Source organism: Paenibacillus sp. JJ1683, from assembly GCF_053006485.1.
Genome location: NZ_CM129820.1, coordinates 3,632,741 through 3,690,411 on the forward strand (window position 1 = coordinate 3,632,741; position 57,671 = coordinate 3,690,411).

Below are 57,671 nucleotides of genomic sequence, written 5' to 3' on the forward strand. Positions count from 1 at the left end.
GAATATACTTTATGGTTTCCTCCAGAGCATCCATCTTCACTCCCCCAGCTCCAAAAAATCCCATCATCCCTGCCTTTCCTGCTGTTACGACCATCTCTTTTGAAGAGATTCCCTTGTACATAGAGCCTATAAGATACGCATACTTAATTCCGTAATCTTGTTTAAATTCGCTATGCCCAAGAGACTCTGCCGTAAATCGTTTGCTGGATTCCAGTACGTCATGACCGGATTTTGTTCTGGGAGCCTGTCGCTTTTCGGATATCGATTCATCATTTCTCAACGTATCCTTCGACATCCTCTTCTGTACCTGTTCGTTTCGGTCTTCAACCTCTGTCACGATCAATGGCTCGGCTTCTCGTTGTATGGCATTAACCAATCCTGCCACAACATTTCCAGGCCCGATTTGGATAAACTGGGTTACACTTTTACCCATCAGATACCGTATACTCTCCGACCACTTGACCGGGCTTACAATCTGGTTGATCAGCGTGCTTCTTAAGTCCTGCTGCTTGTAGGGTCTGGCATGGACATTGGAAATAACGGGTATTTTGATGTTCGAGAATTCGAATGGCGCCGCATAGGCTTCAAATTTCTGTTTGGCATTTTCCATATACCTGGAGTGAAATGCTCCACTTACATTCAAAACCACATAATTTCGGGCTCCTGCATCTTCAAAAATCGGTTTCGCCTGCTCAATCAGTTCCTTTGGCCCTGAAATGACAATCTGGCTGGGCGAATTATAGTTGGCAACATCGAGCTCTATTAATTTATTTTTCTCCATTACTTCCCGAAACACTTCTTCTTTCAAGCCTAAAACTGCCGCCATTCCGCCACCAGTAGCCCGAGCCATCAGCTCTCCTCTTTTTTGGACCAGCTTCAAGCCGGTTTCAAAATCAAACGCTTCCGCGGCAAATAAAGCATTATATTCACCCAAGCTATGTCCTGCAACATAATCGGGTTTTATTCCGGTCTCTCTTATTTTTTTCAGATAGCTTAAAGCGTTTACGACGAATAGGGCTGGCTGGGTAAAATCCGTTTGCCCGAGCTGGTTGGCAGGGTCTTCAAGGCACAGCTTCTGAATAGAATAACCAAGAACTGCATCCGCTTTGGCAACGAATTCTGGAAATTCATCAAACAGTCCTTCGCCCATACCTTTTACTTGAGCTCCTTGTCCAGGGAACAGATATGCGATCATTGATTTCCTCCTTGTTAGTAATGGATGCATATTAGGCAAATATTTCGAACAGACGATCCAAATTTTTTATGTCCTGTTGAAAAGGGGAGAGAATAGAACAGACGCTTGCCTTTTTCTTGGGGCCAAAATTATACTTTACAAAATTAGCAAGCGTGCCCGAGGGACCGAGATCAATATAGACAACCCCGTCCCTGTCTCCCAGACACTTTAGAGCGCTCTGAAATTGCATAGGCTTTCTAGTAACATCCCAAAGAAAACGGTTGTCAAGCCATGTCGTCTTCCCGCCGTACATAGATGAAACCATATTTATTTTAGGGCTTCTTATGGTCATGAGCTTTAAAAATTCCGTATATTCCAATGCGATTGGGTCCATTAAGGAAGCATGAAAAGCATAGTGTACTGGCAGTCTTTGACAGATCATCTCATTTGCCTTCAAATAGTGTTCAATCTCTGACAGACCCTCGCAGCTGCCTGAAATAACAAAATGCGAGTCAAAGTTGATGGATGCCAGCTCTGAGTTGGTATTCAATATGGGTACTTCATCATACAGACCGGGATCGCCAATGACGGCCATCATGCCCCCTTTCGGACAGTACGTCTCCACCAGCTGTGCTTGCTTGATAATGCATTGAAGTGTGTCCTCATAGCTCATGCAGTCAGCCACAGCAACAGAAACAGACTCACCCAGGCTAGAGCCTAAAACATAATCAGGGTAAATTCCCTTTTCCAATAACACCTGTGTGAGCGCATATTCAACCATAAAAATGGCAGGATGAGTATATAGCAGGTTGTCAAACTCTTCTCCCCTGCGACGCGTGTCATCGAACAGCGTTTTTAATACAGACCTGCCTGTAACATCCATATGAATCTCATCCAACCTGGTCATCCATGTTCGGAAAACCGGGTTGGACATATATAATTCCTTTCCCATACCGTAGTATTGCGAACCTTGACCTGAAAACATAAAAACCACTGATCTGTCCATCCGAGTAACCCCCACAACGTATTGATCAGACTCGCCTAAGCAGTTCCTCTATCATTCACAGTTCATAACAAATTGCGCACTAATTGCATTTGGGATGCCGTAGGATTACTTTCATTAAGAACATTCTCCATATGCTGCCTGATTGCAGGTTTGAATTTCGGTTCTGTGATGATATATAGCTGCCCTTTTCGGATGCCCTCAAAAATCTGATGGGCCACATCCTCTGGAAGTATGCCATTTTGGACAGCCTTGCGAGCCAATTCGGTAATGACTTGTCTTTCGGGCGGAAGATTTCCACTCCCATCTGGCTTACGCAGCTCTGTCGGGCGGTTTCGCTCTGCATCCATAATTTGAGTACGGACGAATCCCGGACACACAACCGACACTCCCACATTAGAACCGATCAATCTGAGCTCTTGATATAGCGTTTCAGACAGGCTTAAAACGGCATGCTTTGACGCGCTGTATATTCCATTTCCAGGACCGGACAGCAGACCAGCAATCGATGCTGTATTTACAATATGGCATGGAGTTTTTTGTTTCACCATAATAGGAACAAAAATTTCGGTAGCAAACAGAATTCCCCAAATGTTTACGTTAATTACCCACTGCCAATCTGCCACAGTATTCTCCCATAATAAGCGGCCTGTGCCGGCATCCACACCTGCATTATTGAACAAAAGATGCACAGCACCAAAGGTCTGAACTGTTTTTTGCGCTAATAAACGAATATCAGCTTCTTTGGAAATATCGGTCACAACAGATAGTGTAGCTGCGCCCATTTCTTGCAATTCTCGTTCAGTCCTTAGAAGAGCCCCCTCCTCAATATCCGCCAGAACAACCTTCATCCCTTCATTGACACATCGGTCTGCAATAGCTCGGCCAATTCCGCTGGCAGCTCCCGTAATCACAGCTACCTTATCTTTAAACTCCCTCATGTTTACCTCCGGAATATTCGTATTTTTCGTTAGACAGGGTTTTGTTCCCCAATGTGTGCTCAGAAAGGAGAAGTCGGTAAGGGAATTCTACGAACAGTGTGTCCCTCATGGAGCGCCTCCCACGTAATCCTGCCTCCCTGGGTCCAATACATCGCAATATTTTCCAGATTTCTCTCCTCTAGAAGTATTTGAGAAACTTTCTCGCCTACTTTTCCTGACAGAAGTGCACTTTTATTTGAATCTTCTCCGCCTTCTCCGATAAATACTGGAATAGATGCTCTCTCCGGCTCGTTGCCCTGGCCGACTGACTCGATAAGCTCTCTAAGACCAGTTCGCAATTCCTCCCGTGAGCTCGCTACGATTGCCGCCCGGCACTTCATCGCTTCACGGCCTGTCTGAAGGGTGAAAGCAATATCATGTAAGGAAAGCTCGTGCTGCTGCTCTACATATTCAAGTAATTGACTCGCAAGCGCATTTAGTCGCTCCCAGTTTATGTCTGAGAGAATCACTACTTCTGTCTGATCTGCCCCTTGCAACTGGACAGCTTCTTTTGGCGAAGGGATGTATTCTTCCAGAATAAAATGAACATTCGATCCCCCAGCACCGAAGGAGCTTACTGTTGCCCGTAGCGGAAATTCCCGCTCTTCTCCCTCCAGCTCTATTACAGGCCGCTTCCATTCCTGAAGCTCCCGCTGCAAATAAAATGGAGTATTGCTGAACGTAAGATTAGGATTCAGCTTTTCCGCTTTAATGGTGGGAACCAGCTTTCGATGCCACAATTGCAATATGGCCTTGGTAAGCTGCGATATCCCCGAGGCCGCTTCTGCATGGCCTATATTGGATTTAACCGAACCCATGGCACAAAAGTGCTGCTCATCCGTAAATTTCTGGAAAGATTTTTTCAAGGCGACTAGCTCAATCGGGTCTCCTAATGTAGATCCATTGGCTGCTGCCTCTACATAGCTGACTGTCCGAGGGTGAATGCCGGCTTTCAAAAAGTTCTCTTCAACAAGTTGTGCCTGTGCATTGGGATTGGGGACCGTGTACCCGTTACTGTGTCCTCCATGATTAGTGGCCGTAGATTTGATGACTGCTAAAATGCAGTCTCCATCCTCCTCTGCCTTATGAAGCGGCTTTAAGAGAACTGCCCCAACACCTTCAGCAGGAAGATATCCGTCTCCATCCGCAAAGCTTCGACTTTCTTCATGGCTTCCGATCAATTGGTTCTGGCTGGATTCAATATACTTTTTGGGGCTTGTCAACAGATTCCCACCGCCAGCTACTGCGATTTGACACTCACCTCTGATCAGGCTTTCACATGCCATATGGACAGCCACAGCAGAGGAAGAGCTCATCGTATCAATGGATATGCTCGGTCCCTGGAAATTGAAATAATGCGACATGGGGTTGGCGACGGCAACAGAACCAAAGGATGTGATCCGAGGGGCATCCGTATTTGTATCACAGGTGCAGTATTTATGATACGTAGCACCAACGTAGACCCCAACCTTGGATTGGTGTTTTTTCTGTAGCATCTCTCGCGTATATCCCGCACTTTCCAGCAGGCTCCATATCATTTCCAGGAAAAGCTGTTCCATAGGGTCCATCAAACTCACCTCATAAGGAGTGAGGTGAAAGAAAGAAGAATCCAACGGATTTATTCTGTTTAGGAAGCCCCCCCACTTGCAGTAGGTTTTTCCCGGTTTATTTCTTTCTTTATCAAAGTAAAGATCGTGATCCCAGCGATCTTTGGGAACTTCGGTAATGCAGTCCTTGCCCTCTTGGAGATTTCTCCAGAATTCTTGAATATTTTCCGCTCCAGGATATTTTCCAGACATCCCGATGACAGCAATGTCCATCGCTCCTGTTTCTGTTTTTGTTTCTATTTTTGTCTTCGTTTCTTTTGCCTCCTCCTTAGGCTCTACTCGCACTGACGAAATAGGTGAGTGCCGAAATAAAGGAGAGGGCGCTTTTGCATGCTCTACGATGCCCATGGATTTCGTGCTGGCTGCCGCGACTAGCTCTTGTTCAGCACCAAACAAAGCGTTCAATTCGTCCCGATGAGATTCCAGGAAGTAAGCCGTTAAACTCTGGATATTCGGATATTCAAACAGTAAGGTTCTGGACAGTGATCCAAACGTTTCTTCCAACTGATCGGTTATTTCCATAGACTTTATGGAGTCAACCCCATAGTTTTCTAAGTTTTTATCCTCTTCAATGCGCTGTTCCGGCAGTCCAGTGGATGAGGAAAGTAAGCCCTTTAGATAACCCGTTATCTGATCACGCAACCGCTCTTCTCCAGCCAGGGATTTTGTCTCATTGGCTACGGAAGCCGTGTCAGCTATTGCACTTACAGTCGCTACCTGATCCAGACCAAACAAAGTGCTTAATTCGTCTCGGTGAGATTCCAGAAAATATTCGGTTAAGCTTCGGATATTCGGATATTCAAACAGTAAGGTTCTGGACAGTGATCCAAACGTTTCTTCCAGCTGATCGGTTATTTCCATAGACTTTATGGAGTCAACTCCATAGTTTTCCAGATTTTTATCCTCTTCAATGCGCTGTTCCGGCAGTCCGGTAGACGATGAAAGCAAGCCTTTTAGATAACTTGTCACCTGATCACGCAACTGTTCTTCTCCTGGTCGAAGTTCTGTATCCATTGCTGTCGTAGCGGTGGTGGCTTTTACACCTACAGTTACTGCCTGCTCCAGACCAAACAGAGCGATTAATTCGTCTCGATGAGATTCCAGAAAATACTCAGTTAAGCTCTGAATATTCGGATATTCAAAAAATATCGTCTTCGACACCTGATCGAACGTTTTCTCCAACTGGTCAGTCAGTTCCATGGACTTGATAGAATCCACCCCGTAATTTTCCAACGGCGCATCCTCTTCAATTCGATATGCAGGCAGTTCGATTGACGAAGACAACAAAGTCTTCAAGTAATGGGCCGTCTTTTCACGCAGCAGATGTTCATCTTGGACGGACACTGTCTTATTTGCTGAGAAAGAAGCGATGTTGTCTTCTGATCCGAGTCTCTGATCTCGGGCTGCTTCTCCGCTGTCTTCAAGCTGTCCTTCCATAATCATCATTCTGCTGATCAGCTCAATGTCTCCTTCTACCACCATCGCTTGATTCGATATGCAGGCTATACTTTGATACAACGCACGAATACCAGTCTCTGTCCTCATCGCATACATGCCTACATTCTGCAAAGCTTTTTCCGTCTCCTGGTCAGGTCGCATTCCGCCGTCTTTCCATAACGGCCAATTGATCGACAGCGTTTTGCCCATACGCTCCCAGGAGGATACCAAAGTATTACGATACCAAGCATAGGCATCCATGAACGCATTCGCGGTGGCATAGTCAGACTGACCCGCATTTCCGCCCACTCCTGCAGCTGATGAGAAAAGAATAAAGAAATCTAGGAGCATGTCCTTACTGGCCTGATCCAAATTGGCTAGTCCGACCACCTTCGGTGCCAGAACTTCCCTGAATTCTGCGCTCGTCTTTTTGATAATATAGTTATCTTTAATGATTCCAGCACTGTGCAGAATGCCGTTAATTCCGCCGTATGCCATTTGGATGTCCTCAATCAGGCCAACCACCGCTGCCTTCTGCGTGACATCCACCTGTCTGTATTCCACCTTGGCGCCAAAAGCCTTCAATTCTTCCAATTGGGCCAGCTTGTCCTCGGTCAGCAGGGACCGCCCAGTCAGAATCAAGGTTGCTTCCCTGGTCTGGCGCGCAATTTCTTTGGCAAAAATTAGACCCAGGCCCTTGGCACCTCCAGTAAGCAGGTAAACCCCATGATCTTTCCATGGAATTTGTGGTGTCGCTGGCATTTCAACCTTGTTCCAGGCAGGAATCCAACGTTTACCTTCTACAAAACGGATGCGGCTGTCCTCTGGACGCTGACTGCTCGACCTTAATATTTCAATGAGTCCTTCATTTTTTTCCGTTTCCCCTACTTCAATCAGTTGCCCGTAGAACTTTGGATTTTCCTTATGAGCCGTTTTGAGTATGCCGCACAGCCCGGAGAAAAGTAGCTTCTCATTTCCAGACATCGTTACCATTTGTACCAGCACTTTGCCTTTAGGCTTGTCCATTAGGATGCCTTGTATTTTCTCAAAAACCTGAACGGCATATGTTTCAAAGCGTCGGTCGACCTCTTCCATGCGGGCTTGTAGGGTGATGCATTCCACGCCTGTCAAGGAGGCCTCGACATGTACTGCAGCTATGGCATCTGTCTCACAAAGTATGACCACATGCCGTTCGTAGTCGGTTGCTATGGTTTCCTTATTAGCCGCCTGTTCTTTCCAGAATGGCTGTAGCATCATTGCACCGAGCGGTTGCTCACAAGTCTCCGCTTCCTTATAGGAGACCCCTTTTATGCGCACACAGATTCTGCCTGCCTCGTCGCACAAATCAATATCATACTTGTGCATCTTATGATTAATCTGATTTCCTCTTCCATGCCGTACTAACGCCCATATTTTGCTTGGACATTCCTGAAATATTTGAAGCTTATCTATCGCAGTCGGCAGTATTTTTTCCCGAGAATCAATGCCATTGAACTGCATAACATTTTCATTATTCGAAAGCAGGTATAACGGCAATTGCAGGGCAGCACTTGTCATGAAGGGATGCACAACAAATAGGCCCCCAGTATTCGCAATACCGGAAGGCAGTGATAGCTTGGCCAACACCAAACCCTGACCTATATAAACTTGCTCAGCGGACTGGAATTCCGAATCGTAGTTGGCTCCAGTCGTGCGCAGTGCTTCATCGTCTCCCCTAGGTAAAATATGATCAATGCACTCCATCTGCAAAGCCTGAATATCTAATGTTTCCGTTCTATTTAAAGCCTCCAGCTCGGCACTTCCCTCGCTGTGTAAGACAGGATCTCCTGCTTCGGTTCGTGTGCTGTAAATTTTGAAGCCAATTCCACCTTGATCTCCCGGAAAGAGTCCTATATGTATTTCCGGCTGATCTCCTATGACAGGAGCATGTGTCCATACCATGTCTGTGAGTGTGATGCCTGCCTGACCCTTCTCCTGAACTGTTAACGATTGTTCAACCGCTGCCCGCGCCATTTCAAGACATGCTCCATCCGACAGGACAAGTCTTCCATCAACGACGGAGTTATTCAGATAAAACTCCTGACCGTTGAAGATTGAGCTGAATCTTTGCTCAGAAAGAACGGAGGTATTGTGATGCAGTAAGGGGTGCAGATATGCCGGAGTGACGCCAGCGGGCTTTTCTTCATCTACTGATATCCAGTAGCGTTCCCTAGCAAAGGGATACGTGGGCAAACTGATGCGGAAAGGCTGGACATCACTGTAAAGTCTGTTCCAGTCAATGTGCACACCCTTGACCCACAATTCCGAAAGCCTGCCGTATTTCTCTGCTAGATTCCAGACATCAGAGGATTCATCCAGCGCTTCTTCCTGCTTAACGACATCTAAACTCTCCTTATCTCGTTTAGCCTGTCCCCGATAAAGCTGTACAATATTCTGCCTTCCCCCAATAAATTCCTGCAGCTTGTTTCTAAGTTCCTCCACTGACTGAACGACCACAGCAAGGCGCTCTTCCATCGCCTCACGCCCTATCTGCAAGGTGTAAGCCACATTTATCAGGTCATTATCCGAGAAGTCATTTTTATCCATTGCAGCAGTCAATTGAACAGCCTGATCTTTCAATGCTTCATCACTTTTGGCCGACAATACAATGACAACCGGCTTTTGCGGAGTAGAGGCAGCCTGTTCTGCTGGAATGTATTCTTCAAGAACGATATGGGCATTAGATCCTCCGGCTCCGAAGGAAGATATCCCTGCAATTCTAGGGTATTCCCGTTGCTCGCCGTCTTCTTCGAGGATCGGACGTTTCCATTCAGAAAGCCCTTGCTGAACTGCAAATGGCGTTTTGGCAAAATTTATATTGGGATTCAATACTTTGGCATGCAGACTTGGGGCAATTTTCTGGTTTTTCATTTGCAGAATAATTTTAGCGACACCCGCAATCCCTGCAGCCGCCTCCAAATGGCCTATGTTTGATTTTACCGAGCCAATCGCACAGAATCCTGTATCCTGTGTATCTTTCTTGAAAGCCTGGGTAAGGCCAGTGATTTCAATAGGATCACCAAGCTCGGTCCCTGTTCCGTGGGCTTCAATATAACTGACTGTTCGAGCATTGACGCCTGCTTTATCCAAGGCCTCTCGGATCAATTCTCCTTGTGCTACCGGATTAGGAACGGTATACCCGTTTGTTTTTCCGCCATGATTGATACTAGTTGCGCGAATAACTGCATAAATATGGTCCTTGTCGGCAATGGCCCGAGATAAAGGTTTGAGCAGCACAACGCCCGCACCTTCACCAGGGACAAATCCATTCCCCCCTTCGCCAAAGCTCTTGCACCGTCCCTCTGGCGATAGCATTCGCATTGTGCTTAGAAAAACATAGTTGGAAGGATGAAGATATAAGTTAACTCCACCTGCAATGGCAATCTCGCATTCTCCGTTATGAATATGCTCACAGGCCTCATGGATTGCAGTTAATGACGAGGAGCACATGGTATCGACCGAAAAGCTCGGCCCCTTCAAATTCAAGAGATACGATATTCGATTGGCTACCGAACTGAACGATGTGCGAGGAAAGATCGGTTTGCCTTGCTCCCACAACTTGGGCCCGTATAAATTGAAGCCTGTTGCGGTAATGCCTGCAAAGACGCCGATGCGCCCATTGTATTGCACTGCAAGCTGATCTCTGCTATATCCAGCATCCTCGAAGGCCTTCCAGCATTCTTCCAGGAATATCCGTTCCTGAGGGTCCATACTCATCGCTTCCCGGGGCGATATATTGAAGAAAAGAGGATCAAAATCTGCGAAATCCTCTACAAATCCCCCATATTTGCTATAGCTTTTGCCCTTCTCCACAGCTTCCTTGATGTCAGGAGAATAAAATCCTTCCCTCTTCCAGCGATCCGCAGGGACCTCTGTAATACAATCTTTGCCCTGTTGTAAATTGCTCCAGTATTCTTCCATATTTTTCGCTTGTGGAAATCGTCCGCTCATGCCAATAATGGCTATTTGCTCGTGTTTCGCACTGCCTGTGTCTATAGCTGCGCTGCTAGTGCGATGTTTTTCTTCCTGTGGCAGAGTCGGCAATGATAATTCGCTATTAACATGCAAGGATGCAGGGACGAAGTTTTCTTCCGGCTCCAGCCGTCTGCCAAGTCCTGTCCACCGTACGCATTCCTCATAGTAGTCAGCAATAAAATATTTCGCTACCGCTTCCAACGTCTGATATTCAAAAAACAGGGTCATCGAGATTTCACCAAAAACTCCCTGAAGCTTTTGATTGAGCCTTGTAATCATGATGGAGTCTATGCCGTAGCTCTCCAAAGGCTCACTGACATCAATCTTTTCAACGCTCAGCTTAGTCACTTCTCCAAACAACACTTTAAGCTGGTGCAAGGTTTTTTCCAGAAGCAGATCAGGATTTATTGGTGAAGAAGCTGTCTCTTCAACGTACACGTTCTCCTGTGGCTGAGGCTCCAATAGATGCTTCCGCAATCTGGACAAATCCCCCTCTATCACCAGCACCTGCTTCTGGCCAGAGGCCAGGCTATCATATAAAGCCTTAACGCCGTTTGAAGTTTGCATGGCCACCATGCCAATACTTTGCCAAACCCTCTCCGTTTCAGCATCCGCATGCATGCCTCCATCCTTCCAGAGAGGCCAATTGACAGACAGCGTCTGCCCTTTGCGCTCCTTGCAAGAGACGAGGCTGTTTCGATAAAAGGCATAGGCATCCATAAACGCATTTGCTGCGGCATAGTCGGCCTGACCAGGATTGCCCATAATCCCTGCGATGGAAGAGAAGAAAATGAAGAAATCAAGATCTAGCTCCTTCGTCGCCTGATCCAAGTTGACCACCCCGGCTACTTTGGGCGCCATTACTTCCTTGAACTCTTCCTGTGTCTTATGAATCATAAAACGATCCTGTATCACCCCTGCGCTATGGAGGATGCCATCAAGCCCCCCGTGCTCCTCTCGGATCTTTAGGAGCAGTTGCGAGACCTCTTCCTTTCGGGATACATCCGCTCGTTTGTACTCTACGCGGGCTCCCAGCGCCTTCAACTCCTCCAGTATGACCTGCTTGCCTTCATCAAGCATGGAACGTCCTACAAGGACTAGCGTAGCTTCTCGGACTCGCCGGGCGATATCTCTCGCCAAAACAAGCCCTAAACCTCCTGCACCGCCCGTAATCAAATAAATCCCCTGATCCTTCCAGGGCACTCTTCCCGGAGTTTCAGGGGCTTTCATTTCATTCCAGCTGAGAATCAGACGTTTACCGTTCTCATACCGTATCCTTTTGTCTTTGGGGTATTGACTGTTCTCTTTCAATTTCTCAACGATCTCTTCCAAACCTGTAGCTTCCAATTCAACAAATTGCCCTACGATTTTTGGATTTTCTTTTTCGGCTGTTTGCAGCAATCCCAAAAGCCCAGCAAAGAGCTGCTGCCCGGTTTGTGAAGAAGCAGCAATCTGTACCAACACGCTGCCCCTCAAGTTCTCTTTGAGGAGCATTTGCACTTCTGCAAGCAGTTGAAGGGCATAGCCCTGAAAGCGTTCATCCATGCCGGTCAAACCGGCATGGAGCTTGATGCATCGGGTTCCTTTCATGAGCGCTTCAATACTTCGCTCTGAGATATGATCAAGTTCACAAAGCACCACCAGATGCTGGCTACATTCATGAAGAGTCGCTTTTTGGAGCGCAGCTTGCTCTTTCCATGAAGGCTCAAGCATAAGGACTCCTGTATCCGCCAGAGCCCCCTCCGTATTCCCTGCTCTGCTGTGCAGAGTTCCATCTGAAGCCATTTGAGCTTGAATTTGGCGTATTCTGAGGAGAGCCTCCTCTTTCTGCATCCGTCCGCTTTTTACCTCACCCAGAATAGTTTGAAAAAAGTCCTTCATCTTCGATTGCCTCCCAGCATGTAGAAACTTCTCATTTACGTATGAATATATTGAAGATTTCATTGGCGGCCTCATCAACAGACATGGCGTCGTTCATCATTTCATCCAAGAGTCTGCCGCACAATTGATCATCAAAATCTACATTGCTTTCATTTTGCGACAGTAATCCGTGGGCTTTTAATTGATCCTTGCTATCCGAAGTCCAATAATGCTCTTTTGCAAATGGGTAGGTTGGCAGGCTGATACGGTGAGGTACCTTCCCCGTATAAACTTTTTCCCAATCCAAATTTAGCCCTTTGGCCCACAGCTCCAGAAGCTTTGTATATTTCCTTTTGGAAATCCAATGTTCAATCAGTTGTTGCAGGTCTTCGTCCCCCGTAAAAATGGACAACGCTTCTTTGTTGCGTTTTACTTGACCTCTATACAGGTTGAGTATGCTGTGGCGTCCGTCCACAAATTCCTTTAATTTCTCCTCAAGATCTGTGATCGAATCCACGAGCATGGCTAGACGCTCCTCCATCGGTTCGCGTCCCACCTGGAGCGTATAGGCAATATCCAATATGCTGGCCGAGGATAGCTGATCCTGAAGAGCCTCAAGCAGCTGTCGTCCTTTTTCCTTAAGCTGCTCCTCACTCTTGGCTGATAGCAAGATCATCGCAGGTCCCTGAGAAGCAGGTTCTATTCCTGATGGCTCCTGAACCTCGGGAATATACTCTTCAATCACGATATGAGCGTTGGCCCCACCTGCACCGAAAGACGATATTCCAGCCCGTCTCGGACACTCCTGAGTGATTCCATCGGTTGTAATTACAGGTCTCTTCCATTCTTCTAGATTCTGCTGAACGACAAAAGGAGTATTGCTGAAATGAATTTCAGGATTCAACTTCCTAGAATGTAAGGACGGTACTAACTGGCGATGCTTAAGCTGCAGCAATATTTTAGTTACTCCTGCAATGCCTGCTGCGCTCTCGGTGTGACCAATATTGGATTTGACCGAACCTATGGCGCAGAACTGCTTGTCTTGTGTGAATTTCTCAAAAGCCCTGGTCAATCCGGCAATTTCAATAGGGTCTCCCAAAGCCGTGCCGGTTCCATGGGCTTCAATATAACTGATGGTTCTTGCATCAACATTCGAACGCCGTAGCGCATCCTCAATCAGTTGAGATTGAGCTTGAGGGCTAGGCACGGTATAACCACTGGTTTTACCTGAAGCATTGAGCATGCTCCCTTTGATGACACCATAAATATGGTCACCGTCTGCAATAGCCTTCTCCAGCGGCTTTAACACGATAGCGCCGACGCCTTCCCCATCAACGAATCCATCCGCTTGGTCTCCAAACGACTTACATTCGCCAGTTTTCGAAAGCATCGTCATCGCTGACAGCTTGATATAGTGGATTGGGTCTACGATCAAATTGACCCCTCCGACAATAGCGCACTCGCTGATACCGCTATACAGACTTTCCAAAGCTAGATGGATAGCCGTCAATGAGGAGGAACAAGCGGTATCGATGGTCATACTTGGACCTTGGAAATCCAAATGATAGGATATCCGATTGGAAATAGAATTGTATTGAGGTCCCAAACCGTAATTTCCATTCATCACGCCTGCGAATACGCCCACTTTACGACTCTCACAAAGATTGGCAGGGGTATATCCGGCATCCTCTATACTTGCGTATGCAGCTTCCAGAAAGAGCCGTTCCTGCGGGTCCATAGTTTCGGCTTCTGCAGGAGAAATCTTGAAAAATAGCGGATCAAATAAATCGATTCCATCGATAAAGCCGCCTGATTTCGTATAGATGGTACCTCGTTTTCCTTTTTCTTCGTCAAAGTAGGTCTTCCAATCCCAACGATCTTTCGGAATTTCAGTGATGCAGTTTTTACCCTCTTTTAGGTTGTTCCAATATTCCTCTACATTACGAGCTCCTGGATAGCGCCCGGACAAGCCCACAATCGCAATATCTCTGATATTAGAGGAGTGCTCCTGCGGCTTCTCACCTTTACTGGCAGACGGCTTAAGAAAGCGTCCTTCCTGTGCAAACCTCATCGGGGCAATATCGACTACCTGTGGAGCAGGGACTTCTTCCACTCTGGAAGTTTCTTCGCTCATCTCTGTCTCCTTCATACCTACCAGCTTCTTCAACGAATCCTTTTGCGTTTGAAGCAGGTACGCTACCAGATCATCTATGGTGTTGTACTCAAAAAACAGGGTGCTGGCAAAATCCTCGATCACTTCACGCAAAACATTGGTGATTTGCACAACCAATATCGAGTCGATCCCGTACTCTTCCAGGGCAACCGTAGAGTCGATGCTTCCCGGTTCCATTTTTAGAGTTTCGCCAAGTAAATTTTTAAAGTAGGCCGTACTTTTGCTGCGCAGCACATTATCTGATTCCGCTGATTTCGCCTGTACTGCCTCTCTTTTGGGCTGAGCTGATTGTTTTATTGATCCTGCTTCAACGGTTCTATTCTCTACCGATAGGGATTTCTGCTTTGGCTGTCGCTTTTGCCGAACCAAGCCATCGCTTTGGGCTGCAACGATCTGCTGGCCCCAATCATGCGCCTCCTGCGCCGGGAAAAACGCTGTGTGAAAGCCTTCTTTGGCCAATACGCTTTTCCATACGTGAGGATAAAGTCCAGGGCAGCCGGGAATACGCAATTCCGAATCCTCATAAGCCCACCAGCCATCCAGCAATCCGAAGGTAAGGTGGGTAAACACGCTGCTGCCCATGAGTTCATTTAATAGAAGCAGGCCGTTGCTTTTCAAAACCGCTTTCGCATTACGCAATGCCTGGCGAATATCTTTTGCCGTATGAAGTACATTGGCAGCAATGACAATATCATATTTACCTGCATCAATACCTTGTCCAGCAATAGGTTCTTCCACATTAAAGATTCGATAACTAAGATACGGATTGTCTGGCCCGTACTCTTTCTCCGCATGCATCAAAAAGGCCTTCGAAATATCGGTATAACAATATTCCTGAATGTGTTTGCGGTATGGCCGTAATTTGAGGAATACGGTGTTGCTGGTTCCTCCGGTGCCTGCTCCGATTTCGAGAATTCTGATTTCTGCAGCAGAGTTGCTCATAATTCTCTGCTGAACATAGGCGGCGATCGTATCGGAAAGAACTTCATTAAAATAGTCAGCTACCAGACTGTCTTTATAAATCCCTTCCACTAATTCCATCGAGGAATTGGGGAACATGATTTCCGTTGCAGGACATTGGCCGGTAATAATTTCAGGCAAGGCCCGCAGCGTTGTCTCAGCCAAATGTACCCTCGCCCGCATCTGCGGATATTTTTGCCATGTATGCTTGTGCTCTTCCCATTCCTGCCAGACATCCTCTCGGTAAGCCGGGCTGGAAGCATTTCCATCTGTAAGAGCATCATTCAGCCGTGCCAAAATCTTTACACTCTCACCTAGCCATTTGCCGTATAACTCAGGCAGTCCATGCTTATGTTTGAACTCGTCAACAGACTGACGATCTGTCCCTGACAGCCCCATGGACCAAAGCTGCTCCTGCAACAGCTTGCCCAGAAGGTGTTCCAATTCCTCTTCCTGCAGGCTACCAGCATCCTCTGCCGCATAGTCCTCGGCAAACTGGTCTTTTGATTTGATTACTGCAGCCATACTTTCTTGTATATCCCGAAGATCGGGATCCGTGTTGTGCGGATATAGGCCAATGGCTTCCGCCGGATTAGTCCCTTCCAAATCTAAATGTTTTGTTGTCTTCATCAGCCCTACTTGATTCAATGGTGAAGCAAGCAACGTCTCAAGTGCCTCCATCCCCTCGTGAGGCTCAATAAGTCCGACGCCGATCTGCGCTAGTTTTGAGTAATTATCGACTTCTTGCTGCCTGTCTTGGGAGGTATTGTTTGCGTCGTTCCCCCAGTATCCCCAGTTCATGACTTTCACCGGGCAATGCCATTCCTGTGAAAGCCGCTGCGCAAACGCATCCTTAAATGTACATCCGGCAGCATAGCTGCTTTGTCCCGGATTTTTTACATAGGCAATAATAGAAGAGAAAAACAACACGAAATCCAGCGGTTCATTTTGAAAAACCTGAGCCATACGCACACTGACATTGACCTTTGCTGAAAGCCCGGACCGGAGCCCTTCCTCCGTCAAATCTTCCAACCCCTTCTCCAAAAAGGCAATGGCAGAGTGGACTACGCCGTTGATCTTGGAGTACCGCTGCTTTATCTCCTCATATGCCCCCTGCAGCGACCTTTCATCTGCTGCATCTGCCGTAATATAGTATGGAACAGGTCCGTGGCCTTTAAATTCGTCCAATTTAGCCTGGATGGACGCGTCCTTTGGCCTTCTGCCTATCCACACCATCTGGGCCTGATAGGTCGAAGCCATATACTTGCTCCACGCCACTCCGATGTTGCCTGCACCACCGATAACCACATAGACGCCTCCGGTTTTGTACAGCGTTTGTCCTTTTGAGCCTGGAGTCTGTTTAAACGGAATCAGCTGCTGGCGATACCACTGCCCGCCTCTGAAAACCCACATCCGACCCTGACGGTCCGAAGGCAACGTAAATAGTTCGGATAACGGCCAGTCATAGTCGGATTGCAGGTCTATGATACGAACCTTCCAGTTCGGATTTTCCTTGGCCATCGTGCCTACCAACCCATGCAAACTAGCGTGGGCCGGGTGGACTGTATCGTCCTGATCGATCGACTGAGCCTGGGTGGTTATAGTTGTCCAGCCTAGTTTTTTCGTCCCATACCCCAGTAGGAGCAGCGCCTTGACCATCCTAAAGAAGAGCAAGACTCCGGGCTCCTGTTCCTCAATCAAGGATTCAGCAGTGACCGATTCGACAGAAATCGTAGGTGCAACCCACAGTATATGGTCAACGGCTCCATATTCTTCAACCTTTGAGGCAACCGTTTCTATGGAATCCTGCGCCTGCAGCTCCAAAAAATGCGCCTTCGGATAATATTCCCGGATGGCCTGTCTATCTTTGTCCGTACCACCTGCAATGACCATTCGGTCTATCGACGATGGGTAAACTGTATCCTTTTTAAGCGTAACCGGGTCCCATTTGGGGATGAGCATAACGGCTCCTACAAGCGGATCGGAGGCATGATCTCCTGCAACTACGCCTTGTGCATGCTCAGTGCGGATATCTCCGTCCAGCGCTCGGGTGGATAATCCCGTTATTCTGACACAAACGTTCCCTTCCTCATCACATAAGTCGATATTGAGCTTCTGTACCTTGTCCTCTCTCTTGCTGCCCTCGCTGTATTGAATCAACGACCACATATTCTGGGTGCATGCCCCATGGATTTCGATCTCTTGAAGGGCGAATGGCATAGAAGGCGTATTGGGTACTGTGCTGTCCGGCAGCTCTCCATCTTGACCCATGATTAATCCAATGGATGCATGCAAGGCCGCATCCATTAGGCTAGGGTGAAGAACAAAGCTGTCAGCCGAATCGGAGAGCACGGAGGGCAATGCCAGCTTGGCCAGCATCTTTCCCGGACGTGTATACACTTTCTCCACACACCTGAAGGCTGGGCCGTAATCCATGCCAATTTTTTGGAAGATATCGTAGCAACGCTCCCCCTCAAATCCGTGTAGATCAAATTCTGCCTGTAATGCCTCTAGGTTAAGCACTGGCTTTTGTTCCACGTTAAACTGCACCGCATTGCCCTGGCTGTGCACGGTATGTCCGATATCGCTTCCTGCTTGCTTACTATATACCTCAAAGCTGATTTTTCCCGCGTCTTCCAAAAATAGGCCTGTGTGTACGGGGAATGGCTGATCTTCGACCACAATTGGCCGAATCCAGTTTACATTTTTCAACCGGATTCCTGTTGTGCAGTTGTCCTCATCTCCTATAGAGCGTTCCACAGCCGCCCGCACCATCTCAAGATAAGCGACGCCTGGTAGAATCCGTTGGCCTTTTACCGTATGATCCCTGAGGAAAAATTCCTCGCCTGTAAACGTTGAGCTGAACCGCTGCTTCAAAAAGTTTGAGGTGTTGTGATGCAGTAAAGGTGATAAAAATGTAGACTGGCCGAGAGCGGCTGTCATGCCATCGCCCTTTACCTGGTTTACGGGCACCCAATAGCTTTCTCTGGCGAAAGGATAGGTTGGCAAACTAATTCTGTGAGGCTTCTTTTCCCCATAAAGCCTGTTCCAGTCCAAAAGCAGTCCTGTCACCCAAAGCTCGGCGAGCTTTCCATATTTACCTTTGCTCACCCATGCACCCACCATTTTAGCCATATCCTCATCGATTTCCTGAGTGACCAATACTCCTTTGTTGCGCTTTACCTGTCCTCTATACAGTTCTTCTATACCTTCCTTTTCCAGCAGGAAGCTTTCCAATTTCCAATCCAGCTCTTGGATGGATGTGGCGATGATCGCAAGCCGTTCTTCCATCGCTTCTCGTCCGATCTGCAGCGTGTAGGCGATATCTGCGAGACCTATACGCGGGTCATTCAGCTCTCTAATGGCAGATAGCAATCTTTGCGCCTGCTCGTTCAGCCTTTCCCTGTTCTTGGCCGATAGCACAATCATGGCAGGATGAAGAGACGCAGGAGCAGCTTGCAGCTGACCAGTCTCTGCTGGAATGTACTCTTCAATTACCACATGCGCGTTAGACCCACCTGCCCCGAAGGCCGAAACTCCTGCCAACCTTGGATATTCCTTGATTTCACCATCCATGGATACGACAGGTCTTTTCCATTCCTCTAATGTCTGCTGTACTTTAAAAGGACTATCACTAAAATCGATGTTGGGATTTAACTTGCTTGAATGCAGTGAAGGCACCAATTGTTGATGTTTCAACTGCAACAGCACCTTTGTCACTGCGGCAATACCGGCTGCGCTCTCACAATGTCCGATATTAGACTTGGCAGACCCAATTGAACAGAACTGCTTGTCTCTGGTGTATTCCCGGAACACCTTTTGTAAGCCTGCAATTTCAATTGGATCACCCAGAGGAGTTCCTGTCCCATGCGCCTCTATATAGCTAATGGTTCTAGGGTTGATTCCCGCCTCCTGAATAGCCTGCCCAATCACGCTAGCCTGTGCGTTAGGGTTGGGTACAGTATATCCATTGGTTTTTCCTCCGTGATTCACTGCAGTACCTTTTATGACGCCATATATCCGGTCTCCATCTGCTATAGCTTTGGCCAGCGGCTTGAGCAGCAAAGCCCCGACTCCTTCTCCTGGCACATATCCGTCACCCTGTCCGAAGCTTTCACACCGCCCATTGCTTGATGCAAAGCTTCCCTGTCCTAGTAATAGATATTTGTTAGGATGGACGGAAACGTTGACTCCCCCTGCAACCGCCAGTTCACATTCTCCATGCTGCAGTCCGTGACAGGCCATATGGATTGCTGTCAGTGACGAAGAGCACATGGTATCCACAGCGATACTTGGTCCATGAAAATTACAAAAATACGATACACGGTTGGCAACCGCCGAAGCATTCCCGAGAAGCCCGAGCATATTCCCTTTGGCTTGTTCCTGGGCTCCATAAAGCTGATATTCGTGATACATTACTCCGACATAAACGCCAACATTGCCTTCCATGCCGCCAAGTCCCCGGTCTGCACCAAGAGTTTCGCGCGTATAGCCCGCATCCTCTATGGTTTCATACACACATTCCAGGAATAGGCGCTCTTGAGGGTCCATCGTTTCCGCTTCTCTTGGCGAAATGTTGAAAAACAACGGGTCAAACCAGTCCACCCCATCGATGAACCCTCCCCACTTGCTGTAGGTTTTCCCGGGCTTCCCTTTAGTTTCATTAAAGTACAGGCTGTGGTCCCAACGCTCCTTGGGAATCTCAGTGATGGAGTCCTTCCCATCCCTTAGATTTTTCCAGAACTCCTGGATACCTGCTGCCCCCGGATATCTTCCCGATATCCCTATAATGGCAATGTCCAAGCCCTTCTCTTCCTGATGGGGCTGCGTACCTGTCGGGAAAGGCCATGGACGTCTGCGACTCGCAGCGATCGGAGCCAAAGGCTCTATTGCTGCTTTTGCAGGTTCGTTCGCCACTTTATGAGGAGCCGCATTCTTCTCCTGCGCTTTTAAAACGTCTACCAGCCGGCCATGGTGCGATTCAAGGAAATATCCAGTTAATGAGCGGAGATTATGATATTCAAAAAATAATGTCTTCGGCAGTGAGCCAAACGTTTTTTCCAATTCATTTGTGAGCTGCATGACCAATATGGAATCAATCCCATACCTGTCCATAGGCGCATTTACATTTATACTTTCAGCTGGCAGCTTGATTACAGCCGAAAGCAATGTTTTCAAATAGTCTTCAGCTTTTTCTCTTAGCCATTCTTCGCCGATAATCGAGGCTTCCCCATCTTCCATTCTGGAACGGCCTGAAATCTCTGTTCCTGAAGGCTGTCCCAGAATGGCCGTCTTAATCGTTTGAGGATACCCTTCGATAACCATAACCTGGCTTTTACCGGAAGATAAGCTTTGATACAAAGCCTTTATTCCACTCTCTGTTTCCATGGCAATCATGCCCAGACCTTGCATTGCCTTTTCCGTTTCCCCATCGACATGCATCCCACCGTCCTTCCACAACGGCCAGTTGATCGACAGCGTGTGCCCCTGGCGTTGCTTGCCTGCCGCCAAAGCATTTCGATAAGAAGCATAAGCATCCATAAAGCCATTGGCAGCAGAGTAGTCAACCTGACCTACATTGCCAACACTTCCGGCGCCGGAAGAAAACAGGATAAAGAAATCCAGAGGCAGGGAGCTGCTGGCCTGATCCAGATGGATCAACCCTGAGACTTTGGGAGTCAGCACTTCTCTAACTTCTTCTATCGTCTTTTTGATGATGAAGTTGTCCCGTATCACTCCTGCTGTGTGCAAAATACCGTTAAGACCGCCATATTGCTCGACGATGCCATGAATTAACTCGGTGACCGCTTCCTTTTGACCCACGTCCACCTGTCTGTACTCTATATGACCTTCCAGCGCTTCCAATTCGCTTAACAAGGTCTGTTTATCCGCTGACAGAGGTGATCGTCCTACCAGTACGACGGTGGAGTTTTTCACATTGCACAGGATGTCTCTGGCAAAAATCAGTCCCAGGCCGCCTAGACCGCCAGTGATGAGATAGGTCCCTCCATCTTTCCATGGCTGGGCTGCATCTTCACGCAAGGTTTCAATTTCTTGCCACTTTAAAGCCTGTCGCTTGTCGCCATGATATCGTATCCGTTCGCCGTACTGGCCGTAACGGTTCTCTTGTATTTTTGCAATAATCCCCTCAGGACCATCCTTGGCATTAAGCTCTAGCAGTTGACCCATGACATTCGGGTTTTCTTTCTGGGCGGTTTGCAGCATGGCAAAGAACCCGGAATAAACCTGGTGGTCATTTCGGGCAGGGACTGCAATTTGCAGCAAAGTTTTTTGTTTGTGTATGTCCAGCATTATATTTTGCAATTCTTCAAATATCTGAATAGTGTAGTCTTCAAACCGCGCATCCAAGTCATTACTCGATGACTGTAAAACAATGCAGCGAGTACCATCCATACGAGCTGCAATATCCTTTCTGGAAATACCTTCAAATTCGCACAGGATCACAATATGCCGTATATCTTTGAACGCGTTCTCTCCTGCAAGGACTGCCTCCTCCTCCCAGACCGGCTCCAGCATGAGTGTGCCCACATTCTCGACGAAATCTGCTTGCCCTGCTCCTTTTTCCAGTTCTCTGGATGAGAGCCCTTTGAGCTGCACACAAATCTTTCCGGTCTCGTCGCAGAGATCGATATGTACTATGCTCAATCCATTTAGTGTCTCCTCACTCGCTTGTCTGGAAATCCGTGCCCACATCACAGAAGTGCATTTTTCGAATATTTTCAGTTCCTGCAAGGCAAAGGGTACCGAGAGGTTGCCTTCAGACACATGTTCTTCTCGATCCATCACCAACCCGATTGTGGCCTGCAAGGCTGAATCCATTACAGCCGGATGCAATACAAATTCACTTTGGGTATGAGATACATTGGATGGAAGGGACAGCTTTGCCAGCACGAAATCCTTTCCCCGTAAGATGGTCTCGATCCCCCGGTGTCCCGGGCCATAGTCTATTCCCATAGCTCTGAAAGCTTCATAGCATTGGCTTGAAGATAGTGAACTGTGAATACATTCTGCCTGTAAAACACTCAGGTCCAGGTACTGCGGCTCACCGCTTCTCTCCAACACAGCTATCCCCTGGCTGTGTATAATATCTTCGGCGTTTTCTTCCACGCCGCTGTATATTTCAAACGCAATCTCTCCATCGTCCTGAGGATATAGGCTGGTGTGTACCCTGATCGGTTTGTTAGCTACAACGATGGGCTGAGCCCATACTACATTTCTCAGTTGAATACGGGTCTCACTCTCCATGACATCCCCTGCTGCTTCTTCGACGGCCGCTCGCACCATTTCAAGGTAAGCCACCCCAGGTAATGTCGGTTGGTCCATAACTCGGTGATCCGCTAGGAAAAATTCCCGGCCTGTAAAGGTAGAGTCGTAGCGCTGCCCGAAGAGATCGGAAGTATTTTGATGCAGCAAAGGGTGAATTTGGGCGGTCATAGCCGGGTTTATACTCTCCTGCCCTATGTCTGTCTCAGACAACCAATAGCGTCCCCTCTCGAAAGGATAGGTCGGCAGACTGATTCGCTGGGGCTTGGTTGCCCCATAAAGTGCATCCCATTCAATAGTTGCGCCATTAGTCCATAATTTGGCTACTTTATCAATTCTTTTATTTTGAAGCCAGGTCCGAACGAGGGTTCCAGTATCTTCGTCAGAATCAAAAAGTTCAATATCGTCTCTAGCATCGTCCACTTGTCCAGTTAACACCTTGTCCGACGAGTTGCCATTCACAAAATGTTCCAGCTCATCGACCAGATTTTCTCTTGAATCCGCCAAAAACGCGAGGCGCCAGTTCAAAGCCTCTCTGCCCACTTGCAGGGTATAAGTCAGGTCTGACAGTTTAGTGCTTTCGTGCAATTTAACAAATTCCATCATGTCGGCGGCATAGGATTTCAGGGCTTGTTCGCTTTTGGCAGAAAGTACAAATAGCACTGGGTTGTCTTGATCGACTGGGTTCAGCTGCACCTCAGAGGTTACAGGCACATATTCTTCAATAACCATATGCGCATTAGTACCGCTAAACCCGAAAGCACTGACGCTTGCACGTCGAGGTATCCCCGGTTTGGACTCCCACTTTTGTAGCCCAGTGTTAATGTAAAACGGGCTTTCCTCCAAAGAAATATGTTCATTTAGGGATTCAAAATTGATGGTTGGCGGCAATTGCCGATGTTTCATGGCGAGAAGCACTTTCATTATGCCAGCTACTCCGGCCGCTGTTAGCATATGTCCCATATTGCTTTTCAGCGATCCCAGCGCGCAATAGCCCTTTTTGTTCGTATAGGATCGGAAAGCTTCGGTAAGCCCTTCCACTTCGATCGGATCGCCCAGTTTGGTACCTGTCCCATGGGCCTCTACCATAGAGATCGTTTCAGGATTAATATTGAACCGCTGGTAAACCTCACTTTCAAGCGAAATCTGTGAATTTACACTTGGAGCAGTAATGCCGTTGGTTTTCCCATCCTGGTTCATTCCCCATCCCCGGATAACCCCATAGATGGAGTCCTTGTCCCTGATTGCATCAGAGAGCCGTTTTAATAAAATAACGCCAACCCCTTCTCCAGGGACAAACCCGTTTGCACGGGCGTCAAAAGTAAAGCATCGTCCATCCTTGGACAGCATTCCTGCTTTGCTGGTCATGACATGCATCCCTGGCCCTGCCATGATCATTACTCCGCCCGCCAAAGCAAGATCGCTTGTTTCTAAAACAAGGCTGTTGCAAGCTTCAGCTATAGCTACCAGAGAGGAAGAGCATGCGGTATCAATCGCCAGAGAAGGGCCCTTCAAATTCAGCAAATACGAAATCCGGGCCGATAAAATGGAAGGAGCTCCTCCCATAAGAACCTGCGCATTCAACCCCTGTCCGCTCATAGACCTTCCATAATCACTAGCTGCACAACCTACAAAAACACCGCAACGGCTCCCTGACAGTGAGGCTGGATTCAATCCGGCATCTTCAATGCATTTCCAGCTACTTTCCAGAAATAGACGCTGTTGAGGGTCCATCATCTCTGCTTCCGCAGGAGATATATTAAAGAACAACGGGTCAAATCGATCTATATCCTCTAGCACACCCATCCACTTGCTATAGGTTTTCCCCTCAGCCTTGGGATCAGTATCATAATATTCATCAATGGACCAGCGTGTTGAAGGAATTTCCGATATACAATCCCTGCCCTGAGCCAGGTTATCCCAGAACTCAGTCAATGTCTTGGATTTGGGGAACTGACCCGCCATGCCAATAATTGCGATAGAATCCTTCTCCTGACCATGCGGCATACTGGGCACAGATTTTTTCATATCCGCCTGCTTGAGCAGTTTATGCGTACCATCGCTATTCGGAAGTTGTCCATAGGCCGTCTGAATCCGTTCCTTGACCTCTTGCTGATTCACAAACGTTTTGTCCTGCATTTTTATTTCTTTCTCAATCGTTGCCGCCAGCTTTTCTCTAATCGGCTGAGCCATATGGTTTTTCAGCTCAATCAATGACTCTCTTGGCGACTCGGACAGTTTCCTTGCCAGCTGCATTGCGTACGGTACCACTTCATTTCTCGGCAGAACAGGAAAAGGAGCCCCTTTGGACTCCAGTTCTGAACCGCTATATCTAGTACCAGTGAATAAAATTTCCTGCGCCATGCTAACTCCGAATTTTTCAGGAAAAATGAGGGTTGAGCCCGCACCGGGAGTAAAGCCGTATTTCATAAAATTAGTAGTGTAGATGCTTTCTCTACTCATCACGATAAAATCGCAAAACATCCCCATGCACCAGCCTGCGCCAATTCCATGTCCCTGCATAGCAGCAATGACTGGCAGCTTGCAATCCAGTGCAATCTTGTAAACATTGGTATCGCTATATTTCGCCTTTCCCTCATGAATGGCCAGCAATCCCTCCTGCGTACCCCCTGTGGCAAAATAGGTGTCATATCCCGTCAGAATCACAACTTTATAATTCTCGTTAGCCTGCACCGTAGCGAACGCCTGGTTCAGGCCCACAATCAGTTCATCGGAAAATGTATTTTTGTGCACGGTATCCTTCATTGTTAACAGGACAATGCCATGCTCAAATTCCTGCAATTGAACCACAGGCGGCACTTCCGTTTCGCCGTTGCTCTCCTTCTCCGGTCCGTGAAAGCTGTCCAATGGCTGTAGCGAAAGAGACAATTCCTCTATAGTTGATTCCTGTGATCGGACTTCCAATGATTCATCCAAAGATTCATCCGAAAGCCCGCCCATCAATTGGCGCAATCGTGCTTCGGCATCTTCAGAATTTATTTCTCCTGTTTGTACCGCACGAAAAATATCTTTTGGATCCATAAAAATGCCCTCCTAGCCGTATGAAATAGGACGAATATCGTGTCGGCAATTTACGAGTGTAATTGCTTGAACAACTGATCGGCCTGCTCAACATTTAATTCACCTTGCAGCACCTTCTGGATCAACGCTTGCATGGGCTGCGTAGAAGTTGACTCTACAGGTACTTGGTTTGAGGCTCCCGCCGATTTGCTTAATTCCTTTGCTAAATATTTGGAAAATTCTTTGATGTTAGGATAGTCATATACTCTGGTTGCTGAAATAGCCGTTCCAAACCGTTTATTCACGTCCTGTACCCACTCTACGCCTATAATAGAATCCAGTCCCATATCGATAAATTTATCGTCCCGGCCAATATCCTTTTCATCCATACTCAAGGATTTAGCGAGACTTTTAATTAGTTCCTTCTCCAATGCATCCACCCGTACAGCCGTAGGTCCGTTAGCAGGTCGCTTGGCCTCATCCCTGACAGCGGGCTGCAGTGTAGAATTGATAGGTTTAGGCTGCGGGGGAGCAGGCTTCAATTCTGCAGGCTTAGCTGCCTTTTTGGGTGCGTCGGCTACCTTCTCGATATCAGAGACTGAGCTCAGCAAAATACCCTGCGGCTTTTCAGGTACCTTTGCCAATGTCTGTACCTGCACATTAGCGTTGGCAGTAGGAGGGCTGAAAACAACGGGCTCTTGCTTTTGTGCTGGAATATCAACTACAGGGAGCTCCGTCTTGACTTCCTTGGACTGGCTTCCAAACGTAGAGATCCAATAGCTTTCCTTGGCAAATGGATAGGTTGGCAGACTCATCCGATGAGGTCTAACCTTTCCGTAAAGCCTGTTCCAATCGAATAGTAGTCCCTGAACCCACAGCTCTGCCAGCTTTGAATACTTGCCCTTGCTTATCCAGATATCCACCAATTGTTCCATGTCCTCGTCTGCTTCAAGAACCGTCAGAATATCTTTATTTTTCTTTGCCTGACCCGAATAGAGTCCGTCGATTTCCTCATTCCCCGCTAGGAAGCACTCCAGCTTTCCTTCAAGCTCCGTCGTAGACTTAGCTATGACTGCTAACCGTTCCTCCATAGCTTCCCGTCCCACCTGAAGGGTAAATGCTATATCCTCCAAACTGGCCTCCGCGTATTCCGGTGTTCTGAGTGCAGAAAGCAATCTTTGCACCTGCTCGTACAATCGCTCCTGATTTTTGGCTGACAGCACGACTATGGCCGGGTTTTGCAATATCATAGGAGCTTGTCTAGTCTCCTGTACCTCAGGGATGTATTCCTCAATAAGCACATGGGCGTTGGAGCCTCCGGCGCCGAAAGAGGAAATACCTGCCATTCTCGGGTATTCAACGGTCTTCCCATTTATCGTGACGACCGGTCTTTTCCACTCTTCAAGCTCCTGCTGAACTAAAAAAGGACTATTGCTAAAGTCGATATTCGGGTTGAGTGTGCTTGAATGCAGCGAAGGTGCGATCTGTCCGTATTTGAGCTGCAGGAGCACCTTAGTCACTCCTGCAATCCCTGCTGCACTCTCGCAATGCCCTATATTGGATTTTGCCGAACCAATGGCGCAGAACTGGGTGTCTTCCGTGTATTCCTGGAAAACCTTTTGCAATCCAGCGATTTCAATGGGATCACCTAAAGATGTCCCGGTGCCGTGTGCTTCAATGTAACTGATTGTTCTGGGGTTTATACCAGCTTTCTTAAAGACCCTTCCAATTACACTAGCCTGCGCCTTAGGATTTGGAACTGAAAAGCCATTGGTCTTCCCGCCGTGATTCACAGCGGTTCCCTTGATGACCCCGTATATGTGATCGCCGTCTGCTATTGCTTTGGTCAGCGGTTTGAGCAACACGGCCCCTACGCCTTCACCCGGCACATACCCATCTCCGCCTTCTCCGAAGCTTTCGCATCGTCCCTTGCTTGATACGAATCTTCCCTGCCCAAGCATCAGGTATTTGTTCGGATGAATGGAGACATTGACACCGCCAGCAACGGCAAGCTCACACTCGTCTTGCTGTAAGCTCTGGCAGGCAAGATGTATGGTCGTCAATGAGGATGAGCACATCGTATCCACAGCCATGCTTGGTCCGTGGAAATTACAGAAATAAGAAACACGGTTTGCAATGGAGGCCGGATTCCCCGGAACGGCAATCATTTTGCCTCTAGCCTGCTCCTGCGCCCCGTAAAGCTGATATTCTTCGTACATAACGCCGACAAAAACGCCTACATTCCTTTCCAGTCCAAGCCCTTCCCGTGTATAACCTGCATCCTCGATCGTTTCATAGACGCATTTCAGAAACAAGCGCTCCTGTGGATCAATAATCTCTGCTTCTCTAGGAGAGATATTGAAAAACTTCGGATCAAATTGATCCACGCCTTTGATAAAGCCTCCCCACTTGCTGTAAGCTTTTCCAGACTTGCTCCCTTCCTCGTCAAAGTATATGCTGTGATCCCAGCGCTCTTTGGGAATTTCCGTAATGCAGTCCTTTCCATTACGCAGATTGTTCCAGAATTCCTCAACATTCTCGGCCTCAGGATACATGCCCGACAAGCCGATAATGGCAATATCCCCCGTACCACCTGCTGCTTTCGGCTGCGGTTGGAGTTTTTTCTGATCCAGCAATTTTGCCTGAGCCGGCATTTCACGAGCTTGTCTTCGGCTGCTGGAAAGCGGCCTTTCCGGGTTCTCTTTCACAGTGGAAGACGTAAACGCTTGGACGGCGTTGACCTCTTCCTCCATTCCAAGCAGTTGAATCAGCTGCTTCTGGTGAACTTCAAGAAAATATTGGGTCAGCTCCCGGATACTCTGGTATTCAAAAAACAACGTTTTGGGTAATGTGCCGAATGTTTTCTCCAATTCACGTGTCAGCTGTCTGATCATAATAGAGTCAATTCCATACTTCTCCATAGGGGCATCGGCTTCAATCTGCCTTGCCGGCAGTCTGATGGATGTAGCAAGCAATTGCTTTAAATAATTTGCCGCTTTGTCGGCAAGCAGGTCTTGACCGATTCCAGGCTCCTTTCTGCTCTCCATGATCATAGAGGAGGCATCTTCAACCTGATTCAGGGATGGCTGCTGCAGGAGCGTTTCTCTAAGCTGGCTGGCATGCCCTTCCAATACCATGACTTGATCTTTTCCAGAAGCCAGACTCTGGTATAAAGCCCGCATTCCTGTGTCGGTCCCCATAGCGAACATCCCCATTTCCTCCATGATTTGTTCCATTTCACTATCAATACGCATTCCGCCTTCCTTCCAGAGCGGCCAGTTGATTGAAAGCGTCTGCCCATAGCGTTGCTTCTGTTCTACAAGTGTATTGCGATATCTGGCATAGGCATCCATAAAGGCATTGGCAGCAGCATAGTCAGCCTGTCCTATATTCCCAAGACTGCCTGCAACAGATGAAAACAGAATGAAAAAGTCCAGCGGAATATCCTTGCAGGCCTGATCCAGATTCGTTAACCCTGTAACCTTTGGCGCCAATACTTTCTGCAATTCCTCTTCTGTTTTTTTAATCATAAAATTATCGCTGGTTACTCCTGCAGCGTGAATAATTCCGTCCAGTTTCCCAAACTCTTCCCGAATATCCCGAACCAAATCCTCAACCGCTCTGTTATCGTCGACATCGGCCTGCCGAAATACGACTCTTGCTCCTAGAGCCTCTATTTCCTCAATCCTTGCTTTGGTGTGACCACGGAGTATAGATCGTCCGACGAGAATTAACGCGACATCTTTAGCCTGTCGTGCCATTTCTTCAGCCAGAATCAAACCGAGGCTGCCGGTTCCGCCAGTAATCAAATAAACCCCTTTGTCCTTCCAAGGAATACGGTCCACTTCCTGCGAGGATTTGATTTCCGTCCATGCGGCAGCATATCGTCTGCCCCACTGGTAGCGGATATGTGTACTCATGAAGTTGCGGCTATTTTCTTGCAGGATATTTATAATATCTGCTGCATTTTCCTCCACATCCACTTCGATCAGTTGGCCCACCAGTACGGGATTCTCAAGCTGCGCTGTTTGCAAGAGTCCGTAAAGTCCGGAGAATACCTGTCTGTAATCCTGTACCGGAATGACAAGCTGAACCAATGTTTTGTGTTTGGATTGGGTTTTGAGCACCTGTTGAATTTGCTCAAACACCTGTGCTGCATAAGTTCTAAAGCGTGCATCCATGCTTTCCTCTTCGGATTGCAGGATAAGACAATGCACCCCGTTCATCTGTGATTCAATCATTTCCCCGGAAATATGTGCTGGTTCACATAAAATGACCAAATGCTGCCGATATTCAGGTGCTGTTCCTCCCGAGACAAGGGCTTGTTCCTCCCATACAGGCTCAAGCATCAAAGTCTCAGATATCGTCAATTCATCTGAGCCCCCTGTTCCTCCTTCTGCAATTCGCGATGTCAAGCCCTTCATGCTTATACAAACATTCCCCTGCATATCGCACAAATCAATATCCAGCTTTTGCACTGGACCATCCTGTCTGCTGCCTTCACGATTACGGACCCAAGCCCACATCTCTGATGTGCAGCCACTAAACACCTCAAGCTCTTCCAATGCGAACGGTAAAGCCGGCTTTATTGAAACTTTTCCGTCAGACATGGCAGCGCTGTATGTGTCCATCATCAGGCCTATGGACGCCTGCAAAGCGGAATCCATCAAGCTAGGATGCATCACAAACTGTCCCATGGTCTGGTAAATAGAAGAAGGCAAGGATAATTTGGCAAGTACCTGATCCACGCCAGTGTAGATCTTTTCAATTCCTTGATGCCCTAGCCCATAGGAAACCTGCATGGCTGCAAACGCCTCATAACACTGCTGGGATGAATAGGTTCCCAGATTGCACTGCTCCAGCAGACCCTCAATATCTATGGCAGGAATCTCAGCCAACGGAGCAATTGCTGCGCTGCCTTCGCTATGCACAACTAACTCTGTATCCACTGTTTCAGACTTGCTGTAGATTTCATAGGCAATTTCTCCGTCTTGCAGGTAGAGCCCGATATTTATAGCAATCGGCCGCTCCCCAGCTACCACAGGCCGGAGCCATAATACATCTTTTAAACGAACACAAATCCGACTTTCTTCCGAAGATGTAGCGACTTGCTCTACTGCCGCTCGCGCCATTTCAAGGAAGGCCACTCCAGGCAAAAGCTTCTGTCCCTTGATCACATGGTCAGCGAGGAAAAATTCTCTTCCCGTAAATGTGGAGCTGAACTGAAGTCCATAAATATCGGACGTATTTCGCTGAAGTAAAGGATGAATGATAGCTGACGTCTCCTGCTTCAGCACAACATCGTTGGCACCCCTCAGGTTATTGGTATCGGTTACGCAATATCGTTCTTTGGCAAAAGGATAGGTCGGCAGGCTGATACGGTTTGGCTTATGCTTTTCGTACAGCACGTCCCAGTCAAAAACCGCGCCTTTTACCCAAAGATGTGCGATTTGGGCGTAGTCGCTTTCACTAGCCAGCGACTCAATCGTCTCGGCCGCGCCCGCTCTTGTTTCCTGTTCTCTATAGCGTTTTGCCTGCCCTACATATAAGCTAGGGATGCCTTCTCGCCCTTCCACAAATCCCTTTAGCTTCTCCTCTAACTCAGAGAGAGACACCGCAGTGAAGGCCAAACGTTCTTCCATCGCTTCGCGCCCCATCTGCAGGGTATATGCTATATCTCCCAGACTGCCGTCTGTGAACTGGCGCTCCCGGATTGCAGCCAGCAATTGCCGTGCCTGGTCTTGCAGCTGTCCTTCAGTCTTGGCTGACAGTACGACAATAGCCGGCTTTTCGGTTGCGAAGGTTACCGGATCTTTCTCCTGATTTTCCGGAACATATTCCTCGATGATCAAATGAGCATTGACGCCGCCGAATCCAAAAGAGCTGACACCTGCTCTCCGAGGAATATTGTGCCCAGAAGCATCTTGCTGCTGCTTCCATTCACTCGTCTCCTGGACGATATAGAAAGGACTGTCTTCAAGTTTGATATAGGGATTAATGGCATCGCAATGAAGGCTTTTAACAAGCTTTTTATGCTTCAACTGAAGCAGAACTTTGATGACACCAGCGATTCCGGCAGCCAGCTCCAGATGTCCAACATTGGTCTTCACCGAACCTAGGCCACAATGGGGCTCTTTGATCCCGGGTCCCTTTGTACTCTCATATAGCTCTTTAAAGGCTGCTTTCAGTCCGTTGATTTCAATAGGATCACCCAACTCGGTGCCTGTCCCATGGGCCTCAATGTAAGAGACTGTTCTTGGGTCGATACCAGCCTTTGTATATGCATTTACCAGTAAATCCGCCTGTGCCCTCGGATTAGGTGCTGTCAGGGAATTAGCCCGGCCACCATGATTGACAGCTGTGCCTCGGATTACGCCGTAAATATGGTCTCCAGCCTTTTCTGCGTCCTTCAGCTTTTTCAGGAAAACCATGCCTGCCCCTTCACCACGCACATAACCGTTGGCTTGATCAGAGAAGGTTTTGCACCGGCCATCCTCACACAGCATCCCTGCTTTATTGAAGCTGATATGAAGCTCAGGTGTGATAATTGCATTGACACCACCTGCAATGGCCATTTCGCAGCTTCCATCTTCTATAGCCTTTACGGCCCGGTGAATGGCCACCAGCGAACTGGAACAGGCAGTTTCGACAGGCTCGCTCGGACCATGAATATTAAGGAAATAGCTCATACGATTCGGTCCCACCGATGGCGCCATTCCGCTAGAGGAATACGCCTCCACACCCACATCTCCCTGATAGATCATTCCGCTGTAGCCGCTGTTCGCAGTTCCTGCAAAGATACCTGTACGACTTCCCGACAGTCTCGCTGCCTGAATGCCTGCATCTTCAATCGCCTTCCAAATATAGGTCATTAACAGACGCTGCTGCGGGTCCATGAGTGCAGCTTCCCTCGGTGAAATTCCAAAAAATAAAGGGTCAAACTCATAGATCCCGTCAATAAACCCGCCCCACTTGATGTTTGTTTTATTGGTCTCTTCCGCAGGGTCACCGTAATACGCCTTCCAATCCCAGCGATCTTCAGGTATTTCAGTGATACAATCCCTGCCTTCCTCAAGATTTTTCCAAAACTCATCTACATCCCGGGCCATGGGAAAGACACCGCTTATGCCTACGATTGCAATAGGTTCAGAACCAGCCTGGGTCTGTTGCGGCATAGCTAGCACATTCTCGTTTGCAAATCGGGAACGCTGGCGTCTACTGCGGATGCTGTCTTCCCTATCATCCTCTTCATTCTGCACGGCAGGCTCAGTCCGGGTCTGGACGACAAACTGCTCACCAAGCAAGGTGGCATATTCGTCCACTAAATACCTGCAGAAGTCATGAAGTGTAGTGTATTCAAAGAATACGGCAGGAGTCAGCTCAAGCCGATACAAGTGATTGATGTTGTTGGCAAATTGCGTGAGCAAGATCGAATCGAAGCCATACTCACTCAGTTCTACATAGGCATCAATATCTTCAAGCTTGACTTTCAGCAATTTCGATACCGCCTGCATCATGGCGATTTGCACCTTGTCCTGCAGGTCCGGCGCGGCATTTCCGTCAGTCGTGGAAATGGCTGAAATAATTGCTGAAGCACCCGTCGCCTTTTCAAACTGTCCGGTTTCCGGAATATCTAAGCCTATTGCTCTTTTCATTTTCTCGAGATTGCCTTCCAGCACCATAACCTGATCAGCACCCGTAAGCATGGCGCAGTACAAAGCCTGAATACCAGAAGAAGTTGAAATACTGCCCATGCCTGTGTGCTGCTTTACCAGCTTCTCTGTCTCCTCATCAATATGCATCCCGCCTTCTTTCCATAGTGGCCAATTGATGGATAGCGTTTGCCCCTGGCGTTGCTGTAATCCTATCAAAGCGTTCCGGTATCTAGCATAAGCATCCATAAACGCATTAGCGGTAGAATAGTCTGCCTGTCCCTGATTGCCCAGCCCTCCGGCAACCGACGAAAACAAAATGAAGAAGTCAAGAGGCAGGTGCTTGCTCGCCTGATCCACATTCACTACCCCTAGAACTTTGGGTGCAAGAACCTCCAGCATTTCCCCGCTATTTTTTTGGAGTATGCGGTTGTCACGAATGACTCCTGCACTATGAATGATGCCATTCAGGCTTCCGAATTCTGCCCCTATTTCCCGAATTAAATCAGCCACCGCCTGCTCCCGGGTCACATCGGCCTGCTTATATGCTATTCGTGCTCCTAATGACTCCAATTTCTTTATCTCTGCCCGCTTGCCCTCATCCAGCGCGGAACGGCCCGTTAAAATCAACGCGACATTTTGTACTTGATTTACAATCTCTTTGGCAAAAATAAGTCCCAAGCCACCGGCACCGCCGGTAATGAGATATACTCCGTTCTTCTTCCACGGAATGTCCGCCGTTTCCGGAGAAAATGGAATCTCGTTCCAGCTGAAAATCCACCGTTTACCTTTCCCATACCGGATCTGGATGTCTCCAGGACTCCAGCTGTTTTCTTTTAAAATATCTATGATTGTATTCGGGGCCTTATCCTGTTCAAGTTCTATCAACTGCCCCACCAGTTTTGGATGTTCTATTCTGGAGGTTTTTAAAAGACCTGAGAGCCCTGATACAAGCTGCTGCTCCTCCTGGTCGTTAGTAACAATCTGGATTAACACCTTGCCATGGTTTTTTTCTCTAAAAATTCTTTGTATTAGCTCAAGTATCTGAACGGCGTAATACTGAAACTGTTCCCCGATTCCGTTTTGATCAGGTTGCAATATTATGCACTTTGCGCCGCTTATTTGAGCTTCTACTTGTTCACGAGAAATCTGGGACGGCTGGCAAAGGATCACGACATGGCGATCATATACAGGTAAATCGCCCTCTATGCTAACTCCCTGCTCTTTCCACACGGGTTCAAGCATCAAGGTACCAGAATTGGACTGCGCGTCTGTGGGAATAGAGTCTATATCCAGAATTCTTGATGAATAACCCTTTATCCTCACGCAGATCTCTCCGGTTTCGTCGCTCAGGTCAATATCTAGTTTCTGTGCCTTATCTCCTGCTGTATCATCTGCACTGTATCGAATCAGCGCCCACATGGTGGAGCTGCAATGTTTTATAATTTCAACTTCCTGAATGGCATACGGCAGAGCGGGCTTAATCTCGCGAGAGCCCAGCGTCAAGCCTATGGATGCCTGGAAAGCTGAATCAATCATGCTTGGATGCAGGACAAATTGGCCTTGATTGTCAGAGACTGAGGAGGGCAAGGATAGCTTCGCCAGCACTTGACCCTCTCCGGCATATACCATCTCAATCCCCTGATGCCCAGGACCATAATCAATCCCCAGCTCTCTGAAAAGGTTATACAATGCTGCCGGATGGAAGTTTCTGCTGCATGTATCCTGCAAATCTTTAATATTCAATGCAGGAACCTCCACCGCTGATCTCCGAACCGCATTGCCGTAGCTATATACACTAAGCTCTGTATAATCGGCTCCGTTATTTCCATAAATCTCATATGAAATTTCTTGATCTTCATTCTGGAAAAGCCCGATATGCAGCTGTATTGGGCCATCCTCTACGGCAATAGGCCGTGCCCAAACCACGTTTTTAAGGCACATTCCGACCAGGTCGCCCTCATCCGTCCCTAGTGACTGCTCCACTGCCGCCCGGGCCATTTCAAGGGATGCAGCCCCAGACAGTACCTTGCGCCCATTCACCACATGATCCTTCAGGAAAAACTCCTGGCCTGTAAAGCTAGAACTGAATCGCTGCTCCGAAAAATCGGAGGTGTTTTGGTGCAGCAAAGGATGAAGCGTTGCAGCCATGACAGAAGTTGTACCTTTGCCAGCCTTACTGTCTAGCTCGGGCGCCCAGCACCGTTCTTTTGCAAAAGGATAGGTGGGCAGACTAATCCGGCGAGGCTTGATGTTCCCATACAGCTTGTTCCAGTCCATCGTTAGCCCCTGTACCCACAGCTCTGCAATTTTCCCCAATTTTCTCTTCTTGATCCAGGTTTCAAGCAAGGATTTGGCATCTTCATCTGCCTCAAAGAGCACGATCCCGTCCTTGCCCTTTTTCACCTGAGCCGTCAGGACTCCAGCTGGCCGTTGGTGATGAACCAAGCCATCCAGCGCTTGTAGTAGATTCTCTTTTGAATCTGCCACAAAAGCCAGACGGTGGTTCATCGGCTCACGGCTTACTTGCAGCGTATACCCCATATCTGTCAAGTTAAGGTTGGGCTGAGTGGCAATAAAGTTTCTCATGTTTTCGGCATAAGTTACTAGTTGCTGCTCATTTTTGGCAGACAAGACGAAAAGAACGGGACTATGTGACTCGTCGTCTGCTGGTGAAATTGCAGCCTCTGGACGATATTCTTCAATAATAAGATGGGCATTGGTACCGCTAAAACCAAAAGAGCTCACAGCGGCCCGCCTTTTGTTACCTTGAGAAGGTTGCCAGTCCTTCAATTGTGTATTTACATAAAATGGAGAATCATCGAAATCAAAATGTTCATTCGGGTTCTTGAAATTCAGTGTCGGTACCAGTTTCTTATGCTTCATGCATAACAGCACCTTTTGCATGCTTGCTACGCCTGCTGCTGCCGAAGTATGCCCGATATTACTCTTTACCGAGCCTATGGCACAGAACTTCTTCTGATCTGTTTTTTCTTTGAAAGCTGTGCATAAAGCCTCCAATTCAATAGGATCGCCCAGCTTGGTGCCTGTCCCATGCATTTCAACATAGCTAATACTTTCGGGTTCAATCTGATACTTATTGTATATCTCCTGCTCAAGCTCTATTTGGCTGTTCGTGCTTGGAGCGGTAATTCCGTTGGTTTTTCCATCCTGATTAATCCCAGTTCCGATAATAACCCCATAGATGTGATCCCGGTCAGCTTCCGCATCCTTTAGCCGCTTCAGAACCAGCACCCCTGCTCCTTCGCCTGGAACAAAGCCGTTGGCACTATTGTCAAATGTCTTACACTGACCATCTGGTGACAACATTCCGGATGCAGACATACCTATATAGGATTCAGGAGTCAGGTATAAGGACACACCGCCGACCAGCGCCATTTCAATCTCTTTATTTGATAAAGCCTGGCAAGCAAGGTGAGTTGCCACCAGCGATGAGGAGCATGCCGTATCTACGGATATGGCGGGTCCTTTCAAATTAAGGAAATAGGAAATACGAGCCGCTGCAATAGCGTTGCTGTTCCCGGTAGTATTGCTGAACTGTGCTTCATTTTTGTAGCGCATCATACTGTACTCATTATTTAAAATGCCAAGATAAACACCGCATTTTTTATTTCCCAACTGTGAGCCGCTATAACCTGCATCCTCAAAGGCTTTATAGGCTTCCTGCAAAAAAATGCGCTGCTGCGGGTCCATCCCTTCCGCCTCGGTAGGAGATATATTAAAAAATAACGGATCAAAATATTCTATATCCTTCAAGGCACCCAGCCACTTGCAATTTACTTTCCCCTCTTGTGCCGGACGCGGATCATACAACGGGTCTACGTCCCAGCGGTTCTTCGGGATTTCAACAATGGAGTTTTGACCTTGAGCGAGATTTTTCCAATATTGCTGTACATCTTCGGCACCAGGATATCTTCCCGAAATTCCAACAATTGCAATTGCATCTTGATTTTCCGAAGTTGCTGGCACTGATTCCTCTTCTGCTTTTACCCGACGCAATGGCACCGTTTCCTCCTTAGGGAGCTGCGCTGGAGAGCATTGGATCGTCTCTGGTCGCGGTAAATGGACTTCTGCTATAGGTTTGACCGTGTCCGAGACTGTGTTCAAGGGCTGCTGAACGAAGCTTTTCTTGCCCCCGTGCTTATTGATTTCTTGTGCCAAAAACTCGGTAAATTGCAGAATAGTCGGATAGTCGTAGACCTTGGTAGCTGCAATGGATGTGCCGTAGCGCTTATTCAAATTTCGAATCCATTCTACGCCTATAATCGAATCCAAACCGATATCTATAAAGTTTCTATCTGCCTCAATCTCGCTTTGCTCCATGTACAAGGCTTCAGCTAGGCTTGCCGTCAGTTCTTTCCGTAATTGCTCTGTAGAGACACCAGACGGAATCGTGCCGAATTGCGGCTGCTTTTCAGGCGATATCGGCATTAAATTAATCTGAAGTGAGGCCTCTGTCTGCTTATCCGTTTCCAATGATACGAGCGGCGGTAAATGCTTTGCAGGCGCCTGATCCAGAATAGACGCAGCAGAAGACGGCATGATTAATTGGGCTACAGGATTGCCCAATTCCTTTTCTAAAAATTTGCTAAACTCCCGTATGGTTGGATAATCGTAGACTTTTGTCGCTGTTATGGATGTGTCGTAATGTTTATTAATGTTTCGAATCCACTCTACGCCTATAATGGAATCCAATCCAAGATCAACAAAGTTTTTATCCTCATCGATCTCGTCCCGATCTATATATAAAGCTTGCGCCAGACTTGTTGTCAGCTCCTCCTGCAATATTTCTGACGATATGGATAGGGCAGGACTAGCAGGCACCTGCTCTTCCGTCTCGTTGTCATTATCTGACGTGTGCATTACCCCTTCCGGGGAAGTTAAAATAATCGGTGCTGTCTGCTGATTGGCAGACTTGCTAAGCTGCGGCTGACTGTCTGACAAATTCCGTAAAGAAATCCCGCTTGGTTTTTCAGAACTACTCGAAAAACTGGATGGCATTAAAGCTTCAGGAAGAGCAGACTGCATTACTTGAGACTGAACAAGAACTGCTTTTTCCTGAGATTCCATTGGAATTTTTTCTACAGATGGGATCGTAATATCTGTGACCCAATACCGCTCCTTTGCAAAAGGATAGGCTGGCAGGCTCATTCGCTGCGGCTTGGCATCTCCGTAAAGCATGCTCCAGTCCATCGCCAGTCCCTTCACCCACAGATCCACTATCTTCGCGTATTTCCGTTTCCCGATCCAGGCAGCGATTGTTTTCCCCATGTCTTCATCTTCTACCAGTGCGGACAGTGCCTCTTTGTTTCGCTTGACCTGTCCTCGATACAGCTCGGAGATCCCCGTCTGGTCTTTCATGAATCCTTCCAGCTTTTCCACCAGCGCTGGCATCGATTCGGCAATGACTGCCAGGCGTTCTTCCATCGCTTCGCGCCCAACCTGAAGCGTGTAGGCTGCATCCGCCAGATTGCTTTCTGTGACCTCTCCTTTCTCGATCACGGACAGCAATCTCTCGACCTGCTGCTTCAGCCGTTCCTCATTTTTGGCTGACAATACGATAATCACAGGATTGTGAGCTGTCACACAGATTGGCGCCTGTTCTTCCGGAACGTACTCTTCGATGATGACATGAGCATTGGCGCCTCCTGCTCCAAACGATGAAATCCCCGCCATTCTCGGGTATTCCCGTGTCTCTCCATCGAGCTCAACCACTGGCCGCTTCCATTCCGCCAGCTCCTGCTGGACGACAAACGGCGTTTGCTCAAAAGGAATGTTCGGATTCAGTTCCTGGGCATGCAGACTGGGAACCAGTGTCCGGTTTTTCATCTGCAGGACAATTTTCCCAATCCCTGCGATGCCCGCTGCCGCCTCCAAATGTCCGATGTTGGACTTCACAGAGCCCACGGCGCAAAATCCCTTGTCTGCCGTGTCCTTTCTGAAGGCCTGGGTCAAACCGGTCACTTCAATGGGATCTCCCAATTCTGTGCCAGTTCCGTGAGCTTCGATATAGCTGATGGTCCGGGCATGTACCCCGGCTCGTTCCAGAGCCGACCGGATCAGCTCCCCTTGAGCAATCGGGTTAGGCACGGTATACCCGTTGGTCTTGCCTCCATGGTTGATGCTCGTTCCCCGGATGACCGCATGGATCGGGTCCCCATCTGCTATCGCCTTCGACAACGGCTTCAATAGCACGACCCCCACACCTTCTCCTGGGACAAAGCCGTTGCCTCCCTTTCCGAAGCTCTTGCACTGTCCGTCTACGGACAGCATCTGATTCGCACAAAGTCCGACATAACTCAGCGGATGCAGATACAGGTTCACTCCTCCTGCCATGGCCAACTCGCATTCTCCGCGGTACAGATGCTCACACGCTTCATGAATCGCGGTCAATGAGGATGAACACATCGTATCCACTGGCATGCTCGGCCCCTGCAAATTAAACAGGTACGAAATCCGGTTGGCTACTGAGCTAAAGGAAGTGTGAGGGAATATTTGCGCTCCCTTCCTCCACAGATCAAGACCGTATAGATCAAATCCTGTTTTGGTAATTCCCGCAAACACACCTACCCGGCTGTTATGTCGTACCGCAAGCTGTTCTCTGGTGTAGCCCGCGTCCTCCATCGCTTCCCAGCAGGCTTCAATAAACAGCCGTTCCTGAGGGTCCATGCTAAGTGCTTCCCGCGGTGCAATATTGAAAAACAATGGGTCGAATTCAGCAAATCCCTCGATAAAGCCACCCCACTTGCTATAGCTTTTGCCATGTGAAGCCGCTTCCTCTTTATCAGGATGAAAGAATCCTTCTAGTTTCCAGCGTTCCTGCGGGATTTCGCTGACACAATCCTTCCCTGCCTTGAGATTTTCCCAATATTCATTCATATCCCTCGAACCTGGATACTTTCCTGCCATACCAATGATGGCGATCGGCTCTCGTGTTTCCTCTGCGACAGACTCCGCACAGCTTCGAACAGGCTTCACATAGCTACGGCTGGACTTCGTTGCCACCGTCTCCGCAATCGTTTGCTCCGCAACTGGCGTGCTTTCTTCTTCAGCGTACCGGGCTGTCGCAGCCGTTTCCTCTACCCGTTCCTTGTCCTTGCTCATTCCAACCCATTGCATGCACTCCAGTGCATATTCCGACGCCAAATATTCCGCCAGGGCACGCAAGGTCTGGTACTCATAAAATAGCGTCTTGGATAGCTCGCCAAAAGACTCTGCCAGCTTGGCATTGAGCTGGGTAATCATAATCGAATCAATCCCATAACGCTCTAGCGGTTCTTGGGCTTCAATGCTACCGACGCTCAGACGGGTCACCTCTCCCAACAACGCCTTGAGGCGATATAAAGTTTTCTCGTACAGTAAACCCGCATCCAGCTTCGGCACAGATGCCTGTATCGCACGGATACCGGCCTGCGAGACGGCTTTCGCCAGATAGGCCTCGATTTTCTCAGGCTCTCCTTCCAAGACCATCACCTGATCCTTGCTTGAGGTCAGGCATTGGTACAACGCCTGAATGCCCGACTCGGTCTGTAGAGGCGTAATGCCCATGTTCTGTCTCATGAGTTTTTCTGTGTCCGCGTCAATCCTCATCCCGCCTTCTTTCCACAGCGGCCAGCGGATGGATAGCGTCCGGCCCCGCCGTTGCTGGGCTTCCACCAGGGTATTCCGGTATGCTGCGTACGCATCCATAAAGGCGTTGGCGGTGGCATAATCGGCCTGTCCCGGATTGCCCATACTGCCCGAGATGGAGGAAAAGAGCACGAAGAAGTCCAAATCCTGACCGCTGCTCGCCTCATCTAGATGAACCAGCCCTTTAACCTTCGGACCCAGCACCTCGATAAATTCTTCCCTGCTTTTCTTGAGAATGAAGTTATCGTGAATGACCCCAGCGCAGTGGATAATCCCATGAACACGCCCGAATTCTTCCTGAATGCTTTCCAACAAGCTGGTAACCGTGTTCCTGTCGGTGATATCCCCCTGCTTGTATACTACTCTGGCTCCTGAGGACTCCAGCTCCTTCAGCCGGGTTTGTCTGTTGCCGTCCAGTGGCGAGCGGCCTGTCAGGATTAAGGTTGCTGCTTGGGTGCGCCGAACCAGTTCTTCGGCAACAAGCAGCCCCAGGCCGCCAGAGCCGCCGGTAATGAGATACACGCCACCGTCTCTCCATGGCAGCTTCTCTTCTGACCGAGATGGCTCCAACCTGTTCCAGCAAGCGGTTTTGCGTTGACCGCCCTCATAGCGAATCCATCCATCCACCGGACTGCGGCTGTTTTCCTCCAGCTTCGCCAGCAGGAGTTCCGCAGATTCTCCCTGTTCCACTTCGATCAATTGGCCGATGAGTTTTGGATTTTCCAGTCGGGCGGTCTTCAGCAGACCCGAAAGTCCTGAAAAGAGCCGCCCTTCTCCAGCCGCCGTCACGACAAGCTGAACCAGCACCCTTCCAGCAGGCTTGTCTTTGAGCAGGCCCTGGATGCTCTCAAAGGCCTGAACGGCATAGGCCTGAAACCGCTCATCCACACGGCTCTTCCCGGATGAGAAGGCCAAGATCTGCGCTGCTCCGTTCAATCGCGCTTCGAGCCGTTCAGGTAAAGCCTTGTCCGGCTCACACAGCAAGATGATACGGCGGTCGTAGGTAGGTGCTTCCACCTCTGGCGATACGTCCTGCTCCTTCCAAACTGGCTCCAGCAGCAGGGTATGGCTAGCTGTAGCCACAGGTTTTGCCTCTGCTCTGGAAATCGTTGATTTGGTTTCACTTTCTATACTTATGCTTTTAGCCATTTGGGTTTCATTCCCAGGCGCCCAATACCGCTCTTTTGCAAAAGGATAAGTCGGTAATGGGATTCTGCAATACGGTTCATTTGAAAACAAACGCTCAAAGTCTAACGGATATCCCTGAACATATAAATCCGCAATCGTAGTTAAAAGCTCCACATACTCGCGGACTTCACCTGCATTTTGACAGTTTTGAATACATTCATTTCCATATCTCTTCAATGACGTTTGAATGCGTTGGTCTTTTTCGTGTAGTTCAGAATAATAAACTTGAGAAGAATTGCCTTTTTCCAGCCACCTTTTAAGGGACATAACAAGCTCACCTTGATTGCGGGCAACACATGCAAGCCGATGATTGCAGTGCTTTCTCCCAAGCAATAATGTATAGCTCATGTTACCGCAGTCTGCCTCAGGCTCCTGTTCGCAATAGGCAATCAGTTGCTCCACCTGACGGCGTAATTGTTGTGAAGTCCGGGCGGACAGCGGAATGAAATAAGCCGGCTTTTCAGAATGTCTTCGTTTCGTATGTGGAGCCTCTTCGATGACCAGGTGGGCATTAGTACCACTGGCACCAAAGGAGCTGACCGCAGCACAGCGTCTGGCTTCAGGCTCAATCAGCCAATTCTGCAACTGCGTATTGACATAAAAAGGACTGTCCGCAAACTGAATATTAGAATTGCCTGATTGGAAATGAAGTGAAGGCGGAATCTGCTCATGCTTTAATGACAATAACAGCTTAATTACTCCTGTGATTCCTGCCGCAATTTGCGTATGACCGATATTCGTTTTGATGGACCCGATCGCGCAAAATCCCTTCTTGTCCGTATACTTTCTAAATGTTCGCGTCAATGCCTGATATTCAATTGGATCTCCCAATTTGGTACCTGTCCCATGTGCTTCCACCAATTGGATTTGCTCTGGATGAATATGAAAAGTATCGTACACATATTGCTCCAGTCGCTCCTGAGACTTCTGGCTTGGTGCAGTAAGTCCATTCGTGGTACCGTCCTGATTGATTCCTGAGCCTAAAATTACTCCATAGATGTGGTCACCATCGGCAACTGCTTCCTCAAGCCGTTTGAGTACAACCGCGCCAACAGCCTCTCCCGGAACCATTCCGTCTGCCCTGTCATCAAAGGTATAACAGTGCCCGGTGTGAGACAGCATTCCTGCCCTGTCACCGTATAAATAGCAACGAGGGGTTGTATGAATATACACCCCGCCAGCTAAAGCCATATCCGTTTCTCCAGACCATAAGCTTTGGCAAGCAAGATGGGTGGCAACTAGCGAACTCGAACAAGCTGTATCTACAGCTATTGCCGGTCCGTGAAGATTCAAGTAGTAGGAAATTCTGGCGGGTATCACGGAGCCCATATGGCCCCACAGTGCTTGCGGAGGCAGGTCTTCACCCAGCAATCGCTGGTAATCGCCTTCGGCACAGCCTACATAAACTCCGCACCGACGCCCATCCATCCCTGTACCCGCATAACCTGCATCCTCTAGAGCATGCCATGCTTCCTCGAGAAACAACCGCTGCTGCGGATCCATGTAAGTTGCTTCCAGTCCGGAAATATTGAAAAAAAGCGGATCGAACTTATCAATATCCTCCAAAAAGCTTCCATAATTGCAGTAACTCGTATTTTTTTCCTGGTATTTTGAAAGATCCCACCGAGTTACCTCTTTTACTAAATCGTCGCCATTCTTAAGGTGATTCCAAAGCTCATCTACATTGTCAGACCCGGCAAACCGCCCGCTCATTCCAATAATCGCAATCGGCTCTCTTTGCGCCAAGCTTTTTCCTGTATTCTCCTGTTTAGGTCTTTCTGGCTCAATCGATGCACTTGCCGTTTGAACCGGATTAAACATATATTCCTTTTCCTTAGGCGCTTGGGTTTCACGGCTTGTATCTTTCCCATCCTCTATTGGATCAGCATAGTGTCCCAAAACTGGTAAAACGATGTCGCCGAATTGGCCTAAAATGTATAACGTCAGTTGTTTGACCGAACTGTAATCAAAGATGTCTGTAGTCTGCAAATGAATGCCCAGCCCCTGATTAACATCCTGTACAAAGTTGACGCCAAGAATAGAGTCCAGGCCATAATCTGCGAATGACTCATGGACATCAATCATTGAAATGTCCACATTCAAGGCCTCTGCCAACTTCTCTACAATAAGTTCCCTGACATGCTCTTCAGCCATCTCATCGGTTACATCAGCAGCTGATTGAGTCCCTGTGTCACGCTGTTCTAATGGAGGCTTGCCCTGTTCAAGCTTCTGTTGGTCCCGAAGCATCCCATCGCTAAGCTTACCATCGCTTTCAGCCACAATAATTTGCTGGCCTATTTCATGCGCTTCCTGAGCGGGGAAGAAGACCGACCGGAACCCCTCGCTTTCCAATACCTCCTGCCAACGTTCAGGGTATAAACCGGGAGAGCCTGGAATACGCAGCTCGGGGTCATTATAAAGCCACCATCCCTCCAGCAGGCCAAAGGTTAGGTGGTTTAACAGCGAGTTTCCACTGATTTCATTGATAAGAATCAGGCCGTTTTTTCGCAGCGATGCTTTGACATTGCCTAATGTCTGCCGAATGTTCCTCGTAGCGTGCAGGACATTGGTGGCAATTGCAATATCATATCCGCCCGTGTCGATATCTTGTCCCACAGCCGACTCTTCCACATTAAAAATTTTATAAGTCAAGTAAGGATTTTGCGGGCCGTACTCTTTTTGCGCATGCAATAAAAATGCTCTGGATTTATCGGTATAACAGTATTCACGAATATGCTCCTGATAAGGTCGAAGCTTCCGGAAGAGCATAGCGCTGGTTCCTCCAGTGCCTGCACCAATTTCAATAATTCGAATCGACCCTGACGGGTCATGCTTAAGCCGTTCATTCAAGTAGGAAACTACAATATCCCCCAGCACTTCATTAAAGTAATCTGCTGCAGGACTATTTTTATATATACCTTCTACCAGCTTCATAGAGGACTGAGGAAAAACAATGTCAGTGGCAGGTATGTTTCCGGTCAAAATTTCCGGCAGCTTGCGCAATGTTGATTCTACGAGTACAACCCAGGCCGAGAGATCCGGATTTTTCAGCCATTCCCCTTTCTTCAATTCCCATTCCTTCCATACAGCCTGCAGATCAACCAAAGCTGTATCCGTTACGCTATAAGAGTCTCCTTTACGGTAAAAATAATGATTCCGCGCCAATACCTCTATGCTTTCTTCAAGCCAGCGATCATATAAATTCAGCAATGCTGTTTTGGTTTTAAAATCATTAATCATAGCTTTCTTGTCCATATGTGCATAGGGGCATAATCCCATCAATTGCAAATAACCCCATAGCAATTTGCATAAGACATCATTCATTTCCTTCATCTGTAAGCCTCCTCATCCGATTAGTCCCTCGCGTCGTCCCATCCTGTTCCGAGTAAGCTTGGTTGTCGACCATAGTCGAAGGAATTCTTTCGTATTCAGCCGCTAGATAAGAAATATCTGGCATCTTCTTCATTTTGACACTGGTGGAAATATGGCTCTGAATATTCTGGATATACGAAGGAATAGCTTCGGAATTTGGATCTTCGCTTTCTTTTTCATACTTTTGCGAAATATTTGCCGCTGTCTCAGGTGTTTTTTGATCAACAAATATATCTGTTGGCTGTACAGATTTGGTAGATTCAATGGAAGCCTGCTTGGTTTTAATATCCGTGATCCAATACCGCTCCTTTGCAAAAGGATAGGCTGGCAGACTTATTCGCTGCGGCTTGGCATCTCCATAAAGCATGCTCCAGTCCATCGCCAGTCCCTTTACCCACAGATTCACTATCTTCGCGTATTTCCGTTTCCCGATCCAGGCAGCGATTGTTTTTTCCATATCTTCATCTTCTAACAGTGCGGACAGTGCCTCTTTGTTTCGCTTGACCTGTCCTCGATACAGCTCGGAAATCCCGTCGTGGCCTTCCAAGAATCTTTGCAGCTTTTCCACCAGTTTCGGTAGCGATTCAGCAATGACCGCCAGGCGTTCTTCCATCGCTTCACGTCCTACCTGGAGCGTGTAGGCTGCATCCGCCAGATTGCCCTCTGTGACCTCTCCTTTCCCGATCACGGACAGCAATCTCTCGACCTGTTGCTTCAGCCGTTCCTCATTTTTGGCCGACAATACGATAATCACAGGATGGTGAGCTGTTACACGAATGGGCATCTTCTCTTCTGGAACGTACTCCTCGATGATGACATGGGCATTGGCGCCTCCTGCTCCAAACGATGAAATCCCTGCCATTCTCGGGTATTCCCGTGTCTCTCCATCGAGCTCAACCACCGGCCGCTTCCATTCTTCCAGCTCCTGCTGGACGACAAACGGCGTCTGCTCAAAAGCAATGTTCGGATTTAATTCCTGGGCATGCAGGCTGGGAACCAGCGTCCGGTTTTTCATCTGCAGGACAATTTTCCCAATCCCTGCGATGCCCGCTGCCGCCTCCAAATGTCCGATGTTGGACTTCACAGAGCCCACGGCGCAAAATCCCTTGTCTGCCGTGTCCTTTCTGAAGGCCTGGGTCAAACCGGTCACTTCAATCGGATCTCCCAATTCTGTGCCAGTTCCGTGAGCTTCGATATAGCTGATGGTCCGGGCATGTACCCCGGCTCGTTCCAAAGCCGACCGGATTAGCTCCCCTTGAGCAGTCGGGTTAGGCACGGTATACCCGTTGGTCTTGCCTCCATGGTTGATGCTCGTTCCCCGGATGACCGCATGGATCGGGTCCCCATCTGCTATCGCCTTCGACAACGGCTTCAATAGCACGACCCCCACACCTTCTCCTGGGACAAAGCCGTTGCCTCCCTTTCCGAAGCTCTTGCACTGTCCGTCTACGGACAGCATCTGATTCGCACAAAGTCCGACATAGCTCAGCGGATGCAGATACAGGTTCACTCCTCCTGCCATAGCCAGCTCGCATTCTCCGCGGTACAGATGCTCACACGCTTCATGAATCGCGGTCAATGAGGATGAACACATCGTATCCACTGGCATGCTCGGCCCCTGCAAATTAAACAGGTACGAAATCCGGTTGGCTACCGAGCTAAAGGATATTTGGGGAAATATTTTGGCCCCCATCTTCCATAATTCCGGCCCATAAAGCTCGTAGCCCGTTTTGGTAATTCCCGCAAACACACCTACACGGCTGTTATGTCGTACCGCAAGCTGTTCTCTGGTGTAGCCTGCGTCCTCCATCGCTTCCCAGCAAGCTTCAATAAACAGCCTTTCCTGAGGATCCATGCTGAGGGCTTCTCGCGGTGCAATATTGAAAAACAATGGGTCGAATTCCGCAAAGCCTTCGATAAAGCCGCCCCACTTGCTGTAGCTTTTGCCATCAGCTACCGCTTCCTGTTTGTCAGGCTGGAAGAATCCTTCCAGTTTCCAGCGTTCCTGCGGGATTTCGCTGACACAATCCTTTCCTGCCTTGAGATTTTCCCAATATTCGTTCATGTCCCTCGAACCTGGATACTTTCCTGCCATGCCAATGATGGCGATCGGTTCTCGTGTTTCCTCTGCGCCAAGCTCCGCGTAGCTTCGAATCGGCTCCACGTAGCTTCTGGACTTCGCTGTCGCCTCCTCCGCTATCGTCTGCCTCGCAATTTGCGTGCTTTCTTCTTCAGCGTACCGGGTTGTCGCAGCCGTTTCCTCTACCCGTTCCTTGTCCATGCTCATTCCAACCCACTGCATGCATTCCGGTGTGTATTCCGACACCAAATATTCCGCCAAGGCACGCAAGGTCTGGTACTCATAAAATAGCGTCTTGGATAGCTCGCCAAAAGACTCTGCCAGCTTGGCATTGAGTTGGGTAATCATAATCGAATCAATCCCATAACGCTCTAGCGGTTCTTGGGCTTCAATGCTACCGATGCTCAGCCGGGTCACCTCTCCCAATAGCGCCTTGAGATGATACAAGGTTTTATCGTACAGTAAACCCGCATCCAGCTTCAATCCAGCTGCCTCTACCGCTCGAACATCGGCCTGCGAGACGGATTTCCATAGGTAGGCCTCGATTTTCTCTGGCTCTCCTTCCAGGATCATCACCTGATCCTTGCTTGAGGTCAGGCATTGGTACAACGCCTGAATGCCCGACTCGCTCTGTAGAGGCGTAAGGCCCATGTTCTGTCTCATGAGTTTTTCTGTGTCCGCATCGATCCGCATCCCGCCTTCTTTCCACAGCGGCCAGCGGATGGATAGCGTCCGGCCCCGCCGTTGCTGGGCTTCCACCAGGGTATTCCGATATGCTGCGTACGCATCCATAAAGGCGTTGGCGGTGGCATAATCGGCCTGTCCCGGATTTCCCAGACTGCCCGAGATGGAGGAAAAGAGCATGAAGAAGTCCAGATCCTGGCCGCTGCTTGCCTCATCCAGATGGACCAGCCCTTGGACCTTCGGACCCAGCACCTCGATAAATTCTTCCCTGCTTTTCTTGAGAATGAAGTTATCGTGAATGACCCCAGCACAGTGGATAATCCCGTGAACACGCCCGAATTCTTTCTGAATGCTTTCCAGCAAGCTAGTAACCGTGTTCCTGTCAGTGATATCCCCCTGCTTATACACCACTCTGGCTCCTGAGGACTCCAGTTCCTTCAGCCGAGTTTGTCTGTTGCCGTCCAGTGTCGACCGCCCTGTCAGGATCAAGGTCGCTGCTCGGGTGCGCCGAACCAGTTCTTCGGCAACAAGCAGCCCCAGGCCGCCAGAGCCGCCGGTGATGAGATACACGCCCCCATCTCTCCATGGCAGCTCCTCATCTGACCGAGATGGCTCCAACCTGTTCCAGCAAGCGGTTTTGCGTTGACTACCCTCATAGCGAATCCATCCATCCAACGTACTGCGGCTGTTTTCTTCCAATTTCGCCAGCAGGCTTTCCGCAGATTCTCCCTGTTCCACTTCGATCAATTGCCCGATGAATTTTGGATTTTCCAGCCGGGCGGTCTTCAGCAGACCCGAAAGTCCTGAAAAGAGCTGTCCTTCTCCAGCCGCCGTCACGACAAGCTGAACCAGCACCCTTCCGGCAGGCTTGTCTTTGAGTAGGCTTTGGATGCTCTCAAAGGCCTGAACGGCATAGGCCTGAAACCGCTCATCCACCCGGCTCTTCCCAGATGAGAAGGCCAAGACCTGTGCCGCTCCGTTCACTCGCGCTTCAAGCCGTTCAGGTAAAGCCTCGTCCGGCTCACACAGTAAGATGATACGGCGGTCGTAGGCAGGGGCTTCGACCTCTGGAGGTACGTCCTGCTCCTTCCAGACTGGCTCAAACATCAGAGTTTGGCTAGCTGCAGTCGTAGGTGCTTCCGCCACTGCTCTGACCCTTGCTGCTCCAGCCTCAACCTCAGGAGCCCAGCAGCGTTGTTGAGCAAAAGGATACGTAGGCAGACTGATTCTTTTCGGTCGCATATCGTAATATAGTGATTTCCAATCGATATGGAAGCCTTTGGCCCATAGCTCTGCCAGCTTGTTCATTTCACGATTTGAGATCCATTTGCTCACTAATTCCTTGAACACTTCTTCCTGTTCAAACCATTGCATTGAATCTTGCTGGTTATTTTCTCCCCTCCAGCAATTCTCGATATGTTCTTGTCCATTCGCGAACGAATCCAATTTTTGCACCAGCTCGCTCGTATTCTTGACGATAAACGCTACCCGACATTTCATTGCCATTCGTCCTGTTTGAAGCGTAAAAGATACATCCGACAAATTGATTTCTTGAGAAGCTGTCAAGAAAGCCGAGAGGTCCCCAGCATATGCCTTAAGGCGCTGATCATTTTTGGCAGACAAAGGAATAAGATACTCAGCAGCATCGTTCACCAAACTGGATTTAGAACGTTCGGGTTCATCATTAGCTACAAATTGTTCGAAAATGGCATGAGCATTCGTTCCGCCTATGCCAAAGGAGCTTAGCGCCGCTCGATGGGGAACTGACGCTTGTTCCCATTTCCGCAGTTTATTAACAACATAAAAAGGCGATTCAGACAAATGGATATCGGTATTGGGTGTATCATAATTAAGCGTAGGAGGAATCTCATTATGGTATAAGCTTAAAGCGACTTTAATACACCCCGCCAAACCTGCTGCAGTGTCCAAATGTCCGATATTGGTTTTGACCGATCCAATACCACAAAATTGTTTTTTGGCCGTGTACTGCCTGAATGTATCATTCAAGGCTGCAAATTCAACCGGATCGCCCAATTTGGTTCCGGTTCCATGTGTCTCAATATAACTGATCGTTTCGGGATGAATTCCGGTTGATTCGATCGTCTTCTGAATAACTTCAGACTGACCCTTAACACTTGGAGCATAAAACCCTAGTTTGTCAGTCCCATCGTTGTTCACGCTAACCCCTCGTAAAATCGTATAAATATGGTCACCGTCTCTAATGGCATCCAGCGTTTTTTTCAGTAGAACAACTCCAACCCCTTCTCCGCCAATCATTCCGTCTGCCGAATCGTCAAAAGCTCTAATATGGCCATCACTAGAAAAGTTCAAGCCAGGCTGATATACATAACCTAAGCTGTTGAAAGGAAAGATTGTTGACGCTCCAACCAACGCGTATTTTGCTTCACCAGACAACAGGCTTTGCGAAGCTAGACGCAGTCCGACTAACGAAGAAGAACAGTTGGAATGCACAAATAAGCTGGGACCTTTAAATCCTAATTTATGAGAGATCATAGTAGGAATGGTCCCGCCTTGTGCCAAAATCCAGGTTACATATTCATCCGCATTCCTCAGGACATTAGGTGATTGCGATGCCAAATTAGGAATAAAGGCTTGATAAAAGCTGCTGCTCGCCGACATATACACGCTGGTTTCAGGAATCTCTTTGGAAACATAGCCAGCATCTTCAACGGCCTTCCATGCATGCTGTAGCAGCAATTTCATCTGAGGATCCATAAATTCTGCATTTTTCTGGGACAAATTAAAAAACTCAGGGTCGAAATACTCTTTTCCCTCAATCGTGCATTGTCCGGACACATAGTTTGGATGCTCGACAATCTCTCTCTCCAGCCCTAACTGGGCTAGTTCTTCCTCAGAAAAGTACCGGACACTTTCCACCCCTGCCCTCAAATTGCTCCAAAACTCAACGTGGTTTTTCGCACCCGGGAAACGGGACGAAATTCCTATAATTGCGATACTATCCTCATAATAATCAGGGTAGGATGGTTTATGTTCATCTTCCTCCGAGTCTAATCCCTGTGAAATGGTATTTTTAGCGGTATCTGTTTGTTCTGTTGCAGAAGCTGGGGCCTCGCCTTTTACTTTCGTAATATAGGCACTAAGTTCCCTAACCGTTGGATACTTGAACAATGCTGTCACCGAAATATCACATTCCAGCTTGTCCTTGATCCTTCTAATCATCTCTGCGGCTGAAAAAGAATTTCCGCCCACGTCGAAAAAAGCATCATCCGTACTTAGATGATCGATATCCAGAAGCTTTTTCCATATTGTTAAAACTTGTTGTTCAACATCCGATTGCGGCAAATGGATTTTTCTTGTTGCTGTCGCCAGCTCGACCCTACGACCCATTAATTCCTTCCGATCTATTTTGCCATTCGGGGTCAATGGCAGCTTGTCCAGTTTGATAAAGAATGCTGGAATCATATAATAAGGCAAGAATGCTTTTAAATAATTTCGTACTTCTTTCGGATCAAGTGAGGATTCCCCGAACTGAGAGTTGTTGCGTAAATAGTAGGCGACAAGCTGCTTATCCCCTCCTTGTTCCTTGGCGATCACGACACATTCATCAATTCCCGGATATGTTCTGACCTGACCTTCAACTTCACTTAGCTCAATTCGAAACCCGCGGATTTTCACTTGATAATCCATCCGACCCAAATATTCAATGGAACCGTCAGAAAGCCACTTGCATAAATCTCCGGTTCTATAGAGCTTAGTTCCGGGCTTGAATGGGTTGTCAATAAACTTTTCATCCGTAAGCACCGGCTGATTCAGATAGCCTCTGGCCAAGCCATTGCCCGAAATGAAAAGCTCACCCGGAAATCCGACAGGCACAGGTCGAAGGTGCTGATCCAAAATATAAATCTGGGTGTTGGCAATAGGCTTACCGATCGAAATCGGCTTGTCGGCGGTAATCGTTTGAATTGTAGACCAAATCGTCGTCTCAGTCGGACCGAACATATTCCATGCGTCACCGTTGTTATGCACAAAATAAGATTTCAATGTTTCCGAAAGTGCTTCTCCGCCACAGAGCATTTTCATGTTCTCTTCGTTCTTCCAGCCAGCTTGAAAAAGCATGGTCCAGGTCACAGGCGTTGCCTGCATCATTGTCGGTTTTATTTTTTGAATCTCCTGCTTGAGTCTTTCGGCATCCTTAGCCTTTTCAGAACTGCAAACATAGCATTGAGCGCCTTTAATCAAAGGCAGATATAATTCCAGCCCCGCGATGTCAAAGCAATACGTTGTCACTGCAAGCAATTTATCCTGCTCTATTATGCCTGGCTTTTCTCCCATGGAAAGAAGAAAGTTGGTCAACGCTTTGTGCGGGATCATGACCCCTTTGGGTTTCCCTGTACTTCCAGAGGTATATATCACATATGCCAAATGGCTAGGCTGCACTTCCCGTTTGAGTGTCTTTCTCCCCTTTATACTACTTGTCAGAAGATCCCATTCGTTATCAAGAACAATGCAGTTCACATGACTCCCTGCCAGCCGAGATACTTTTTCCAGCAATTCCGATTGCGTAATGACAAGGGAAGTATTGGAGTCCTGCAGCATGTATTCCAATCTGTCCTCTGGATAGTCCGGATCAAGCGGCACATAGGCTCCTCCCGCCAGAAGGATTCCCAACAGCCCAATGACCATTTCTAAAGACCGTTCCATGCAAATTCCTACCAGCGTATCAGGGGTAACGCCCTGATTTTGCAAATATAGAGCGAGCAATGTGCTCTTTTCTTTTAATTCCCTATAGGTAAGTGATTGTTCTTCATACACGACTGCAATAGCGTCAGGCGTTTTCCTTGCCTGTTTTATGAATAATTCAGGGAAGCATTTATCTGGATAACTTATTTCGGTCGCATTCCAGTCATAAAGGACGCTGTTCTTTTCCTCTTGCAAAAGTAATGAATAGTCCTGCAGGGCAGCCGTAGGATTGCTCATAAGTGCTTCCGCTAATCCGATGTAACGCTCAGCCATCTGTACGATGGTTGATTCATCGAACAAACCGGAACGGTATTTGATATTTAATGTCAGCTCTTCTTCCTGCTCCAGCAGCTCCAATACCAGCTCATATTCACCTTCCTGGTGAATTTCCTCTACCAACTCAACGGTAAAGCTATCGCTATACGGCGCACAAAGCTGCTGCAAGCTTGAAGTTTGCAGAAAATTTTGGTAAGAAAAAACTGCCTGAAAAACAGGCGAGCTCGCCTGCAAACGTGGCACATTTAATGCTCGAACCAGAGCCGGAAAAGGATAAGGAGCATGATCCATCCCATTGACTACGGTGATTTGCAATTTTTTCATAAAATCCAGGAATGTCTCTGTTTCGGACACTTGGCTGCGTATTGGAAGCATATTGACAAAATATCCGATTAATTGGTCAAAACGCTCCTCTGGTCGTATCATAACTGGCATTCCAACGATGATGTCTTCCTGTTTCGAATACTGGTTAAGCAAGATCACATACATACCTAACAAGACGGTAGACAAGCTCATATATTGCGTACGGGCGAAAGATTTTACCCGATTGACCCAATCAACTGGAAGCCGCTTGGTGTATGTTTGTCCTTCCATGCTCGGAGTCAGAAAACCTGAGCGGTTATATGGAAGCTCTAGAGTCGGTAAAGCATCCGACAGTTGTTGCTTCCAATAGGAAAAATGCTTTTCCCCTTCTGCACTCGCCAGCATCGTTTGTTCCCATTCCACAAAATCGCTATAGCTCGCGGCAGGTGGTAAAACGACTGGTCTCTTTCCTTGTCCCAAGTCCTTATATGCATCTAAAAAGCTTTGAATAAAAAGGATGAAAGAACTACCATCAAAAATAATATGATGGATGACCACCAGTATGAAATGTTCTTGTTCGGACCTGGACATCAGATAAACACGCATCAAAGGGTCCTGTTCCAGCGCGAATGGCTGCTTTGCCTTGCTCCGAATAAAGGGAATGATTTCATCCGCTTTCAAGCTTGAAATATCCTCTATCTGCATATTAAACGGCTGAGCAGACTCCAGCTTTTGATAAGGTGTCCCATTATCCTCTTCAATCACACTTTTTAGAATAGGATATTGCTCTAAAACGGCGTGGAAAGCCTGTTTAACGTTCTCTATCTCAACTTTCGTATTAAATCGGAGACATATTGGTACATTGTAAGCATTTATTTCAGGAGACATTTTATGTAATAGCCACAACCCTTTTTGAACTTCAGAAAGTGGATTCCGTTGCAAACCATGCAGGATTGTTTCGGTCTTGATCTCTACAACCGGTTTATCTTTTTCAATCTTTTTGGCTAAATAAGCCGATAGTAGTTGAATCGTTGGGTACTCTAGAATTTCTCTTGCATTAACCTTGATCGGATAAGATTTTTCAATGCCGCGTATGAGCTTCATGATAAGAATGGAATCGATGCCATAACCGTGAATATTTTTATCCAAATCCATTGCCTCGGACTCCAAATTCAGTTCCCGTTGCAAAAATTGCACCATATATTCCTGAATCTTCAGCTGTATCAACGAAACAGCGTCTACAGTAGCATCCGTTTCTCCAATACCCGAATGCGCTGTTGAGAGTGCACTCCGATATTGATAAAGTGCCCTAAGCTCTTGTTTGATGTAAGCATTACGGCAAACCTTTCTTTGAATTTTCCCGCTCCCCGTTTTGGGAATACTACCTTTTGGCAGCAAATATATATCATAAATCTCAAGTTGATGTGTCCCAGATACGGCATTTAACATCTTTTCGACCAGTCGTTTATATTCCTGCTCATGAAGGGACGTTTCAATCTCTTGTACGACGATTACCTTTTCCTGGCCTTTGACTTCAGAGGCAAATACAGCGATAGGCAAAGTCAACTCCGGCATATTCTTTTGGATGGTCCATTCAATATCGACAGGATGATGATTTTTGCCGTGAACGATAATGACTTCCTTCTCTCTGCCGATGACATAAATATGATTGTCTGCAATAAAGCCAAGGTCACCTGTACGGAAAAAACCGCCTTCTTGTGTACTGGAAAGTACCGCCTCAAAAGTGCTGTCCGTTTCTTGCTTCCTATTTAAATAACCCTCTGCCATCCGATCGGATTTAATCCAAATCTCGCCGATTTCCTCTGGCAGGCATAGCATATGACTTTCAGGATGAACAATCCGTATTTCTGTCGGAGCTTCGATCTCCCCGCAACTGACAACGGACTTCGATGGGTTCTTCTCATCTGTGTATTGGACTCTTCTTTGCTCCAAGCTAGGAATATCCAAATTAAGAAATCTCATCGACTGGCCCGGTTTTACACTGGTAACAGGACACAGCTCAGATAAGCCAAGAAGAGGACAAAATATATCTTCTTTAAGCCCCAATGCCCGGAAATGATGGACAAAATTTTCGTAACTTTCCTTCCGAATGGGCTCACCTGCACATATAATAGCTTGAAGATGGTGCAAAGAATATTCCTGTAGTGAAGCTACGTCCAAGGTGGAGCAGCAGTAATCGAATGCAAAGTTTGGCGCAGCCGTATGGGTAGCTTGATACTTGTCAATCATCTGAATCCAGTGCTCCGGATTTTTAGCAAAGCTTTCTGGTGGGAGAATAATGCTTGAGGCGCCATTCAATAGCGGTACCAAAATATTGTTTTGCAGTCCAAAAGCATGGAATTGCGGCATCCAGGAAACGATACGGCTATTTTGGTCAATTCTCCATTGCTCAGCCTTAACCTGATTCATTAAACATCTATGGCTGAGAATTACGCCTTTAGGCAGAGATGTAGAGCCTGATGTGTACAGCAAAAGGGCCATATCTTCAGGTGCTGGCATTCTCATCTTTATATCTACGTGGGCGGCGCTCTCTTGAAGAATCTCATCAATATTTAGGATACGAAACGTTCTATACTCCGGTTGTGTTTGGAGAAAAGCTTTGAAGGCAGTATTTGTTATGATACATACAGCCCCGGAATCCGTTTGAATAGGCTTTATTTTCTCAAGTATTTTTTCATCTGGCTCTGCTGCTGTAATGGGTGTAGGGATGGCTACGATGTTTGCATAAAAACATGCCAGCATGCTGCTGATATATCCCAGACCCTGAGGAAATACAAGGAGCGCTCTTTCCTGCGCAGCCAGTTCTTTCATTAGAATGTTGCCCAAAGTTTGCACTTGCAGCAAAAGCGTGGTCCCCGTAAGCACGTGAGGATGCTCTCCTTCATTCTCAAAAGTAAACAACTCTGTTTCAGGAAATTGCCGGCAAGTTTCCATAAAAGAAAGGATCGGGATATTAAAGTCTGATCTTTGATCATGTTTACGTGTCATTCATCCACCAACTCCTCAAACACAAAATTTAAATACAACATGAGCCAAATGCTTATCACGATGTCTATTTTGAGCTACTGTTTCACGCTTGAAGCGTTGCCTAACGAAAGTAGCAAAGAAAAAACGAGTGATGAGAAAGGCTATGCGCCCCTTTCACACTCGTTTCCAGATTCCCATGAAAAACCGTAAAAGCGTCCAACAAATATAAATAAGGATGTGAAAAAATTATTATTTTCCAAACAGGTTGATGATTCGTTCTTTAACCTCGGCTTGGTGAAAGGTCTTCTCATGCATAATCAGCTCTTGTTCTACGATTTTGGGAAGCTGAGCGCGGAGTGGAGCTACCAGATGATCCTTTAATGTGATTAATGAAAATCTGGGTTTCTCGGCCAGCTGTCTAGCAAGATCCAATCCATAGCTCATCACTTCTTTGCGAGGCAAAACTGGAAATGGCACTCCCCGCTTCTCCAGTTCTGCGCCTCGGTAATTCCCCCCATTTAACAATAATTCTTCTCCCAGGCTGAACCCGAGTTTTTGGGGAAGAATGAACGTCGCACCCATTCCTGGTGTAAATCCGTATCTCATAAAATTAGTCGTGTACATACTTTCCTTACTCAGGATTACGAAATCAGAAAATAGCCCCATGACAAAGCCCCCACCAACCGCATGGCCCTGCATAGCAGCTATCACTGGAACTTTGCAGTTCAATGCTAGAGAGTAAATATTTTCATCAGTAAACTTTGATGTTCCTTCATGTATAGCCAATAGTCCTTCTTGCGTCCCACCCGTGGCAAAGTAGTTGTCATACCCTGTTATAATTACGACTTTGCAGGTCGAGTCATCCTGGATCGTACGGAACGCTTCTCTAAGTCCATGAGTCATTTCAAGTGTAAATGTATTTTTATGAACTCTATCTTGCATTGTTACTTGAATAATCCCTCGCTCGATCTCAAGTAACTCAACCACAGATTGTGACATGATGATCTACTTCCCCCTCAGCATCCCGTCTTGTGGCAAACGCCCATCAGTCCATCCACGGAAATTGACCTGTTTCGACATATCGGAAAATGCCCTTCAGATTTTGAGCGTCTGAAAACACCTCTTGATTGGACGCCAGCGCCAGTGATTTATACTGACGCAAATCGCTGAGTTCGTCCATAAAGCGTTTGTAGCGTAAAATACCCGTTTTGGACAATCGTCTGAGGCGTAATAAATGCTTGCG

General features: G+C 47.8%; 9 protein-coding genes (2 of these 9 running past the window's edge). All 9 read right to left on the bottom strand.

What is annotated here, in order from left to right; all coding sequences use genetic code 11:
- Positions 1-1,195: the 5' portion of an ACP S-malonyltransferase gene (fabD, locus tag ACUC6J_RS15640; RefSeq protein ID WP_447250300.1), read on the bottom strand. It extends 1,157 nt beyond the left edge of the window; the window shows 1,195 of its 2,352 coding nt (coding positions 1-1,195); the start codon lies at positions 1,193-1,195; its stop codon lies beyond the left edge, outside the window.
- 31 nt (positions 1,196-1,226) lie between these two features.
- Positions 1,227-2,180 carry an acyltransferase domain-containing protein gene (locus ACUC6J_RS15645; RefSeq protein WP_447249076.1) on the bottom strand — a complete coding sequence of 318 codons (954 nt, stop codon included), beginning with the start codon at positions 2,178-2,180 and terminating at the stop codon, positions 1,227-1,229.
- Positions 2,181-2,242: 62 nt separating this feature from the next.
- The gene (locus ACUC6J_RS15650) at positions 2,243-3,118 is read right to left on the bottom strand and encodes an SDR family NAD(P)-dependent oxidoreductase (protein WP_016822429.1); all 876 of its coding nucleotides are present in this window, start codon (positions 3,116-3,118) and stop codon (positions 2,243-2,245) included.
- 59 nt (positions 3,119-3,177) lie between these two features.
- Positions 3,178-12,096 carry an SDR family NAD(P)-dependent oxidoreductase gene (locus ACUC6J_RS15655; RefSeq protein ID WP_447249077.1) on the bottom strand — a complete coding sequence of 2,973 codons (8,919 nt, stop codon included), beginning with the start codon at positions 12,094-12,096 and terminating at the stop codon, positions 3,178-3,180.
- Between the two features lie 31 nt (positions 12,097-12,127).
- Positions 12,128-25,534 carry an SDR family NAD(P)-dependent oxidoreductase gene (locus tag ACUC6J_RS15660; RefSeq protein WP_447249078.1) on the bottom strand — a complete coding sequence of 4,469 codons (13,407 nt, stop codon included), beginning with the start codon at positions 25,532-25,534 and terminating at the stop codon, positions 12,128-12,130.
- A gap of 50 nt (positions 25,535-25,584) precedes the next feature.
- On the bottom strand, positions 25,585-45,336 hold the full coding sequence (locus ACUC6J_RS15665; RefSeq protein ID WP_447249079.1) for an SDR family NAD(P)-dependent oxidoreductase: 19,752 nt from the start codon (positions 45,334-45,336) through the stop codon (positions 25,585-25,587).
- Positions 45,320-56,449, bottom strand: a complete 11,130-nt coding sequence (locus ACUC6J_RS15670; RefSeq protein ID WP_447249080.1) for an amino acid adenylation domain-containing protein — start codon at positions 56,447-56,449, stop codon at positions 45,320-45,322. The genes ACUC6J_RS15665 and ACUC6J_RS15670 overlap by 17 nt, the downstream gene beginning before the upstream one ends.
- Positions 56,450-56,677: 228 nt before the next feature.
- On the bottom strand, positions 56,678-57,427 hold the full coding sequence (locus ACUC6J_RS15675) for a polyketide synthase (RefSeq protein ID WP_016821481.1): 750 nt from the start codon (positions 57,425-57,427) through the stop codon (positions 56,678-56,680).
- 46 nt (positions 57,428-57,473) lie between these two features.
- On the bottom strand, positions 57,474-57,671 hold the 3' portion of the coding sequence (locus ACUC6J_RS15680) for an enoyl-CoA hydratase/isomerase (protein WP_290409498.1). 564 nt of this gene lie beyond the right edge of the window; only the last 198 of its 762 coding nucleotides appear in the window; its start codon lies beyond the right edge, outside the window; the stop codon is at positions 57,474-57,476.

Bases quoted from the DNA above. Each gene is read 5' to 3' on its own strand.
- ACUC6J_RS15655 (WP_447249077.1), bottom strand. From the start codon at position 12,096: ATGAAGGACTTTTTTCAAACTATTCTGGGTGAGGTAAAAAGCGGACGG.
- ACUC6J_RS15675 (WP_016821481.1), bottom strand. From the start codon at position 57,427: ATGTCACAATCTGTGGTTGAGTTACTTGAGATCGAGCGAGGGATTATT.
- ACUC6J_RS15645 (WP_447249076.1), bottom strand. From the start codon at position 2,180: ATGGACAGATCAGTGGTTTTTATGTTTTCAGGTCAAGGTTCGCAATAC.
- ACUC6J_RS15670 (WP_447249080.1), bottom strand. From the start codon at position 56,449: ATGACACGTAAACATGATCAAAGATCAGACTTTAATATCCCGATCCTT.
- ACUC6J_RS15660 (WP_447249078.1), bottom strand. From the start codon at position 25,534: ATGGATCCAAAAGATATTTTTCGTGCGGTACAAACAGGAGAAATAAAT.
- ACUC6J_RS15665 (WP_447249079.1), bottom strand. From the start codon at position 45,336: ATGAAGGAAATGAATGATGTCTTATGCAAATTGCTATGGGGTTATTTG.
- ACUC6J_RS15650 (WP_016822429.1), bottom strand. From the start codon at position 3,118: ATGAGGGAGTTTAAAGATAAGGTAGCTGTGATTACGGGAGCTGCCAGC.